General features: G+C 71.0%; 52 protein-coding genes, 1 pseudogene and 1 riboswitch (2 of these 54 only partly in view). Of the genes and pseudogenes, 31 read left to right on the forward strand and 22 right to left on the reverse strand.

The window, feature by feature from the left end; genetic code table 11:
- The 4 genes and pseudogenes from SY2F82_RS28235 to SY2F82_RS28245 all read right to left on the reverse strand — a co-directional run.
- Positions 1-568, reverse strand: partial view of a pyruvate dehydrogenase gene (locus tag SY2F82_RS28235; protein ID WP_200421969.1) — the beginning only. The gene continues 1175 nt to the left of window position 1, outside the view; only the first 568 of its 1743 coding nucleotides appear in the window; its start codon is at positions 566-568; its stop codon lies off the left edge, out of view.
- 110 nt (positions 569-678) lie between these two features.
- Positions 679-1476: pseudogene (locus SY2F82_RS28240) on the reverse strand (XdhC family protein).
- 265 nt (positions 1477-1741) lie between these two features.
- Entirely contained in the window at positions 1742-2080 is a 339-nt protein-coding gene (locus SY2F82_RS39175; RefSeq protein WP_236041841.1) for a GNAT family N-acetyltransferase, read from the reverse strand.
- 21 nt (positions 2081-2101) lie between these two features.
- On the reverse strand, positions 2102-3091 hold the full coding sequence (locus SY2F82_RS28245) for a pirin family protein (RefSeq protein ID WP_236041842.1): 990 nt from the start codon (positions 3089-3091) through the stop codon (positions 2102-2104).
- Between the two features lie 123 nt (positions 3092-3214).
- On the opposite strand from SY2F82_RS28245, the gene SY2F82_RS28250 reads away from it, so the two are divergent.
- From SY2F82_RS28250 to SY2F82_RS28275, 6 genes are all read left to right on the forward strand, one after another.
- Positions 3215-3694 carry a carboxymuconolactone decarboxylase family protein gene (locus SY2F82_RS28250; protein ID WP_200421970.1) on the forward strand — a complete coding sequence of 160 codons (480 nt, stop codon included), beginning with the start codon at positions 3215-3217 and terminating at the stop codon, positions 3692-3694.
- A 257-nt stretch (positions 3695-3951) separates the two neighbouring features.
- Positions 3952-5130 carry an MFS transporter gene (locus SY2F82_RS28255; protein WP_200422154.1) on the forward strand — a complete coding sequence of 393 codons (1179 nt, stop codon included), beginning with the start codon at positions 3952-3954 and terminating at the stop codon, positions 5128-5130.
- A gap of 204 nt (positions 5131-5334) precedes the next feature.
- Positions 5335-5778 carry an SsgA family sporulation/cell division regulator gene (locus tag SY2F82_RS28260; RefSeq protein WP_200421971.1) on the forward strand — a complete coding sequence of 148 codons (444 nt, stop codon included), beginning with the start codon at positions 5335-5337 and terminating at the stop codon, positions 5776-5778.
- 138 nt (positions 5779-5916) lie between these two features.
- Positions 5917-6492, forward strand: coding sequence for a Dps family protein (locus tag SY2F82_RS28265; RefSeq protein WP_200421972.1), 576 nt, complete (start codon positions 5917-5919; stop codon positions 6490-6492).
- Between the two features lie 177 nt (positions 6493-6669).
- Entirely contained in the window at positions 6670-7926 is a 1257-nt protein-coding gene (locus SY2F82_RS28270; protein ID WP_200421973.1) for a low temperature requirement protein A, read from the forward strand.
- Between the two features lie 124 nt (positions 7927-8050).
- The gene (locus SY2F82_RS28275) at positions 8051-9043 is read left to right on the forward strand and encodes an NADPH:quinone reductase (protein ID WP_200421974.1); all 993 of its coding nucleotides are present in this window, start codon (positions 8051-8053) and stop codon (positions 9041-9043) included.
- An 11-nt stretch (positions 9044-9054) separates the two neighbouring features.
- Here SY2F82_RS28275 and SY2F82_RS28280 read toward each other — a convergent pair whose 3' ends face one another.
- Positions 9055-9573, reverse strand: a complete 519-nt coding sequence (locus tag SY2F82_RS28280; protein WP_200421975.1) for a YceI family protein — start codon at positions 9571-9573, stop codon at positions 9055-9057.
- 145 nt (positions 9574-9718) lie between these two features.
- Here SY2F82_RS28280 and SY2F82_RS28285 point away from each other — a divergent pair, with 145 nt between their 5' ends.
- The 6 genes from SY2F82_RS28285 to sbnA all read left to right on the forward strand — a co-directional run bounded on the left by SY2F82_RS28285 (position 9719) and on the right by sbnA (position 19941).
- The gene (locus SY2F82_RS28285; protein ID WP_200421976.1) at positions 9719-10231 is read left to right on the forward strand and encodes a MarR family winged helix-turn-helix transcriptional regulator; all 513 of its coding nucleotides are present in this window, start codon (positions 9719-9721) and stop codon (positions 10229-10231) included.
- A 590-nt stretch (positions 10232-10821) separates the two neighbouring features.
- Positions 10822-13434, forward strand: a complete 2613-nt coding sequence (locus SY2F82_RS28290) for a Pls/PosA family non-ribosomal peptide synthetase (RefSeq protein WP_200421977.1) — start codon at positions 10822-10824, stop codon at positions 13432-13434.
- A gap of 22 nt (positions 13435-13456) precedes the next feature.
- Entirely contained in the window at positions 13457-16720 is a 3264-nt protein-coding gene (locus SY2F82_RS28295) for an amino acid adenylation domain-containing protein (RefSeq protein WP_200421978.1), read from the forward strand.
- An 89-nt stretch (positions 16721-16809) separates the two neighbouring features.
- Positions 16810-17814: a TauD/TfdA family dioxygenase gene (locus SY2F82_RS28300; RefSeq protein WP_200421979.1), complete on the forward strand. Its 1005-nt coding sequence runs from the start codon at positions 16810-16812 to the stop codon at positions 17812-17814.
- Positions 17811-18878, forward strand: a complete 1068-nt coding sequence (gene sbnB, locus SY2F82_RS28305) for a 2,3-diaminopropionate biosynthesis protein SbnB (protein ID WP_200421980.1) — start codon at positions 17811-17813, stop codon at positions 18876-18878. Before SY2F82_RS28300 ends, sbnB begins: the two co-directional genes overlap by 4 nt.
- 34 nt (positions 18879-18912) lie before the next feature.
- Positions 18913-19941 carry a 2,3-diaminopropionate biosynthesis protein SbnA gene (sbnA, locus tag SY2F82_RS28310; RefSeq protein ID WP_200421981.1) on the forward strand — a complete coding sequence of 343 codons (1029 nt, stop codon included), beginning with the start codon at positions 18913-18915 and terminating at the stop codon, positions 19939-19941.
- Positions 19942-20054: 113 nt separating this feature from the next.
- Here the strand turns inward: sbnA and SY2F82_RS28315 are convergent, their stop codons facing one another.
- From SY2F82_RS28315 to SY2F82_RS28335, 5 genes are all read right to left on the reverse strand, one after another.
- A complete protein-coding gene (locus SY2F82_RS28315) occupies positions 20055-20807 on the reverse strand; it encodes a metallophosphoesterase (RefSeq protein WP_200421982.1) in 753 nt (250 codons plus the stop codon).
- Positions 20804-21094, reverse strand: a complete 291-nt coding sequence (locus tag SY2F82_RS28320) for a BON domain-containing protein (protein WP_200421983.1) — start codon at positions 21092-21094, stop codon at positions 20804-20806. Before SY2F82_RS28320 ends, SY2F82_RS28315 begins: the two co-directional genes overlap by 4 nt.
- On the reverse strand, positions 21091-21768 hold the full coding sequence (locus SY2F82_RS28325; protein ID WP_200421984.1) for a nucleotidyltransferase family protein: 678 nt from the start codon (positions 21766-21768) through the stop codon (positions 21091-21093). The genes SY2F82_RS28320 and SY2F82_RS28325 overlap by 4 nt, the downstream gene beginning before the upstream one ends.
- 141 nt (positions 21769-21909) lie before the next feature.
- Positions 21910-23148, reverse strand: a complete 1239-nt coding sequence (locus SY2F82_RS28330; protein WP_200421985.1) for a PP2C family protein-serine/threonine phosphatase — start codon at positions 23146-23148, stop codon at positions 21910-21912.
- 165 nt (positions 23149-23313) lie between these two features.
- Positions 23314-25242 carry an ABC transporter ATP-binding protein gene (locus SY2F82_RS28335; protein WP_200422155.1) on the reverse strand — a complete coding sequence of 643 codons (1929 nt, stop codon included), beginning with the start codon at positions 25240-25242 and terminating at the stop codon, positions 23314-23316.
- 144 nt (positions 25243-25386) lie between these two features.
- Here SY2F82_RS28335 and SY2F82_RS28340 point away from each other — a divergent pair, with 144 nt between their 5' ends.
- The 6 genes from SY2F82_RS28340 to SY2F82_RS28365 all read left to right on the forward strand — a co-directional run bounded on the left by SY2F82_RS28340 (position 25387) and on the right by SY2F82_RS28365 (position 31817).
- Positions 25387-26349: a lysylphosphatidylglycerol synthase transmembrane domain-containing protein gene (locus SY2F82_RS28340; RefSeq protein WP_200421986.1), complete on the forward strand. Its 963-nt coding sequence runs from the start codon at positions 25387-25389 to the stop codon at positions 26347-26349.
- Positions 26350-26431: 82 nt separating this feature from the next.
- Positions 26432-27196, forward strand: a complete 765-nt coding sequence (locus SY2F82_RS28345; protein WP_200421987.1) for a crotonase/enoyl-CoA hydratase family protein — start codon at positions 26432-26434, stop codon at positions 27194-27196.
- 206 nt (positions 27197-27402) lie between these two features.
- The gene (locus SY2F82_RS28350) at positions 27403-28485 is read left to right on the forward strand and encodes a mechanosensitive ion channel family protein (protein WP_200421988.1); all 1083 of its coding nucleotides are present in this window, start codon (positions 27403-27405) and stop codon (positions 28483-28485) included.
- Positions 28486-28534: 49 nt separating this feature from the next.
- A complete protein-coding gene (locus SY2F82_RS28355; RefSeq protein WP_236041844.1) occupies positions 28535-28948 on the forward strand; it encodes a DUF4186 domain-containing protein in 414 nt (137 codons plus the stop codon).
- Positions 28949-29050: 102 nt separating this feature from the next.
- The gene (locus tag SY2F82_RS28360; protein WP_200421989.1) at positions 29051-31270 is read left to right on the forward strand and encodes an NADP-dependent isocitrate dehydrogenase; all 2220 of its coding nucleotides are present in this window, start codon (positions 29051-29053) and stop codon (positions 31268-31270) included.
- A gap of 175 nt (positions 31271-31445) precedes the next feature.
- Complete coding sequence (locus SY2F82_RS28365; protein WP_200421990.1) at positions 31446-31817, forward strand: hypothetical protein; 372 nt, start codon at positions 31446-31448, stop codon at positions 31815-31817.
- Positions 31818-31834: 17 nt separating this feature from the next.
- Here SY2F82_RS28365 and SY2F82_RS28370 read toward each other — a convergent pair whose 3' ends face one another.
- From SY2F82_RS28370 to SY2F82_RS28395, 7 genes are all read right to left on the reverse strand, one after another.
- Positions 31835-33211, reverse strand: a complete 1377-nt coding sequence (locus SY2F82_RS28370; RefSeq protein WP_200421991.1) for an NtaA/DmoA family FMN-dependent monooxygenase — start codon at positions 33209-33211, stop codon at positions 31835-31837.
- Between the two features lie 20 nt (positions 33212-33231).
- Entirely contained in the window at positions 33232-34443 is a 1212-nt protein-coding gene (locus tag SY2F82_RS28375; protein ID WP_200421992.1) for an LLM class flavin-dependent oxidoreductase, read from the reverse strand.
- Positions 34444-34554: 111 nt separating this feature from the next.
- Entirely contained in the window at positions 34555-34665 is a 111-nt protein-coding gene (locus SY2F82_RS39960; protein WP_313884242.1) for a putative leader peptide, read from the reverse strand.
- Positions 34666-34765: 100 nt separating this feature from the next.
- Positions 34766-35791: an ABC transporter substrate-binding protein gene (locus SY2F82_RS28380; protein WP_200421993.1), complete on the reverse strand. Its 1026-nt coding sequence runs from the start codon at positions 35789-35791 to the stop codon at positions 34766-34768.
- A gap of 85 nt (positions 35792-35876) precedes the next feature.
- The gene (locus tag SY2F82_RS28385; protein WP_200421994.1) at positions 35877-36662 is read right to left on the reverse strand and encodes an amino acid ABC transporter ATP-binding protein; all 786 of its coding nucleotides are present in this window, start codon (positions 36660-36662) and stop codon (positions 35877-35879) included.
- Positions 36659-37642, reverse strand: a complete 984-nt coding sequence (locus tag SY2F82_RS28390) for an amino acid ABC transporter permease (RefSeq protein ID WP_200421995.1) — start codon at positions 37640-37642, stop codon at positions 36659-36661. The genes SY2F82_RS28385 and SY2F82_RS28390 overlap by 4 nt, the downstream gene beginning before the upstream one ends.
- Positions 37643-37969: 327 nt before the next feature.
- Positions 37970-38079: riboswitch (SAM riboswitch) on the reverse strand.
- An 88-nt stretch (positions 38080-38167) separates the two neighbouring features.
- Entirely contained in the window at positions 38168-39052 is an 885-nt protein-coding gene (locus tag SY2F82_RS28395; protein WP_200421996.1) for a glutathione S-transferase C-terminal domain-containing protein, read from the reverse strand.
- A 491-nt stretch (positions 39053-39543) separates the two neighbouring features.
- Here SY2F82_RS28395 and SY2F82_RS28400 point away from each other — a divergent pair, with 491 nt between their 5' ends.
- Together SY2F82_RS28400 and SY2F82_RS28405 are read left to right on the forward strand one after the other, a co-directional pair.
- On the forward strand, positions 39544-39888 hold the full coding sequence (locus SY2F82_RS28400; protein WP_200421997.1) for a hypothetical protein: 345 nt from the start codon (positions 39544-39546) through the stop codon (positions 39886-39888).
- Between the two features lie 132 nt (positions 39889-40020).
- Positions 40021-40821 carry a hypothetical protein gene (locus tag SY2F82_RS28405; RefSeq protein ID WP_200421998.1) on the forward strand — a complete coding sequence of 267 codons (801 nt, stop codon included), beginning with the start codon at positions 40021-40023 and terminating at the stop codon, positions 40819-40821.
- A 63-nt stretch (positions 40822-40884) separates the two neighbouring features.
- Here the strand turns inward: SY2F82_RS28405 and SY2F82_RS28410 are convergent, their stop codons facing one another.
- The 4 genes from SY2F82_RS28410 to SY2F82_RS39565 all read right to left on the reverse strand — a co-directional run bounded on the left by SY2F82_RS28410 (position 40885) and on the right by SY2F82_RS39565 (position 44010).
- Positions 40885-41982 carry an ABC transporter substrate-binding protein gene (locus SY2F82_RS28410; protein ID WP_200421999.1) on the reverse strand — a complete coding sequence of 366 codons (1098 nt, stop codon included), beginning with the start codon at positions 41980-41982 and terminating at the stop codon, positions 40885-40887.
- Between the two features lie 65 nt (positions 41983-42047).
- On the reverse strand, positions 42048-42926 hold the full coding sequence (locus SY2F82_RS28415) for an ABC transporter permease (RefSeq protein ID WP_200422000.1): 879 nt from the start codon (positions 42924-42926) through the stop codon (positions 42048-42050).
- Complete coding sequence (locus tag SY2F82_RS28420) at positions 42923-43783, reverse strand: ABC transporter ATP-binding protein (RefSeq protein ID WP_200422001.1); 861 nt, start codon at positions 43781-43783, stop codon at positions 42923-42925. Before SY2F82_RS28420 ends, SY2F82_RS28415 begins: the two co-directional genes overlap by 4 nt.
- 101 nt (positions 43784-43884) lie before the next feature.
- A complete protein-coding gene (locus tag SY2F82_RS39565; protein WP_268980410.1) occupies positions 43885-44010 on the reverse strand; it encodes a hypothetical protein in 126 nt (41 codons plus the stop codon).
- 80 nt (positions 44011-44090) lie between these two features.
- On the opposite strand from SY2F82_RS39565, the gene SY2F82_RS28425 reads away from it, so the two are divergent.
- The 3 genes from SY2F82_RS28425 to SY2F82_RS28435 all read left to right on the forward strand — a co-directional run bounded on the left by SY2F82_RS28425 (position 44091) and on the right by SY2F82_RS28435 (position 47191).
- Positions 44091-45752 carry a sensor histidine kinase gene (locus SY2F82_RS28425; RefSeq protein WP_200422002.1) on the forward strand — a complete coding sequence of 554 codons (1662 nt, stop codon included), beginning with the start codon at positions 44091-44093 and terminating at the stop codon, positions 45750-45752.
- Positions 45752-46441, forward strand: coding sequence for a response regulator (locus tag SY2F82_RS28430; RefSeq protein WP_200422003.1), 690 nt, complete (start codon positions 45752-45754; stop codon positions 46439-46441). Before SY2F82_RS28425 ends, SY2F82_RS28430 begins: the two co-directional genes overlap by 1 nt.
- A 213-nt stretch (positions 46442-46654) precedes the next feature.
- Positions 46655-47191: an NUDIX hydrolase family protein gene (locus tag SY2F82_RS28435; RefSeq protein ID WP_200422004.1), complete on the forward strand. Its 537-nt coding sequence runs from the start codon at positions 46655-46657 to the stop codon at positions 47189-47191.
- A gap of 108 nt (positions 47192-47299) precedes the next feature.
- Here SY2F82_RS28435 and SY2F82_RS28440 read toward each other — a convergent pair whose 3' ends face one another.
- Positions 47300-48286, reverse strand: coding sequence for an aldo/keto reductase (locus SY2F82_RS28440; protein WP_200422005.1), 987 nt, complete (start codon positions 48284-48286; stop codon positions 47300-47302).
- Positions 48287-48463: 177 nt separating this feature from the next.
- Between SY2F82_RS28440 and SY2F82_RS28445 the strand changes: the two genes are divergently transcribed.
- The 8 genes from SY2F82_RS28445 to SY2F82_RS28480 form a co-directional block, all read left to right on the forward strand.
- Positions 48464-49615 (forward strand): FAD-binding oxidoreductase, encoded by a 1152-nt coding sequence (locus SY2F82_RS28445; RefSeq protein WP_200422006.1) that lies wholly within the window; start codon positions 48464-48466, stop codon positions 49613-49615.
- Entirely contained in the window at positions 49612-49911 is a 300-nt protein-coding gene (locus SY2F82_RS28450) for a (2Fe-2S)-binding protein (protein WP_200422007.1), read from the forward strand. Before SY2F82_RS28445 ends, SY2F82_RS28450 begins: the two co-directional genes overlap by 4 nt.
- A complete protein-coding gene (locus SY2F82_RS28455; RefSeq protein WP_200422008.1) occupies positions 49901-51307 on the forward strand; it encodes an NAD(P)/FAD-dependent oxidoreductase in 1407 nt (468 codons plus the stop codon). The genes SY2F82_RS28450 and SY2F82_RS28455 overlap by 11 nt, the downstream gene beginning before the upstream one ends.
- Before the next feature lie 33 nt (positions 51308-51340).
- Positions 51341-52237 (forward strand): dihydrodipicolinate synthase family protein, encoded by an 897-nt coding sequence (locus SY2F82_RS28460; protein WP_200422009.1) that lies wholly within the window; start codon positions 51341-51343, stop codon positions 52235-52237.
- Between the two features lie 14 nt (positions 52238-52251).
- Complete coding sequence (locus SY2F82_RS28465) at positions 52252-53253, forward strand: proline racemase family protein (RefSeq protein ID WP_200422010.1); 1002 nt, start codon at positions 52252-52254, stop codon at positions 53251-53253.
- 91 nt (positions 53254-53344) lie between these two features.
- The gene (locus SY2F82_RS28470) at positions 53345-54061 is read left to right on the forward strand and encodes a GntR family transcriptional regulator (protein WP_200422011.1); all 717 of its coding nucleotides are present in this window, start codon (positions 53345-53347) and stop codon (positions 54059-54061) included.
- 298 nt (positions 54062-54359) lie between these two features.
- Entirely contained in the window at positions 54360-55763 is a 1404-nt protein-coding gene (locus tag SY2F82_RS28475) for a glutamine synthetase family protein (protein WP_200422012.1), read from the forward strand.
- A gap of 113 nt (positions 55764-55876) precedes the next feature.
- On the forward strand, positions 55877-56187 hold the beginning of the coding sequence (locus tag SY2F82_RS28480; protein WP_200422013.1) for an amidohydrolase family protein. Its footprint extends 898 nt past the window's final position; the window shows 311 of its 1209 coding nt (coding positions 1-311); it begins with the start codon at positions 55877-55879; its stop codon lies beyond the right edge, outside the window.

A 56187-nucleotide genomic window follows, 5' to 3' on the forward strand; every position in this document is an offset into this window, starting at 1 on the left:
GGTCGCTGGGGCGGATGGCGGGCAGATCCAGGGGCATGGCGAGTTCGGGAGCGGCGTCCGGGGAGTCCTCGGCGGCGGTGTCGCCGGACAGGGCCACGACGGAGACGCCGCGCCGGCCGACGGCGTGCTGGATGGCGGTCTGCACCACGCGCGGCATCTGGCGGGGCGAGGAGATCAGCTCCGAGTAGTGGCTGCACTCGGCGAACAGCCGGTCGGGGTGCGTCTCCTGGAAGTAGCCCGTGCCGATCTCACCGCTGGGGATGTGTGCGGCCAGGGCGAGCACCGGCGCCATCGAACGGTGGGCGTCGTACAGACCGTTGATCAGATGGAGGTTGCCCGGTCCGCAGGAGCCCGCGCACGCGGCGAGCCGCCCGGTGAGCTGGGCCTCCGCCCCGGCCGCGAACGCCGCCACCTCCTCGTGGCGGACCTGGACCCAGTCGACGGCGTCGTGCCGCCTGACGGCGTCGACCACGGGGTTCAGGCTGTCCCCGACCACCCCGTAGATACGGCGCACACCGGCCCGGGCCAGCAGGTCGACGTACTGTTCGGCGATGGTCTGCTTGGCCATGGCACTCCTCGGATTCCTGCTCGGGGGCGGGCGCGGCCGTACGCGGGCACGGCGGCGCCCGCGTCGCGCCCGGACGACGTTAGTGAGCGCGGGTGAGCGGCACTTGACCGTCAGCGCACGAGGTCGGTTCCGGCAGCGCACCGGGCGTCGGCGGCGCCGGGGCGGTCTCCGGTGGCGGTCGGGTGGATGGGCCCGTCCAGCAGGGAGAGCGGGCGGGCGGTGCGTCCGGAGCGTACGGCGATGAGTTCCGCGGCGAAGGACACGGCGGTCTCCTCGGGTGTCGACGCGCCGAGGTCGAGACCGAGGGGCGCGTGCAACCGCGCGAGGGCGTCGGGCGACACGCCGGCCGCGGAGAGGTCCTCCCGCCTGCGTGCCTGTACGCGGCGGGAGCCGAGCGCTCCGATGTAGGCCAGGGGGCGGCCGAGGGCTTAGGCGAGGACGGGGACGTCGAACTTCGCGTCGTGCGTCATCACGCACACCACGGTCCGGTGATCGGTCTCCGTGGCCGCCAGGTACCGATGGGGCCAGTCGACCACGACCTCGTCGGCGTCCGGGAAGCGCTCGGGTGTGGTGAAGGTGGCCCGGGCGTCGCAGACCGTGACGTGGTAGCCGAGGTGGGCATCGATCCGGCTCACCGCGGCGGCGTGGGCGTTGGCGCCGAAGACCAGCAGCCGGGGCGGCGGGGCCCAGACCTCGAACAGCACGCGCGGGGCCCGTGACTCGCTCGGCACGCCGGCGTCGTGGGAACGGTCCGCACCGGCGTCGTACGTCCGTGACGCGTCGGCCTCGTACGTCCGTTTGCTTCTCACAAATGCGGCGTCCAGGCATCCCGGCACGTGAATATCGGCGACATACCGGCCTTTCCCGGTGAGCAGCCGTTCGTCCTCGCGCCTTGTCCATCGCTCCACAACGACACCTCGTTCGTGTGGGGGCGGGAATTGACCGGGCGACGGCCGTATCCGGCATCGAACGTGTGCGGGATATTCGGCCCGTCGCTGCGTGGCCGTTCGCGGGGAACGCCACGGCGGTGGAATTCGACTGCTCGGACACTAACCGCGGAGGCGGCCGCGGTGCGAGGGGAACACGGGCAGTGTGCGCTGTGGGACCAGAGGTGTGCGCCGCCCGGACAGCCGGCCGCCGGCCGTGGACAGCCGGCAGCCGGGGCGTGGCGGGTCAGCCCAGTTCGGTCTCCAGCCACCGCAGGACGTCGGGCGTCACCGGGTCGACGAGGTCGGCGAACTCCTCGTGCCGCTTGAGGAACTTCGCCACGTACGGGCAGACGGGCACGATCCGCTTACCGGATTCCCGTACGTCGGTGAGCGCCTCCTGGACGAGCCGGGAGGCCAGGCCCTGTCCCGCGAAGGCGTCGTCGATCTCGGTGTGGTAGAAGACGCGCTGCGCGTCGCGGTCACGGTAGGCGGTCAGCCCGGCGCGCTTGCCGTCGACGAGTATTTCGTAGCGATTCCTGGCGTCCACACGCTCGACGACCGGATTGGCGGAAGGCTGGCTCATGGGGTGCCTTTCGGATTGGCGTCAGTGACGCGGCGGATTCCTGCGCGGAGTGATGGTGGCATTCGGCAGGACAGGGGCCGGAAGACGGTCTCCCGGATATCCTTCGACGGCGCCGAAGCGATCGGAAGAGTTCTGCCAGTCCTCGCGGGCCCTGACGATATCCTCGTGGCTCCGCCCGATGAAATTCCACCACATGACGATCTCCTCCTCGAAGGGAGTTCCGCCGAGCAGCACCGTCCGTGCGATGCCGTCCGACTCGTTCGTCAGCGTCAGCGTGTCGATGCCCGGGTGCGCATAGCCCAACTCCGCGCGGTGCAGCAGGACATCCGCGAGGCGGACGTCGCCCTGGTCGACGAGGAGGCCGTGCTCGAAGCCGGGGTCCACGGCGAGCGTGACGGTCGCGTGGGGCTCGAGGACGATCTCGGCGCCGAGCAGGGGGCTGAAGGTCCGCACCGGCGAGGTGGCCCCGGCGAGGGAGCCCAGGAACACCCTGATCCCGGCCCCGTCGATCCGTACGGGCTCCGGCACGTGGTGCTGGAAGTCCCGTGCGGTGTCGCGGTGTTCGTCCGGCAGCGCCACCCAGAGCTGGACGCCGTGCAGGACCGTGGTCCGAGGGGTGGAGACCTCCGAGTGGCTGATGCCGTACCCGCCCGTCATGAGGTTCAGCTCGCCCGGCCGTACGAACGCGTGGCTGCCCAGGCTGTCCCGGTGCTCGATCTCGCCGCTGAACAGCCAGCTCACCGTCTGCAGCCCGGTGTGAGGATGCGGGGCGACGTCCATGCCGCCCGTCTCGGAGACGTCGTCGGGCCCGTAGTGGTCCGCGAAGCACCAGGCCCCGATCAGGGTCCGGGCACGCTGCGGCAGGGTGCGCCGCACGGTCATCGCCCGCGGGCCGCCCAGAGGCACATCGCGCGAGGTCAGTACGTCGACCCGTGGCGTCGTGGCCGAACGCTCGCCGTCCACCGATGCGCCGCACCGCAGCTCCACCGGTTTCGTCTCGACATTGCTCACCGTGGACCGCCTTCCAGCCGCCTAATTTGTTCTATATTCAACTACCACGCCCGATGATAGGCGACGGCACCGCGCACACCAACAGATGAGGGAGCCCACGGCGGCCCCCGAAGGAGTCCCAGGTTGAGCACCCACACGACCGGGTCCGCGATCCAGCGGATCTTCATCGACAAGCAGAGCCCCGCCGCCTATCAGGCGCTGGTGCGGACCTCCGAAGCCGTGCGGGCGGTCGCCGCCGAGGCGGGGCTCGACCGGACGCTCGTGGAACTGGTCAATCTGCGCGTGTCGCAGATCAACGGCTGCGCGTACTGCCTCAACGTACACACGAACGCCGCCCTGCGCGCGGGTGAGACCCCACAACGCCTCGGCGTGCTGGCGGCCTGGCGGGACACCGAACTGTTCACACCCGACGAACGCGCGGCGCTCGCGCTCGCCGAGGCGACCACGAACCCCGCCGACACCACCAGGCAGGAGGCCGCGTACGGCACCGCCCGGGAGGTCCTCACCGACGACCAGATCTCCGCCGTGATCTGGGTGGCGGTCACCATCAACGCCTTCAACCGGGTCTCGGTCATGAGCGGGCATCCGGTACGGAACCGCTAGGCCGGTCGACGGGCCTCGCGGGCGGTCATCTGCTAACGAGATGACCGCCATTCCGAACCATCACGACGGATGGGGAAGCAAACGACGCGGCCGAGCGCTGACGCCCCCGTGAGAGCACCGAGGAAGCTGCTCGATCACCGCCAGGCGTCCTTCCGAGCCGGTCCCGCCGGCTCCCCGTCCCGAAGAAGGTCCCCGTGTCCCAGTCCTCCGGTGTCCGGACTCCGTCCAAGGTCACCAGCGCCGCACCCGCGCACGGTGTGCCGGGCTGGCTGATCGCGTTGCTGGCCGTCGCCTCCGGCATGACGGTCGCCAACCTGTACTACGCGCAGCCGCTGCTGTCGTCCCTGCGGGACGTCTTCCACATCAGCACGGCCACCGCGGGCACACTGATCACGCTCACCCAGGTCGGCTATGTGATCGGCATGGTCTTCCTGGTGCCGCTCGGCGACCGGCTGGAGAAGCGCGGCCTGATCACCGTCCTCCTGACGGTCACCACCCTCGCCCTGGTGGCGGCCGGCCTGGCGACCGGGTTCCCGATGCTGCTGGCCGCCTCTCTGATCAGCGGTGCCACGTCCGTGGTCGCCCAGATCCTGGTCCCGTTCGCGGCGAGCCTCGCCCCGGACCACGCCCGGGGCCGGATCGTGGGCCGGGTGATGAGCGGTCTGCTCACCGGCATCCTGCTCTCCCGCACCCTGAGCAGCCTGGTCTCCGACGTCGCCGGCTGGCGCGTCGTCTACCTGGGCTCCGCCGTCCTGATGGCCCTCCTGGCCGTCGCCCTGCGGGCCGCGCTGCCCAAGCACGCCCCCACCACGACCGTCCCGTACCACCACGTGCTGCGCTCCACCGCCGCACTGGTGCGCAGGCATCCCGCGCTGCTGCGCCGCGGCCTGTACCAGGCGGCGATGTTCGGCGCCTTCAGCGCCTTCTGGACCACCGTCTCCTACGTCCTGACCGGCCCCCGCTTCCACTACTCCCCCGTCGGCGTCGGCATCTTCGCCCTCGTCGGAGCCGCCGGTGCGGCCATCGCCCCGCTGGCCGGGCACTGGGCCGACCACGGGCTGACCCGGCGCATGACCGGCGCCGCGTTCGCCGCCGCCGCGCTGGCCTTCGCGCTCGCCGGCTTCGGCGGGCACAGCGTCGTGCTGATCGCCCTGGCCGCGATCCTCCTCGACATGGCCGTCCAGACCACGCTGATCCTCGGCCAGCACACCGTCTACCAACTGGACGCCGGCGCCCGGGCCCGCCTCAACTCGGCCTTCATCGCCACCTTCTTCCTCGGGGGCGCCCTCGGCTCCCAGCTCGGCTCGATCGCCTACCGCGCCGGCGGCTGGGGCGCGGTCAGCGTCCTCGGTGCGGCCCTGCCGGTCCTGGCACTCCTCTACTGGACCACCGAACACCGCCGCGCCCGGCGGACCCCCGACCGCGGCGCCGAGTGACGGGCGCCGCACGGTCCGAGCCGAAGTGCCGCACGGGGTTCTCCGTCGGACCACACCCCGTGCGCTCCTCGGCAAGAGGCTCTCCCGGGCCTGCCCTACGGTGATCGGCACCATCCACGTCAGATCCCGCGCTGACGAACCGTCCACCGTCAGATCCCGCGCTGACGAACGCAACCGCACGCACAGTCGTAGACAGGGGGCGCCATGAGACACCCTCTCCCCGGTACCGAGGACGAGAGGTCGGTCGTCCACAGGACCGAGATGATCGTCTCCGTGGCCGACGAACCGCCGATACCGCTCCCTGCCGAGCTCCGCTACGACATGAGCGACCCGTATGCCGTGCGCCTGTCCCTGGGCGCACCCGGCGTCCCCTCCGTCGACTGGGTGTTCGCCCGCTCGCTCCTCGCGGACGGTGTTCGCCGGTCCGCGGGGATCGGGGAGGTGGTGGTGATCCCGCCGCACCGGTGCCACCCGGACACGCTCCGCATCCTGCTCAGGACGCGGACCGGGGCGGCGGTCCTGGAGGCCGGGATCCGGGCGGTCACGGCCTTTCTGCGACGCGCCGACACGATGGTGCCGCCGGGTACCGAGCACCGTCACATCGACCTCGACGGCGTCGTCGCCAGGCTCACGGCCGGCAGCGAGTGACACCCCGGCGCCCCTGGCCCCACCAGGGACTCGGTGCGCTCAGCGGCACCTCATCGTGCGCTCCCGGGCAACCCGTCCCCCGTTCCCCCGCCTAACGTCGGCCACGTATTCACGGCACCGCATCGCAGGAGGCACGTCATGACCACCGGTTCCCATCCCACGAGCAGCCAGCCGTGGCTGCATCAGAAGGGCGAGGTCATCCAGGAGTTCGGGACCGTCAAGCAATTCCCCGTCGCGCTGTCCCACGACGCGCGCATGTACTCCTGCCAGCGCCTGAACAAGACACTGGCCGACACGCAGATCCTCTACAGCCTCTACAAGAAGCACCACTGGCTCCTGCGCGGCGCGACCTTCTACCAGCTGCACCTGCTCCTGGACAAGCACGCGGAGCAACAGCTGGAACTCGTCGACACGATCGCCGAGCGGGTCCAGACCCTGGGCGGCGTCGCGGTGGGCGACCCCCGGCACGTCGCGGAGATCACCTCCATTCCGCGTCCGCCGGACGGCGTCGAGGAGGTCCCTGCCATGCTCTCCCGGCTGCTGGAGGCCCACGAGGCCATCCTCGCGGACGCGCATGACGCGGCCGCCCGCACCGCCGAGCTGGGCGACGACGGCACCAACGACCTGCTGGTCTCGCAGGTGATCCGCACCGGCGAGCTACAGGCCTGGTTCCTGGCCGAGCACCTGGTCGACACCCCCCTGGTCCGCTCCTGAACGGAACGCACCGCCCACACCGCACCGCCCACACCGCACCGCACCGCACCGCACCGCACCGGGCGCGCGGTATCCGGCCGCGTCGCGTGGGGCCCACGCCGGGCGCCGACCCGACGACGAGCGACGAACGACGAACGACGAGCGACGAGCGACGAGCGACGAGCGACGAGGAGAACGATGAACAGCCGGGGAAGCCGCTCCGGGAGCCCCGCGCTGAGCCGCATCCCCGGTTCCCGTCCCCACAGGCCGATGCGGTGGGGGCGGGGGCCGGGCACCGGCATGCCGGGGCGGGACCCGGGTGAGCCGCACCGGACCGCCACGTCCCTGGAGCTCCTGTTCGACCTCTGCTTCGTCATCGCGGTGGCCCAGGCGTCCCACAGCCTGAACACGGCGGTGACCGCCGGGGACTACACCGGCGGGTGCCTGCGCTTCGCCCTGGTCTTCTTCACGATCTGGTGGGCGTGGATGAACTTCACGTGGTTCGCCTCCGCCTACGACCCGGACGACGTCCCCTACCGGTTGACGGTGCTCGTCCAGATCACCGGGTCCCTCGTTCTCGCCGCCGGCGTGCCCCGGGCGTTCGCGGACGGCGATCTGCGCGTCATCACACTGGGATACGTGGTGCTGCGTGTGACGCTGGCCGCTCTGTGGCTGCGGGCGGCCCGATCGGATCGGTGCCGGCGGCGGACCGCTCTGCGGTTCGCGACAGGGGTGACGGCCTGCCAGGTCGGCTGGGTGGGGCTGCTGTTCGTTCCGGCACCGGCGCGGCTGCCCGGCATCATCGTGATGATCGTCGCGGAGGTCTCCGTCCCGGTGTGGGCGCAGTCCGCCGGTATGACGCCGTGGCACCCGCATCACATCGCCGAGCGCTACGAACTGTTCACCCTCATCGTGCTCGGTGAGTCCGTCGCGGCCGCCACCACGGCGGTACGGGACGCGTTCGACCGCCACCACGGCGCGTGGGCGCTGTACGCCCTGGCGGCGGGCGGTCTGCTCATGGTCTTCGCCATGTGGTGGCTGTACTTCGCCCGCCCGGCGCACACGCTGCTCGCCACCACGCACCAGGCCCACCGCAGAAGGTTCATCTGGGCGTACGGCCACTACCTGATCTTCGCCTCGGCGACCGCCTCGGGAGCCGGGCTGGCGGCGTACGCCCAGTTGGTGACGCGGCGCACCGATGTCTCCGACCCGGCGGCGGGCGCGGCCGTCGCCGTCCCGGCGGCGGTCTTCCTGATCACGGTGTGGGCCGTCCATGTCCGGCCGCACCGACGCGGTGGGCTCGAACGGCTTCTGTTCCCCGCTTGCGCGGTCGCGGTCCTGGCGGCCGCCTGCTCCCCGGCACCGGCGCTCGTCGCCGGACTGCTGCTGGCCGCTCTCGTCGCCGTGGTCACGGTGACCGACCGCTCCGGAGGAGCGGCCCGGGTGGAGGGATGACGCGGCCTGTGCCCGGCGATGTGCCGGCTCTTCACCGTGCCGGTGCCGGGTCACTTCGGGTTTCGGCCGCCCCGGCTGGCGCGGTGCGCGGGCGTGCCCTGCGGGAGTTGCCAGAATCCGGGCCATGTTCGCTGCTTACATCGAAGAGTTCGGCGGCCCGGAGGCGATCCGCTGCGGCCATCTGCCCGCACCTCGGCCCGGACCGACCGATGTCCTGGTGAACGTCGAGGTGACCGCCGTGAACCAGGTCGACACGTTCGTCCGCTCCGGCGCCTGGCGGACCCCGGTCCCCTGGCCGTTCGTCGTAGGCCGCGATCTGGTGGGTACGGTGACCGAGACCTCGCCGGGAGCCCCCGGGTTCACCGTCGGCGACCGGGTGTGGTGCAACAGCATGGGGCACGCGGGGCGCTCCGGCGCCGCGGCCGAGCAGGTCGTGGTGCCGGCGGACCGGCTCTACCACCTGCCCGCGGGCGTCGATCCCGGCACCGCCGTGGCGGTGGCGCATCCGGCGGCCACCGCCCATCTGGCGCTGTTCACCCACGGGCGGCTGCGCGCCGGGGAGACCGTGGTCGTGCTGGGCGGTGGGGGGAACGTCGGCAGCGCCCTGACGTTGATGGCCGCCCGGGCGGGTGCCCGCGTCGTCGCCACCGCGAGCGCCCGTGACGCCGGGCGCGTGCGTGCGCTGGGCGCGGCGGAGGTCGTCGACCACCACGAAGCCGACGTTCTCCCGCGTCTGCGGCAGGCGTGTCCCGGGGGCGCGGACCTGTTCCTCGACACGTCGGCGGCCAACGACCTGGACACCGCCGTGGATCTGCTCGCCCGGCGCGGGCGGATCGTCGTGTTCTCCGGGATGAGGACCCGGCCGCCGTTGCCCACCGGAGCGCTCTACCTCAAGGACGGTTCGGTCACCGGGTTCACGATCTCCCATGCGACGTCCGCCGAACTCGCCGAGGCCGCGGCCGGAGTCGGCCGGCTGCTCGCCGACGGCTCACTGCGTCCGCCGGCCGTCGTCACCATGCCTCTGGAGGAGGCGGCGACAGCCCACCGCCTGCTGGAGTCGGGAGACGTGCGCGGGAAGATCGTCCTGCGCGTCACGTCGGAGGGCGCAGCCCGGTAGCCCGTCTGTCCTCACGCGGATGTGCGCTGGAAGCGCAGGGTGGCGTCGACGGTGGTCAGGCCACGCATCATGCCCATCTGGTTCCAGGTCAGACCGAACTGAGCGCGGTCCACGGTGAACTCGGCGGTGAGGGTGACCGCGTCGGGTCCGGCCTGGGTGACGGTGGCGGTGACGGTCTGCGGCCGGGTGATGCCGCGTACGGTCAGCCGACCGTGGACGGTGACGGTGTCCTCGCCACGCCGGGTGGCGTCAAGGACCTCGAAGACGATGGCGGGGAACTGGTCCGCGGCGAAGAAGTCGTCGGAACGCAGGTGCGCGTCGCGCTTGGCGTGCTTGGTGTCCAGGGAGGCGGCGTCCAGGCTGACGGTGCCCGTGGCGGTGCCGTCCGGGCGCACCTCTCCTTGGCCGGTGACCGAGGTGAAGGTGCCCTTGACGGTGACCATGCCCCACATGGTCCTGTGCTTCAGGGCGACGGTGGAGGCGGCGGAGTCGAGCGCGAAGAGGCCGGTTTCGACGGCAGCGGTGGTCATGGGGATCTCCTGACAGCGGAGGGTGGCCGGGAGGGACGGCCACCATCTCATCCAAATTTGAACAGCACCGTAGCAGGTGATTCGAATTTGGACCATCGCTCGGTGGCGAGATCGTTCAGATTTGGAACACTGTTATCCTGGTGCCATGGCCGATCACTCCGCTCCCGCCGCCTCGTCCGCCGACGCGTCGACGGACGGCAGCGGCCTGCTGCCGGACGAGCTGCGCACCTACATGCGGGTCGTGGCCGCCACCGGAGCGATCGAGCAGCAGCTGCGCGCGCACGTCAAGAAGACCCTCGGTGTCTCGCACGACGAGTTCCTGGTGCTGTGCCTGCTCGCGGACCAGCCGGGCACCACGCTGCGCATGACGCGGATCGCCGAACTCCTCGGCCGTCCGAAGACACGGCTGACCTACCAGGTCGGCTGCCTGCACCACATGGGCCTCGTCACCCGTGAGTCGGTCTGCGGCGACCGGCGCGGTATCGCGCTCACCCTCACGGACAAGGGCCGGCGGCTGCTCGCGGAGAACACCCCCGCCCTCGCCCAGGTCCTGGTGAGCCTGATCGGCCCGGCCCAGTGCGCGGCCCTGACCGGCTTGCTCGCCCAGGCGTCCCACCCCGCCGACGAAGGCGGACACGCGCAGGACCCCGCCACCTAGCGCTTGGCCGTTCAGGCACCCCCGAGGGCCCGAGGGCGGGCGGTGGAGGCGCGGACGACGAGTTCGACCGGTGGATCACTCGCGGGCGCCGGCTCCGCGTCCGGTTCTGCGACACACCCGCGAGACGTGCCACGTCCACACTGCGCGGCGCTGCAGGGCCCGCACCCCGCCCTCCCACTCGCGTCATGGTGTCTCCGATTTCTCCGGCAGCGTGATCCTACCCGTCGGCCGTATGACGACGCTGTCATGATTGCGCAATTACCTGCACGCGCCCGGATCGGAGGGGTCACTCGGCGCCGTTGCCACGCCCCGCCAGGGTGAACACCCATACGGGTGACTTGTCACTCACCCCACCGGGGTACGGGACAAGGAACACTGCCCTGTTCAGCGCCACTGTCGTTTCATCGCGATCGAATACGAGTGGCAACTTGAGTATGTCCGACACAAACTGAAGCGCGTGGAGCCGTGATCAGATAAGAGTGCGCGACACCGTGGCTTCCGGATTGCTCGATCCGGGCACTGCCGAGCACGGAAGGCACCGGACCGGTCACCTGTGGCCGGTGGTTGTCGGATTTCCTCAAGGAGCTTGAATGGTAGACAAGTCTGCCGAGGCGCTCGTCCTCGGTCAGGACGAACCCGCGATCGCCCGGCGCGGCGGCGCCGACCCGGCGAGGGACACCGAGAGGAAATTCGCCGAAGTTCTGGCCGAAGTCGTCGACGTCGACGTCGAAAGCGTATCGTTCGACAGTCATTTTTTCGAGGATCTCGGTGCCAATTCATTGGTGATGGCACAATTCTGCGCACGGGTCAGGAAGCGCCCGGACCTTCCGTCCGTCTCGATGAAGGACATCTACCGCAACCCCACGGTCCGCTCTCTGGCGGCGGCCCTCGCGGACGCCGCACCGGCTCCCTCCGACTCCCCCACGCCGGCGACACCACCGGCACGGACGCCGGCTCCGGCTCCGGCTCCGGCTCCGGCTCCGGGGAGTACGCCGCGTTACGTCCTGTGCGGCGCAGTCCAGTTGCTGTTCTTCCTGGGCTACTCCTTGGTCACCGGACTCGTCGCGGCCGAGGGCTACGACTGGGTCTCCGACGGTTCGGGCGTGGCCGACGTCTATCTCCGCTCGGTCGTCTTCGGCGGCCTCGGCTTCCTGACCCTGTGCGCGTTCCCGATCGTCGCCAAATGGGTTCTCATCGGTCGCTGGAAACCCCGTGAGTTCCCCGTCTGGAGCCTGACCTACCTGCGCTTCTGGATCGTCAAGGCGCTGCTCCACACCAATCCGATGATCCTCTTCGTCGGGAATCCGCTGTACGTCGTGTACCTGCGGGCGCTCGGCGCACGGATCGGCAAGGGCGTCACGATCCTTTCCCGGTCCGTGCCGGTCTGCACCGACCTGCTCACGATCGGCGCCGGATCCGTGATCCGCAAGGACGCCTTTCTCCTCTGCTACCGGGCGCACGCCGGACGCATCCAGACCGGCCGCATCACGCTCGGCCGGGACGTGTACATCGGCTCGAAGACCGTGCTCGACATCGACACGTCGATGGGCGACGGAGCCCAGCTCGGCCACGCGTCCGCCCTGTACCGCGGGCAGACCGTCCCGGCGGGCGAGCGCCATCACGGGTCACCGGCCCAGCGCACGGACATCGACCACGTCAGGGTCGCGCCGGCCAGGTGCGGCACGCCGCGCCGGGCCTGGTTCGCCGTCGTCAGCCTGCTCCAGCTGTTTCTGCTGTACATCCCGCTGGCGGTCGGCGGTCTGTACATGCTCTTCACCTGGATCCCCGTGCTCGACGACCGGCTGAACCCGGACGACGTCGGCATCCTGACGACGGAGTTCGCCGTCGACACGCTGCTGCTGTCACTGGGGCTGTTCTTCGGTTTCGTCGTGGTGGGTCTCGCCGCCGTGTTCACCGTGCCGCGTCTGCTGCACCTGGCCGTCAAGCCCGACAAGGTGTATCCGCTCTACGGCTTCCAGTACGCGGCGTTCCGGGCGGTCTCCGGTATGACGAACATCAAGTTCTTCGCTTGGCTGTTCGGTGACAGTTCCTACATCGTCCCTTACCTGCTCGGCCTCGGATACAACCTGTCCCGTGTCGAGCAGACCGGGTCGAACTTCGGCACCGAAGTACAGCACGAGACCCCGTACATGGCGACGGTCGGCAGCGGCACAATGGTGGCCGACGGGCTCTCCATCCTCAATGCGGACTTCTCCAGTACGTCCTTCCGGGTGTCCCGGGCATCGATCGGCGCACGCAACTTCCTCGGAAACAACATCGTGTATCCGGCGGGGGCGAGAACGGGCGACAACTGTCTGCTCGCCACGAAGGTCATGGTCCCGCTCGACGGAAAGGTCCGCGAAGGCGTCGGACTGCTCGGCTCCCCCTGTTTCGAGATTCCGCGGACGGTGGAGCGCGACACCCGGTTCGACCATCTCAGAACCGGGGAAGAGCTGCGTCGCCGACTGTCCGCCAAGAACCGCTACAACCTCCGCTCGATGGCGCTGTTCCTGTTCGTGCGCTGGCTGCACACCTTTGTGCTCACGGCGATCGCTCTCGCCTCCGTCGACCTGTACGGAGTGCTGGGTTACGTGGTGATCTCCGGTTATCTGGCACTCACGCTCGCATTCACCGCGCTCTATTGGATCCTGGTGGAGCGTTGCTTCACGTTGTTCCGTCCGCTCCGTCCCCAGTTGTGCTCCATCTACGACCCGGATTTCTGGTACCAGGAGCGCCTGTGGAAGGTGCCGTCCGCACACCTCAACGTCTTCAACGGAACCCCCTTCAAGAACGTGATCTGGCGACTGCTGGGGGTGCGCATCGGGCGCAGGGTCTTCGACGACGGCTTGTATGTGACGGACCGGATGCTCGCCGCCATCGGCGACGACTGCACGCTCAACGCCGGCTCCAAGATCCAGTGCCATTCGCAGGAGGACGGCACCTTCAAGTCCGACCACTCCGCGCTCGGTGCCGGCTGCACCCTCGGGGTCGGCGCCCATGTGCACTACGGCGTGACGGTGGGCGACGGCGCCGTCCTGGCTCCCGACTCCTTCCTCATGAAGGGCGAGGAAGTCCCCCCGAACGCCCTGTGGGGCGGGAACCCGGCCGTCGAGTTGTCCCCTGCGCCGGGCGACGGCAGCGGATCGACGACGGCGACAGGCACGCCCTCGGCGAACGGCGCCGCCGCCACGACGGCGAGTTGAGGAACTTCAGGAAGACCGATCGATGGGAGCGCTCGTGGAAGCGGACCGGGAGTACTGGCGCGGCGTGCTGACCGCCGGTGGTTTCACCGCGGTACCCCGCTGGGTGCGGGAGCCGGTGGCGGGTACGGCAGAGCAGGAGACGGTGCTGCCGGACGACATCGCCGCAGCGGTGCGCGGGCTGGCCGGCGTGCTGCGGGTGCCGGTGAGTTCCGTGCTGCTGGCGGCGCACGCCAAGGTGCTGGCCGCGCTGTCGGGTGAGCGCGAGGTGGTGACGGGCTATGCCGCCGGAGCGGCGGGCGGGCCGCTGCCGTGCCGTCTGACGGTCGCCCCCGGGTCGTGGCGCGAACTGGTGCTCGGCGCTCACCGTGTCGAAGCCGAGGTGCTGGCTCACGGGGACTTCCCGGTGGACGCGCTGCGCCGGGAGTTGGGGCTCTCCGAGCCGTCGTACGAGGTCGTGTTCGACCCCACGGGCGCCGGGCACGGGCCGGCCGACGACGCGGTGCTGGGCGTGGGCTTCAGTGACCGGGGCGGGCGGCCGGTGGTGCGGCTGCGGTACCGCACGGACGTCCTGGACGCCGAGTGCGCGACCCGGATCGGCGGCTACCACCTGACCGCGCTGCGGCTGATCGCGGCCGACCCGGACGCCGGACACGCGCGGCAGAGCCTGCTGTCGGCGGAGGAGATGCTGTACCAGCTCGAAGGACTGGCCGGACCGCACCGGGCCCTGCCCGACATCCGGGCGCACGAGCTGTTCGAGCAGCGGGTGCGGGCCCACCCGGAGGCGGTGGCCGCGGTGCACGGCGACCGCACGTGGACGTACGCGGAGCTGAACGCGCGCGCGAACCGGCTCGCACGGGCCCTTCTGGCTCGTGGACTCGGCCGGGAGGACGTCGTGGCGGTGGTCACGGAACGCGATCTCGACTGGCTGGCGTCGGTGTTGGCGGTGTTCAAGGCCGGAGGCGCCTACCTGCCCATCGAGCCGCACTTCCCGGCGGGCCGTATCGGGACGACGTTGTCGCGTGCCGGATGCCGGCTCGTGCTCACCGAATCCGGCAGCACCCACACCCTCGACCAGGCCCTCGCCACACTGCCGGGCGTCGAGAAGCTGCTGGTCGAGACGGCGTACGCGGAGGAGCACGCCGAGGACGACCTCGGCGTCAAGGTGAGCGCCGGCCAGCTCGCCTACATCTACTTCACCTCCGGCTCCACCGGCGAGCCCAAGGGGGCGATGTGCGAGCACGCGGGCATGCTCAACCACCTCCACGCCAAGATCGAGGACCTGGGAATCGGCCAGGGGCGGGTGGTGGCGCAGACGGCGCCGCAGTGCTTCGACATCTCGCTGTGGCAGTTGCTGTCCGCGCTGCTGGTCGGCGGGCGGACGTTGCTGGTCGAGCAGGACGTGGTCGTGGATGTGGAGCGGTTCGTCGACACCCTGGTCCGCGGCCGGGTCGGGGTGGTCCAGGTCGTGCCCTCCTATCTGGAGGTGGTGGTGTCGTATCTGGAGCGGCATCCCCGCGAGCTGCCGGACCTGACGTGTGTGTCGGTCACCGGTGAGGCCCTGAAACGGGAACTGGTGCAGCGCTGGTTCGCGATCCAGCCAGGCATCAGACTGCTCAACGCCTACGGGCTGACCGAGACCTCGGACGACACCAACCACGAGGTCCTTCACCGGGTGCCCGAACGGGTACTGCTCGGGCGTCCCGTCAGCAACGTGCGCGTCTACGTCGTCGACGAGCATCTGTCGCTGGTGCCGCTGGGCGCCCCCGGGGTGATCGCGTTCTCCGGGGTGTGCGTGGGGCGGGGATACGTCAACGATCCCGAGCGCACCCGCCAGGCGTACCTGCGGGATCCGTACCGGCCCGGCGAGCGCCTCTACCTCGGAGGCGACTGGGGGCGCTGGCATCCCGACGGCAAGCTGGAGTTCCTGGGCCGCCGGGACAACCAGGTCAAGATCCGCGGTTTCCGCATCGAGATCGGCGAGATCGAGAACACGCTGCTGCGGGTGCCCGGGGTGCGCGACGGAGCGGTGGTCACCGCCGAACTGGCCGGTGGCAGCACACACCTGATCGCCTTCCACACCGGCCGGCGCCTGGAGACGGAGGAGCTGCGCGAGGCGCTGGGCGCCGTCCTGCCCGCCTACATGGTCCCGACTGCCTTCCACTGGCAGGACAGCCTGCCGCTGACCGCCAACGGCAAGATCGACCGGAAGGCCCTGACCGCGCTCGCGGAACGGACCGAGCCGGCCGTGGACGCCGACCGGGCCGGGGAGGAGGACCGTGCCCCGCGCACCCCGACCGAGCGGAAGCTGGCGGCGACCTGGGCCGAGCTGCTGGGCGTCCCCGAGCACCGGATCGGCCGGCAGGACCACTTCTTCGACTCCGGCGGAACCTCCCTGTCGGCGGTCAAGCTCACCATCGCCCTGGACCGCGCGGTGTCCCTGAAGGACATCACCCGGCACCCGGTGCTCGCCGATCTCGCCGCCCTCCTCGACGGCACCGCCCTCCAGCGCACGGAGCTGCTGCAACCGCTGTCACAACCGGACGGTGTGCCGCAGTGTGCGCTGGTCTGCTTCCCGTACGCGGGCGGCAACGCGGTCAACTTCCGTCCGATGGCCGGTGCCCTGGCGGACGGCGGGCCCGCGGTGTACGCCGTCGAACTGCCCGGTCACGACCTGGCCGCCACCAGTGAGCCGTTCGCGCCGATCGCCCAGGTGGCCGAGCAGGTCGTCGCCGAGCTCACCGGGCGTGGCCTGACCAGGGTCATGCTGTGGGGCCACTCCTCGGGCACCGCGCCGGCGCTGGAGACGGCGAGGAGACTGCGGGAGCGCGGAGTGGACGTGCCACGGGTGTTCCTCGGCGCCCAGCTGCTCGGCACGGCGGCCGAGCGGCGCGCCGCCGTCACCGAGCTGACGCAGCGGAGCAACGTCGAGATCGCCGCCCGGTTGAGCGCGGACAGCGGCTACACCGAACTGGGTGAGCTGAGCGCACAGCACGCCGAGCACGTCGGCGCCGCCTACCGGCACGACTGCATCGCTGCGCACCACTACTTCGCCGACGCGCTGGAAGCCCCGCCCCCGGTGCGGCTGTCCGTGCCCGTCACCGTGGTCGTCGCCGCCGACGACCCGAACACGGCGGACCACCGCGACCGGTACCGCGACTGGCAGTTGCTGGCCGAACACGTGGAGCTGCTGGAACTGCCCGACGGCGGCCACTACTTCCCGCGCACCCGCCCGGACGCGGCGGCAGGTGCCGTTCTGGGCGCGACCGAACTTCTCTCCTCCTCATGAGTCCCTGTCGCTCCGTCAGCCCCACCTCCCCTGTCAGCCCCTGCCTCTCCATCAGCCTCCATGCGGGGCAACCGAAAGGAAGAACAGAGATGTCGTCATCGTCCCTGGCCTCACTGCCCGAAGTGGCACTGCAGCCGGGCAAACCGCCGATCCTGCGCATCGAGGCCCCCGGTGACGCAGTGAGCTGGGCGGCCGAGAACCGGGAAGCGCTGCGCGCACGGGTCGCCGAGCACGGCGCACTGCTCGTCCGCGGCCTGGGGCTGAAGGAGACGGAGCGGGTCGGCGCCGTCTTCACTGCGCTGGCCGGGGAGCTGATGACGGAGCGGGAGGCCTTCGCGCCCCGGCAGACCCACGGCCCCCGGCTGTACTCCTCCGCGACCTGGCCGGCCAACCAGCCGATGTGCATGCACCACGAGCTGAGCTACACCCTCCAGTGCCCCGGCCTGATGCTGTTCGCATGCCTGACCGCGCCCGATCAGGGCGGGGCGACCGCGGTGGCCGACGCGGAAGAGGTACTGCGGGCACTGCCCGCCGAGATCAGCGAGCGGTTCGAGCGTGAGGGCTGGCTGCTCACCCGCAGCTACAACGACGAGATCGGGGCGTCCCTGACCGAGTCGTTCGGCACCGACGACCGGGCCGCCATCGAGCGTTACTGCCGCGAGAACGCCATCGACACCGACTGGCTGCCCGACGGCTCGCTGCGCACCCGGCAGCGGCGCGCCGCCGTGGTGCGGCACCCGGTCACCGGACGGCGCTGCTGGTTCAACCAGATCGCCTTCCTCAACGAATGGACGCTCGCGCCGGAGGTGCGCGAGTACCTGGTGGACGAGTACGGGGAGGACGGGCTGCCGTTCAACACCCGCTTCGGAGACGGCAGTCCCATCGGAGAGGACATCGTCGATCTGCTCAACGCCACCTATGAGCAGCACACGCGTCGCGAGCCCTGGCAGGCGGGCGACGTGATGCTGGTCGACAACATCCGCACCGCCCACAGCAGGGAGGCCTACTCCGGGGACCGACAGGTGCTGGTCGCCATGGCCGAGCCCCGCCGCCTGGCCGACTGCTGCCCGAGCCCGGAGGTGACCCGGCGATGACCGTTCTGTCGTCCCCCGCCGCCCAGCCCACGCCCGACCACACGGCGACGCCCACCTTCGCGGTGATTCCCGGCGCGCAGGTGCGGCAGGCACTCGACGGGCGCGAACAGCAGGTCGTGGACCTGGTCGAGGCCACCTACCGGCTGCACGGCGCCGGGGACTCGGTCAATCCCCCGTCCTACTTCCTGCGCTTCCCCGACCGCCCCTCCTCCCGGATCATCGCGTTGCCGGCCTCCATCGGCGGGCCGAACCGTGTGGACGGCATGAAGTGGATCTCCAGCTTCCCGGCCAACGTCTCGTCCGGACTGCCCCGGGCCTCCGCGGTGCTCATCCTCAACGACCACGAGACCGGCTATCCGTTCGCCTGCCTGGAGAGTTCCATCATCAGCGCCACCAGGACCGCGGCGTCCGCGGCGCTGGCGGCCGACCGGCTCAGCCGCGGCCGGTCCCGCCCGAGGCGGGTCGGCTTCTTCGGCACCGGCCTGATCGCCCGCTACATCCACACCTTCCTGGCGGGCACCGGCTGGACCTTCGACTCGATCGGCCTGCACGACCTGGCCGCCGACAGCACGGCCGGCTTCCGCGGTTACCTGGAGCAGGCGGGCGCGACCGGCGAGGTCACGGTCCACGACAGCGCCGAGGCGCTGATCCGCTCCAGCGACCTGGTCGTCTTCGCCACCGTCGCCGGTAAGCCCCACGTCACCGACCCGGCCTGGTTCACGCACCACCCCCTCGTACTGCACGTGTCCCTGCGCGACCTCGCCCCCGAGGTCCTGCTCGCGTCCGCCAACGTCGTCGATGACGTCGAGCACTGTCTGAAAGCCGACACCTCCCCCCATCTGACCGAGCAGCTCACGGGCGGCCGCGACTTCCTCGACGGCACCCTCGACGACGTCATGACCGGACGGGTGACCCTGCCGGACGACCGGACGGTGATCTTCTCGCCGTTCGGACTCGGCGTCCTCGACCTCGCCGTCGGCAAGTACGTCTACGACGAAGTGGCGCGCTCCGGACACCTCCACCTCATCGACCACTTCTTCCACGATCTGCGCCGCTACGGCTGACGGCATCCCTCAGCCCTGGCATCAGGAGGCCACCGTGCCTGTCATCTCCGCTCCCCATGCCTTCAACGAGAGCCAGCTGTACGTCGACCTGCGGTCGATCTTCGGCCGCCCCCTCTATCTGAAGTGCGAGGGCTTCAACTTCGCCGGTTCGATCAAGTTGAAGGCCGCGACCGAGATGGTCGAAGCCGCCGAGAGAGACGGCCTCCTGACGCCGGATTCGATACTGGTCGAGTCCTCGTCGGGGAACCTGGGCGTGGCGCTCAGCATGATCGCCGCGAGCAAGGGCTACCGGTTTCTGTGTGTGACGGACTCGCGTTGCAACCTGTCGACCAGGCTGCTGATGGAGGCCCTGGGCAGCAAGGTGCACATCATCTCCGACCTGGACGCCAACGGCGGGTTCCTCGGCGCGCGGATCGAGTACGTCCGCGCGCTGTGCGACACCGACGACCGGTACGTGTGGCTCAGCCAGTACACCAACCCGGGCAACTGGCGCGCGCACTACCGCAAGACGGCTCCGGAGATCGCCTCCCAGTTCCCGCGCCTTGACGTGCTGTTCGTCGGGGCGGGCACGACCGGGACGCTGATGGGCTGCGCGCGCTACTTCCGCCAGTGGCACCGGCCGGTGCACATCGTCGCGGTGGACGCCGTCGGATCGGTGGCCTTCGGCGGTGAGCCGGGCCGCCGGATGATCCCGGGCCTCGGCATGAGCATGCGCCCGCCGCTGCTCGACGAGTCGTACGTCGACGAGGTGATCCGGGTCGAGGAGGCGGACACCATCCGTGCCTGCCACCGGCTGGCCCGGCGCGGGTTCCTCTTCGGCGGCTCCACCGGGACGGTGGTCAGCGGCGCCTTGGACTGGCTGTCCCGGCACGACACCCGGGACCTCACCGCGGTCGCCATCGCGCCGGACCTCGGCGAGCGCTATCTCGACACCATCTACCAGGCCAACTGGCTGCACGACCTGTATGGAGAACACATACTCGACTCCGAGGAGATGGCGACCGGTTCCCGCAAGAGACCGGAGACCATGACGCGGACGACGGGCCGCCGACCGAAGTCGTAGCACGGCACGGCAGCGGCGCCCGCCCCGGGCGGGACTGCCGGCGCCGTTGCCGGTCCGGGGGTGTCGTGCGGCCTGCCCCCGGACGGCGGGCAGAGAGGCCCCGGGGCCGGTGCTCAGTCGGCGGCGCCGGCGCCCACCGGTTCCCGCGTCCGCAGGTGGTAGACGCGGAAGGCCCGCCCGATGACCGGCTGGGCCACATTGCGCACCTTGACGCCGCCGGTGGTCATGCCGTGTTCCGTGCCGGCGTGCGCGTGCCCGTGCACCGCGAGGTCCGCGCCGGCCGTGTCGATCGCCTCGGCCAGCAGATAGGTCCCGAGGAACGGATAGATCTCCAGGGGTTCGCCGGCCAGGGTCTCCGGCACGGGTGAATAGTGGGTGAGGGCGATCCGGGCGTCGCAGCCCTGCCCGTCCAGCTCCTCCAGCGCCTTGCGCAGGGCGTCGGCCGAGCGGCGCGAGGTCCGCACGAACTCCTTCATCAGCGGCTCGCCGAACTCCCCGGCGCTGCGGCCGACGAATCCGCCGCAGAACCCCTTGGTGCCGGCCACGCCGACGCGCGAGCCCCCGGCCTCCACGACGGTTCCCTCTCCCTCGAGGACCCGCGCCCCGGCGTCCCGGAGGATGGCGGTGACCTCGTCCGGACGCTCGTCGTGGTGGTCGTGGTTGCCGAGCACCGCCACGACCGGGACCCCGAGGTCCTGGACCTCCCGGGCCACCACGCGGGCCTCCTCCGGCGTGCCGTGGCGGGTGAGGTCCCCGGCCAGCAGCAGCAGGTCCGCGCACTCGGGCAGGGACTCGAACGCCGGCCGCAGCACTCCCTGGCTGTCGGCTCCCATGTGGATGTCCCCGACGGCTGCCACACGGATCATGTGAGCTCCTCCGCATGGTCGGGGGACGAGGTGTCCGCGACCACGATGTCGTAGTGGACCGGGATGCCGGCCAGTTCCTCGCGGACCATACCGAGGATTTCGTCACGGCACTGGGCGGAGGCGACCGTGCCGGTCAGCAGCACCGCCTCGCCGCGCACCTCGACCCGGACCCCCAGCTCACCGGGGTGCCCCCCGGCCAGGTGCTCCAGGAGGTGGGCGACGCGGTACTCCGTGTTCAGAGCGGGTGCGGCACCGGGTGGTGCCTGCTCTCCGCCGTGCTGGGTCATGGTGCCTCCTTGCGCGGAGAGATGACGTTCAGGCGTTCGAGGAGGAAGAAGAAGGCGGCGGGCATGGGTTCGTCGCCGCAGTCCTGCCGCACCCGCTCCCAGTCGACCTTCTCGCGCAGCGCGCGGGCGACGGGCAGCACCGCGCCGAAGTCGCAGTGGTGCTCGGAGAAGGCGGCGATCAGACTCCACAGCAGGTCGGTGGGGGACAGCACGGGCATGCGCACCGAGGCGACGGAGAGCTCCTGTGCCCGGGAGAGCATGTCCGTGGTGACGGGCCGGTGCGCCAGCTCGAAGATGACGTCGATGTCCTGGTCGAAGCACTTGGCCTTGAGCAGCCAGTCCTCCGGCGGCCGGTAGACGGTCAGACCGGCTTCGCTCAGCGTGTCCGCCACCGCTTCGGCGTCCTCGGGCCGCACGCAGAAGTCGGCGTCGTGCTGCAGGTTCTGGCTGCCGCCGTGGGCGTAGACGGCCACGCTCCCGGCCAGCGCGAACGCGTGCCCCTTGCCCTTGAGCACGGCGCCGACCCGTTTGGTCGCCTCGAGGATCGCCTGGTGGCGGTCGTGCGGCAGTTGCCGCTCCCCCAGGCCGGACAGTTCGGAATTCGTCGTCGCCGGACGCAGTTCACGCACCTCCGATCGCCGGGCAGGGGTCGCGTGATCCCCGTGCTGTGTCATGACCACTCCATTGCCGTCCCGGGCAGTGCCCGGTGCCGTCGCTCCCGGGCAGCCCTTCCGTGCCCGTCTGAGTACCCGGTCCTTCCCTCTCGACACAGGGCCGTCCGCGCCGCCCTCCGCCAGGCTTTCGGGCGAAGGGGGTCACAGCCGGACGACGACCAGGGCGATGTCGTCGCGGGCTCCACCGGCCACGCCCAGCCGGGCCAGCAGGGCGTCGGCGAGGCGTTCCGGGCTGAGGGAGCACTGGCGACACAGGACGTCCTTCAGGCGGTTCAGGCCCGCTTCTATGCTCTGGTCGCGGCGTTCGATCAGCCCGTCGGTGTAGAGGATGAGCGTGTCGCCGGGGAAGTAGGTCTGGCCCGCCTGCGGCCGGGGCACATGCTGCAGCCGGGCGCCCAGCGGTGGGTCGGTGGCCCGGTCCAGCATCTCGCAGGAGCCGTCCTGATGGACCAGAACCGGTGGCGGGTGACCCGCGCTGCTGTAGATGAGCAGCTGGCTGCGGGGCTCCACCATCACCTTGACGGCGGTGGTGTTGAGCGCGCCCTCGACGGAGCGGGCGTACAGGCCCAGCACCTCCAGGGCCTGGGCGGGCCGCTCCAGGGCACGGGTGGCCGCGCTGAGCGCGCTGCGGAGCATGCCCATGACGGCGGCGGCCTCCAGGCCGTGGCCGACGACGTCGCCGACGGCCACCGCGAAGCGGTCGTCGGGCAGGTCGACCAGGTCGTACCAGTCGCCGCACACGTTGAGCGATCCGGTGGCGGGCAGGTAGCGCACGGCGACGTTCTCGTGGTGGGCGAGGTCGGGGGACTGGAGCATGGCCTCCTGAAGGGTGAGGGCCACCACGCGCTCCCGCCGGTGCGCCTGGCGCAGCTCCTCGCTCAGCCGCTGCAGCTCGCGCGCCCTCGCGTACAGCTCGGCCTCCAGCGCCTCGCGCTCGGTGAGCTTGGCCGTCATCCCCCAGTGACCCACGCCGTGGGTCTGGATGTACGCGGTCACGTCCTCCACCCGGTGGATGATCGCGCCCACGCTGCCGTCCGGCCGGAGGATCGGCGTGTTGATCGGGGACCACCACCGCTCCTCGAAGATCCCGGGGCGGCCCATGATCGGGATGTCGTACTTCTGCAGCGCCATGGTGTCGGGCTGTCTGGTGATCAGGACCCGGTGCAGCGAGGCGTTCAGGTTCCGCACCCCGTCGGCGCCGGGGTCGCTCGGGTTGTCGGGGAAGGCGTCGAAGACGTGCCGTCCGATCAGGTCCTCGCGGGTCCGCCGGGTCGCGTCCAGGTATGCCTGGTTGACCTCCACGATGACCAGGTCGGTTCCCAGCACCAGGTAGGGGCTCGGTGTGGCGGCGAACAGGGCCGCGTAGTCGATGTCCGGCATCGTCACCGTCTCCCTTCCCGCCCCTCCCCTGGTGCCCGCTCCTCAACGCTACGGTCACGGCAGGCCGGGCGCCCACCGCGACGGCTCCCGGCACCGGCCCCTGGAACCCCGACGGTCCTGGGGTCTTTCGTTTGGATCAGCCCGGCGTCATCCGAACGAGAGGCCCTAGGCCACGGCCTCCGCCGCGGTGTCCGGCCGGGTCTGCCCCGTTGTCTCCGTCCGCGGCTCCATCGGCGGGACCGTCCTGTCGAACTGGGTCCGGTACAGCTCCGCGTACCGGCCGCCCGCCGCGAGGAGCTGCTCATGCGTGCCCCGCTCCACGACCCGCCCGGACTCGACCACGAGGATCAGGTCGGCGGCCCGCACGGTGGACAGGCGGTGGGCGATGACGACGGCGGTGCGGCCCTCGAGCGCCTCCGTCAAGGCCTCCTGGACGGCCGCCTCGGAGGTGTTGTCCAGGTGGGCGGTGGCCTCGTCGAGGATGACGACGCGCTGCCGGGCCAGCAGCAGGCGCGCGATGGTCAGACGCTGGCGCTCGCCGCCGGAGAGGCGGTAGCCGCGCTCGCCGACGACGGTGTCGAGCCCGTCGGGCAGGGAGCGCACGAGGTCGTCGAGGCGGGCGCGGCGCAGCACGTCCCACAGCTCCTCCTCCGTGGCGTCCGGGCGGGCCAGCAGCAGGTTGGCGCGGACCGTGTCGTGGAACAGGTGGCCGTCCTGCGTGACCATGCCGAGGGTCGCGCGCAGCGACGCGGCGCTGAGGTCGCGGACGTCGACGCCGCCGACCCGGACGGCGCCCTCGTCCACGTCGTAGAGCCGGGGCAGCAGGGCGGCGATGGTCGACTTGCCGGCGCCGGAGGAGCCCACGAGGGCGACGGTCTGCCCCGGTTCGGCGCGGAAGGAGACACCGTGCAGGACCTCGGCGCCGCCGCGCGTGTCGAGGGTCGCCACCTCCTCCAGGGAGGCGAGGGAGACCTTGTCGGCAGCCGGGTAGGCGAAGCAGACGCCCTCGAACTCCACCGCCACCGGCCCGTCGGGGACCTTGCGGGCGTCCGGCCTGTCCTCGATGAGCGGCTGGAGGTCCAGCACCTCGAAGACGCGCTCGAAGCTGACGAGGGCGCTCATGACCTCGACACGCGCCCCGGCGAGAGAGGTGAGCGGCGCGTAGAGCCTGGTGAGGAGCAGGGCGAGGGAGACGATCGAGCCCGCCTGAAGGGAACCGCGCAGGGCGAACCAGCCGCCGAGGCCGTAGACGAGGGCGAGTGCCAGGGCCGAGACGAGGGTGAGCGCGGTGATGAACGCGGACTGCGCCATCGCCGTACGCACCCCGATGTCCCGTACCCGCCGGGCTCGCGCCGCGAACTCGGCGGACTCCTCCGCGGGCCGCCCGAAGAGCTTCACCAGCGTGGCGCCCGGCGCGGAGAACCGCTCGGTCATCCGGGTGCCCATGGCCGCGTTCAGGCCCGCGGCCTCCCGCTGCAACCGGGCCATGCGGCGGCCCGTCCGCCGGGCCGGGACCACGAAGACCGGCAGCAGCACCAGCGCGAGCAGGGTTATCTGCCAGGACAGGGTCAGCATCACGGCGAGCGTGAGCAGCAGCGTGACCACGTTGCCGACGACCCCGGACAGCGTGTTGCTGAAGGCCCGCTGGGCGCCGATGACGTCGTTGTTGAGACGACTGACGAGCGCTCCCGTACGAGTACGTGTGAAGAACGCGACCGGCATGCGCTGCACATGATCGAACACAGCCGTCCGCAGATCGAGGATGAGACCCTCGCCGAGCGTGGCCGAAAGCCAGCGGCCGAGGATCCCGAGCGCCGCCTCGGCGAGCGCGATGAGGGCGATGAGAGTCGACAGCCGTACGACCGTGCCGCGGTCGCCGTGCGACACGATCGCGTCCACGACGCGGCCGGCCAGCACGGGGGTGGCGACGGCGAGCAGTGCGGTCAGCACGCTCACCACGACGAACTGCGCGATGCGGCGCCGGTGCGGGCGCGCGAACGCGCCGATGCGGCGCAGCGTGGCGCGGGCGAAGGGGCGGTGTTCCGCCTGCGCGGTCATGACGCTGTGCAGCTGCTGCCAGGCGGTGGTCTCCATGCTCATGGGAATGACGGTAGAACCTCGAGCTTCGTTGAGGTCAATGAGCGGCGCGCGGGCCGTCCCGTGCCTTGCCCGGCGTGTCAGCCGCCGTCCTCGCGCACGCAACCTCGTGTTGGTGCGGTGCGGAGACCCTCTGCCGGTGTGACTGTCCTGCGTCTCCCTCAGGGACTCCCCAGACGTGTTCCGGTCCGCCAGGTGCTCTGCCTGCTCCCGCTCGTCCTTGTGACCGTGGTGGCTGTGCGGCACCGCTCGGTGCTCGCGGAGGGCTTCGGCCATCTCCGGGCGGCCGAGTGGCCGTGGCTGGTGGCCGCCGTCGGCGCCACCTGCCTGACCTGGGTCGCGGCGGCCCTGACCCGGCAGGGGGCAGTGGTGCAGCGGCTGCCGGTGCGCCGGCTGCTCGCCACCCAGTTCGCGGCGGGCGCCGCCAACCACCTGCTGCCCACGGGGCTCGGCGCCGGGGCGGTCAACCTGCGGTTCATGACGGTGTGCGGGGTGCCGCTCGCCCGCTCCTCGGCGGCGCTCGCGCTGTACCTGCTCGCCGAGTCGGTCACCCGGGTCGGCCTGCTGCTGGTGCTGCTGGTCGCCTTCCCGGACGCCCTCCACCTCGGCGGTCTCCTACCGGCCTCGGCGACCGGGCCGCTCCTCATCGCGGCGGCCGGGGTGGTGTGCGTGGCGACCTCGGTGCTCCTGCTGGTCCGAAGGGTGCGGACGGCGATGTGGTCCTTCCTGCGTACGGCGCTCTCCGAGGCCCGCTCGGTGCACACCCGTCCGGCCCGGGCGCTCGCCCTGTGGGGCGGCTCGCTGGCCTTTCCCACACTGCAGGCGGCCGGGCTCGCCGCCGTGGGGCGGGCGCTGTCGCTTCCGGTGGCGCCCGTGCACATGGCGGTGGCGTATCTGGCGGCGACGGTCGCGGTCGCCTTGGTGCCCGCCCCGGGCGGCATCGGCTCGGTGGAGGCGGCCCTGGTGGTCGCCCTGGTCGCGGCGGGCGGCCCGGTGGCCGTGGCGACGGCGGTGGTGCTGGCGTACCGCATCATCACGGTGTGGCTGCCGCTGCTGCCGGGGGCGCTGACGCTGGGGGCGCTGGTGCGGCTCAGGGTGATCTGACCGGGGGACGCGGGCCGTACCGGGGAGTAACGTCAGGGTCCTCTCCCCCGTCCTCCCCACAGCCGTCCGAGAGGGGCAGCCGATGCCGGTCCGCGTCGAACGTCAGGGACACGTCTTCACGGTCGTCCTCTCCCGCCCCGAGGCCCGCAACGCGGTGGACGGGCCGACGGCCACCGAACTGGCCGCCGCGTTCCGCGAGTTCGAGGCGGACGAGGAGGCGCGGGTGGCGGTGCTCTGGGGCGAGGGCGGGACCTTCTGCGCGGGCGCCGATCTCAAGGCCGTCGGCACCGGGCGCGGCAACCGGGTCGCCGACGACGGCGACGGTCCGATGGGCCCGACCCGGCTGCGGCTGTCCAAACCGGTGATCGCGGCGGTCGCGGGGCACGCCGTGGCCGGAGGTCTCGAACTGGCGCTCTGGTGCGACCTGCGGGTGGCCGAGGAGGACGCGGTGTTCGGAGTGTTCTGCCGCCGCTGGGGCGTGCCGCTCATCGACGGCGGGACGGTCCGGCTGCCGCGGCTGATCGGCACCAGCCGGGCGATGGACATGATCCTCACGGGCCGTGCGGTGCCGGCCCGTGAGGCCCGGGAGATGGGGCTCGCCAACCGGGTCGTACCGACGGGGCATGCCCGCGCCGAGGCGGAGGAACTCGCCGCCGCGATCGCCCGTTTCCCCCAGGCCTGCCTGCGCGGCGACCGTGCCTCGGTACTGGACCAGGAAGGGCTGGACGAGCGGGCGGCCCTGCGTGTCGAACTCCGGCACGGCATGGACGTACTGGCTCAGGGCCTTCAGGGCGCCGCGCGTTTCGCTGCGGGCGCGGGGCGGCACGGATCGTTCTCGGACATGTGACCCCCGCGCGCACGCCGCGACGCCAATGGCCGCTTCCCGACGTCCCGGTGAGGGGACGTCACCGTCATGCGGCAGGATGAATCCTCACTCCGGACAGCGAACACCTGTCCGGACGCGATCGTGCAATCCGTGATTCGAGCAGGTGGCAAGGTGACGATTCATCACTTCCGGCCCCGGGGCCTTTCCTTTCACGCGGGAGGTGACCGGTGAACCGCGCCGTGACCCTGGACGACCTCATTCTCGGCGGGATCGCCCTGGCCGCGGGCCTCCTGGCGGCGTTCCTGTCGCGCACGCTGCTGCGCTGGCTGGCCAAGCACGCCAAGCGCACCCGCTGGAGCGGTGACGACGTGATCGTGGACGCCCTGCGCACGGTGGTGCCGTGGGCGGCGATCGCGGGCGGCGCGGCGGCCGCGGCCGCGGTGCTCCCGCTGACGCGCACGGTCCAGCATCACGTGAACCAGTCCCTGACCGTGCTGCTCATCTTCGTGGTCACCCTCTCCGCGGCCCGGGTGGTCGCGGGCCTGGTACGGACGGTCACGCAGTCCCGTTCCGGGGTCGCGGGATCCGCCACGATCTTCGTCAACATCACGCGGATCCTGGTCCTGGCCATCGGCTTCCTGGTGGTGCTGCAGACCCTGGGCATCTCCGTCGCGCCGCTGCTCACCGCCCTGGGCGTCGGCGGTCTGGCGGTCGCGCTGGCCCTGCAGGACACCCTCGCCAACCTGTTCGCGGGCGTCCACATCCTCGCCTCCAAGACGGTCCAGCCCGGCGACTACATCCGGCTGAGCAGCGGTGAGGAGGGTTATGTCGTGGACATCAACTGGCGGCAGACGACCGTGCGCCAGCTCTCGAACAACCTGGTCGTGATCCCCAACGGTCAGCTCGCCAAGACGAACATGACCAACTACACCCGTCCCGAGCAGCAGCTGACCGTGCTCGTCCAGGTCGGCGTCGCCTACGACAGCGATCTCGAGCACGTCGAGAAGGTCACCACCGAGGTCGTCGCCGAGGTGATGACGGAGATCACCGGAGCGGTCCCGGACCATGAGCCGGCCGTCCGCTTCCACACCTTCGGCGACTCCCGGATCGGCTTCACGGTGATCCTGGGCGTCGGCGAGTTCAGCGACCAGTACCGGATCAAGCACGAGTTCATCAAGCGCCTGCACAAGCGGTACCGGGCCGAGGGCATCCGCATTCCGGCGCCGACGCGGACGGTGGCGCTCCAGCAGGGCTCGGTGGTCATCCCGTCGCAGCGCAGCGGCGGGGACAGGGTGTCGGAGGCCGGTTAGCCCCGGCGGCCCGGAGTCGGGGAACCGGCGGCTCTATGCTCGAAGGAGCATGATGTCCTCGCCAGACCCCCACCCCCCGACTCCGGCTCCGGCTCCGACGGCCCACTCGCTCGACCAGAAGCTGGACGCCGTCGCGCGCCATCCGTTCCGCGCGAAGTTCCACCTGCGCGGGCGCGACCTGGCCACCGCCCGGCTCAAGGGCCCCTCCACGATCCGGTGGCACGCCTATGACCTCGTCGCCAAGCGTCTGGCGCCGGCCGAACCGTACAAGGACGGCAGGCAGACCCCCTACCGGGGCCACCCGGTCTTCGTCGCCCAGCACGCGACCGCGACCTGCTGTCGTACCTGCCTCCAGCGCTGGCACGCGATCCCCAAGGGGCGGGAACTGAACCGCGCGGAGCACGCCTATGTGGTGGACGTGATCTGCCGGTGGATCGAGCGCGAGGTCGCAGGAGCGTCCTGATCGGACATCGGGGTGTCCGTGGCGCAGGCCACTGTCGAGCGGGGTCCGCGTACGAGATATCTTGATGTCGAGCAATGTTGCAGACGTGGAGCGGAGCACCCGGTGACTGACTCGACCATCATCTACACGCACACTGACGAGGCCCCGGCCCTGGCGACGTATTCCTTCCTGCCGGTGGTCAAGGCCTACGCCGGGAAGGCGGGCGTCGCCGTCGAGACCCGCGACATCTCGCTGGCCGGGCGCATCCTCGCGGTCTTCCCGGAGTACCTGGACGAGGGCCAGCGGATCAACGACGACCTCACGGAGCTCGGCGAGCTGGCCAAGACCCCCGCGGCCAACATCATCAAGCTGCCGAACATCTCGGCGTCCGTACCGCAGCTGAAGGCGGCCATCGCCGAGCTGCAGGGCAAGGGCTACGCGCTGCCGGAGTACCCGGACGAGCCGAAGACCGACGAGGAGCGGGAGATCCGCGCCCGTTACGACAAGGTCAAGGGCTCCGCGGTGAACCCGGTCCTGCGCGAGGGCAACTCCGACCGCCGCGCACCCGCCTCGGTCAAGAACTACGCCAAGACCCACCCGCACCGCATGGGCGCCTGGACCTCCGAGTCCAAGACGAACGTGGCGACCATGGGCGTGGACGACTTCCGCTCCACGGAGAAGTCCGTGGTGATCTCCGAGGCCGGTTCGCTGCGCATCGAGCTGAAGGGCGACGACGGCTCGACCACCGTGCTGCGCGAGTCCGTGCCGGTCCTCGAGGGCGAGGTCGTCGACGCCTCCGTGATGCGGGTCGCCGCCCTGCGCGAGTTCCTCACCGCGCAGGTCGCCAAGGCCAAGGAGGAGGGCGTCCTGTTCTCCGTGCACCTGAAGGCCACGATGATGAAGGTCTCCGACCCGATCATCTTCGGTCACGTGGTGCGCGCCTTCTTCCCGAAGACGTTCGCGAAGTACGGCGAGACGTTCGCCGCGGCCGGTCTGACCCCGAACGACGGTCTGGGCGGCATCTTCAAGGGCCTTCAGGCCCTGCCGAACGGCGACGAGATCAAGGCCTCCTTCGACGCCGAGCTCGCCGAGGGCCCGGACCTGGCCATGGTCGACTCCGACAAGGGCATCACCAACCTGCACGTCCCGTCCGACGTGATCGTCGACGCCTCCATGCCGGCCATGATCCGCACCTCCGGCCACATGTGGGGCCCGGACGGCCAGGAGCACGACACCCTCGCGGTGCTGCCGGACTCCAGCTACGCGGGCGTCTACCAGGCCGTCATCGAGGACTGCCGCGCCAACGGCGCCTACGACCCGGCCACCATGGGCTCGGTTCCGAACGTCGGCCTCATGGCGCAGAAGGCCGAGGAGTACGGCAGCCACGACAAGACCTTCGAGATCCCGACCACGGGCACGGTCCGCCTGGTCGACGGCAACGGCAACGTGGTCATCGAGCAGACCGTCTCCGCCGGTGACATCTTCCGCGCCTGCCAGACCAAGGACGCCCCGATCAAGGACTGGGTCAAGCTGGCCGTCACCCGCGCCCGCGCCACGGGCGACCCGGCCGTCTTCTGGCTGGACGAGACCCGCGCCCACGACGCGAACCTGATCGCCAAGGTCAAGCAGTACCTGCCCGAACACGACACCGAGGGCCTGGACATCAGGATCCTCTCCCCGATCGAGGCGACCAAGCTGTCCGTGGAGCGGATCCGCCGCGGTGAGAACACCATCTCCGTCACCGGCAACGTGCTGCGCGACTACCTGACCGACCTGTTCCCCATCCTGGAACTGGGCACCAGCGCCAAGATGCTGTCGGTCGTCCCGCTGATGGCGGGCGGCGGCCTGTTCGAGACGGGCGCCGGCGGCTCCGCCCCGAAGCACGTCCAGCAGCTGGTCAAGGAGAACTACCTGCGCTGGGACTCCCTGGGTGAGTTCTTCGCCCTGGTGCCGTCCTTGGAGCAGTACGCGAAGGTCACGGGCAACGCCCGTGCCCAGGTGCTGGCCGACACACTCGACCGCGCCACGGCGACCTTCCTCAACGAGGACAAGTCCCCGACCCGTCGCGTCGGCGGCATCGACAACCGCGGCAGCCACTTCTACCTGTCCCTGTACTGGGCGCAGGAGCTGGCCAGGCAGACCGACGACGCCGAGCTGGCCAAGGCGTTCGCCCCGCTCGCCGAGACGCTCGCCGCGAACGAGCAGAAGATCGTCGAGGAGCTGATCGCCGTTCAGGGCAAGCCGGCCGACATCGGCGGCTACTACCAGCCCGACCCGGCGAAGGCCGCCGAGGTCATGCGCCCGTCGGCGACCTGGAACGAGGCGCTGACGTCGCTCGCGTAAGACGGCAGCCCTGTCCGCGTGACAGCCGCCCCGGCCGGATCCGATCCGGCCGGGGCGGTCGCGCATGCTCGGCTGACCACCCCGTTGTCAGTACCGGGTCCTAACGTGGTCGGTGTCGGCGTGGTCGATGTCGGCGTGGTCGGTGTCGGTGTGGTCGGAGAGGGCGAGGCGAGCTGTGATCAACGGATATGTCATCGGCGAAAGTCTGCGCACCGGTGCGGTGTTCGAGCCGGAGGGCCTGCGCATCCGCAAGGTGAGCCGCATCGACGTCTCGGGAAGTGCGCGGGACGGGCAGCCGTCCACCTGGACCTTCGTCGAGTTCGAGACGGACGACTCCCAGGCGACCGCCCTCTCGCAGGCCCTGGCTGAGGCGCTGGAGCCGGACATGGGCTGGTACTCGGACTTCGTGGTCGGGGACGACCGGGTGGTCGTCTTCGCCGGGAAGGTGTTCCGCTATCGGCGCGGCGATGCCCACGGCCGCGCCGAAGCGGTGGCGTACGGACGGAGCGTGGGCACTCCCGAGGACCAGCTCGACTGGAAGGAGTGACCCGCCGGACGGCACGCTTACGACGCCGCTCGCTCCCTGGGCACACCGGTGTCCGGGTGGGCGAGGCCCAGGTGGTCGCGCAGGGTCGTGCCCTCGTAGTCGGTGCGGAAGACGCCCTGCTCCTGCAGCAGCGGGACGACCTGGTCGGCGAACGGGTCCAGGCCGCCGGGGGTGATGTGCGGGACCAGGATGAAGCCGTCGGAGGCGTCGGCCTGCACGAACTCGTTGATGGTCTTCGCGACGGTGGACGGGGAGCCGACGAAGGTCTGCCGGTTTCCGGTGTGGATGACGAGGTCGCGGATGGACCAGTTGTTGGCGGCGGCGAGTTCCCGCCACTCGCGGGCGGTGGCCAGCGGGTCGCGGTACATGCGCACCTGGGCACGGCCGCGGGAGATGTGCTCCTCGCTCACGTTCGGGTCGATGTCGGGCAGCGGGCCGTCCGGGTCGTAGGCCGACAGGTCCCGGTTCCAGACGAACTCCAGGTGTTTGATGGCCGTGGCACCGCTGACCTGTTGCCGGCGCACCTCGCGGGCCAGATCCTCGGCCTCCGCGTCGGTGTCGCCGAGGACGAAGGTCGCGGCGGGCAGGATGAGCAACTGGTCGTGTGCGCGGCCGTACTTGGCCAGACGGCCCTTGACGTCGGCGTAGAAGGCCTGGCCCGCCTCCAGGGTGGCGTGCCTGCTGAAGATGGCGTCGGCGCTGGAGGCGGCGAACTCGCGGCCCTCCTCGGAGTCGCCCGCCTGGAAGACGACCGGGCGGCCCTGCGGGCTGCGCGGGACGTTGAACCGGCCGTGGATGTCGAAGTGCTCGCCCTGGTGGACGAAGGCGCCGGCCTTGGCGTCCCGCAGGAAGGTGCCGGTGGCCTGGTCGGCGAGGATCTCGTCGCCGTGCCAGGAGTCGAAGAGTTCGTTCGCGGTGGCCAGGAACTCCTTCGCCCGGGAGTAGCGCTCCTCCTGCGGCAGGAAGCCGCCGCGGCGGAAGTTCTCGCCGGTGAAGGCGTCCCAGGAGGTGACGACGTTCCACGCCGATCGTCCGCCGGAGAGGTGGTCGAGGCTGGCGAACTGGCGGGCCACCTCATACGGCTCGTTGAAGGTGGAGTTGATGGTGCCGGTCAGGCCGAGCCGGTCGGTGACGGCGGCCAGGGCGGCGAGCACGGTGAAGGTGTCGGGGCGGCCCACGACGTCCAGGTCGTAGATCTCCCCGCCCTGTTCGCGCAGGCGCAGGCCCTCGGCGAGGAACAGGAAGTCGAACTTGGCGCGTTCGGCGGTGCGCGCGAAGTGGACGAAGGAGTTGAACTCGATGTGGCTGCCGGCCTTCGGGTCGCTCCACACGGTGGTGTTGTTGACGCCGGGGAAGTGGGCGGCCAGGTGGATCTGCTTCAGCGGCTTGGTCATGGTGGTGACGTCCCTCCGGCTCAGGCGGTGACGGCTGCGGAGTAGCGGTTGGCGGGGCGGGCGAGCCCGAGCAGTCCGCGCAGGGTGTCGGACTCGTAGGCGCGGCGGAAGGCGTCACGGCGCTGTAGCTCGGGGACGAGGCCACGGGTGATGGCCTGGAGGTCGTGGCCGGCGACCGCGGGGCGCAGCCGGAAGCCGGTCAGTCCTCCGGACCGCAACTCCTCGAGGAGATCGGCGAGTTGGGCGGGGGTGCCGGTGAAGACGCGGGCATCACTGGTGTACTCGTATCCGGCGAGGTCGTCCAGGCGCTGCTTGCGGGCCACGGCCCTGGCCGGGTCGTCGTCCAGGAAGACCACGAGGTCGCCGAAGACGTGCAACGGCTCCTCGGCCCGGCCCGCCGTCTCCTGCTCGGCGCGGATCTCGGCGACGATCGCCCGGGCCTGGTCGGCGTCGTGCGGGGTGACGTAGCCGATGTCGGCCTGGCGGGCCACCAGCCGGTAGGGGACGGTCTGGTGGGCGAGAGCGGTGACGACCGGCTGGCCCTGGGGCGGTCGAGGGGTGATGGAGGGACCCTTGACGTGGAAGTACTTGCCCTCGAAGTCGATGTAGTGCAGCTTGTCCCGGTCGATGAAGCGGCCGGTGGCGACGTCCCGGATCTCCGCGTCGTCCTCCCAGCTGTCCCACAGGCGCCGGACGACCTCGACGTAGTCGGCGGCCTCGTCGAATAGGTCGGTCACCACCTCCTGTGTGTCCGGGCTGTCGTAGGCCTCGATACGGGGGATCGTACGGCGGCCGAAGTGGGCGGCCTCGTTCGGACGGGCGGTGATCTGCACGCGCAGGCCCGCACGGCCCGTGCTGACGTAGTCGAGAGTGGCGATCGCCTTGGAGATGTGGAACGGCTCCGTGTGGGTGGCCACCACGGTCGGCACCAGCCCTATGTGCCGGGTCAGTGGCGCGACACGGGAGGCGATGAGCACTGCGTCCAGGCGTCCGCGAACCTGGTCGGTGCGCTCGTCCGGGTCGAGGAAGTGCGAGGACTGGGGTCCGAGCCCGTCCTCGATGGTCACGAAGTCGAGTAGACCCTCTTCGGCCTCGGTGACCAGGTCGGCCCAGTATCCGGCCGTGAACAGGTCCCGGGGCCGCGCCACGGGCTCGCGCCAGGAGGCGGGATGCCAGCCGGTGCCGTCCAGGGCGAGGGCAAGGTGCAGAGGGGAAGGGGAAGTCGAGGACACGAGTGGGTGCCTTCCTGAAGTCCGTACGAGAACGCCGGCCGTCGCGAGCGGGCGCGGCCGGGGGCGAGCGCAGCGAGATGGGGAGTACACCCGGCCGAAGGCTGGGGACGGTCAGGAGCAACAGAGCGCGCCGGCCACGCGCAGCAGGTCGATGTGGGCCCGGGAGTGCAGAAGCGGACGGCGGGACGGGTTCAGGGCGCGGGCGTGCACGGTACGGGTCACGTCCTGCACCTCCGTCCTCACGGCCGTCGTGGCGCGCAGCTCGTCTCAACGACAACGGTCCTGCCCCGCCGTCTGTTCCGCACTCCGGGAATCCCTTCCGTCAGGAGTTGTCGAGCGGCAGCCCGGGCGGGTTGACCTCGGACTTGGCGACGGCCTCGTTGGACAGGTTCCAGGCGGCCAGCCACTTGGCGTACTGGCCGTTCTCGATCAGGTGGTTGACGGCGTCGGCGAGCGGCTTGGCGAGCCCGCTGTCCTTCTTCGCGGTCGCAGCGATCAGGCCTTGCAGGGACTCGCCGGCGCCGGAGAACTCGCCCGCGTTGCGGGTCGCCTGGGGCGTGTTCGCGACCTGCCTGACGTGGTAGGCGATACCGGGGTTGGGGCCGAAGTACGCGTCGATCTTGCCGCTGGACAGCGCCAGGTAGGTGCCGTTGCGGTCCGGGTAGTACTTGACGGTGAGCTTCTTGCCCTCCTTGGCCAGCTTCGCCTTCCACTCCAGGAGGATCTTCTCCTGGTTGGTGCCCGAGCCGACCGATACGGTCCTGCCCGCGAGGTTCTCGTAGTTCCCGTCGAAGTTCCAGGCGCTCGTCCTCGGCACCTCGAAGGCCAGGTTGTCCTGCCGGTAGGAGGCGAACTCGTACTTCTTCTTGCGCTCCTCGGTGTCGGTGACGTTCGAGAAGGCCACGTCGACCTTGCCGCTGTCGATGCCGACGAACAGGTTCTCCCAGGTGAAGTTCTTCAGCTCGGGCTTGAGGCCGAGGACCGCGGCCACCAGACGGCCGAAGTCGGGTTCCGCGCCGGTGAGGGTCCTCTGGTCGCTGCCCACGTATGCCAGCGGTGCGAAGCCGGAGGGCAGGGCGCCGATGCCGATCTCCAGCTTGCCGCTCTTGCGGATGGCGGCGGGCAGTTCGGCGTTGAGGGACTTCACCTCGGACACCTTCAGGGCGGTCTGCGTGGCGGCGCCGTTGGAGAGCTGCCCCACGGTGAGGGTGCCGGAGGATGCGGTGTCCGTGTTGGTGGCGGCGTCGCTCTTGCCCCCGCATGCGGCGAGTCCGGCGGCGAGGGAGGCGACGGCGGTGCCCGCGGTGAGGCCGCGCAGGAGTCGGGTGCGGAGACTGAGAGTGGGCATGGTTGTCCTTGTTCGGTGAGCGATGGCGGTGGTGGCGTGGGGGGGGAGGCTTTGGAGCGGAACGCGGAACGCGGAACCGGCGGGTTCAGAGCACCTTGCTCAGGAAGTCCCGGGTCCGCTCGTGCCGCGGGTTGTCGAGGACCTCGGCAGGCGGTCCCTGTTCGACGATCCGGCCGTCGTCCATGAAGATCACCCGGTCGGCGCATTCACGGGCGAAGCCGATCTCGTGGGTGACGATGACCAGCGTGGTGCCGCCGCCGGCCAGGTCCTTGATGACGGCCAGCACCTCGCCGACGAGTTCGGGATCGAGGGCCGAGGTGGGTTCGTCGAAGAGGATGACGCCGGGCCGCAGGGCGAGCGCGCGGGCGATGGCGACGCGCTGCTGCTGGCCGCCGGACAGCTGACGCGGGTAGGCGCCGGTCTTGTCGGCGAGTCCTACGCGGCCGAGCAGGTCCAGGGCGAGGTTCCTGGCCTCCGGCTTGGTCAGCTTGCCGGTCGCCACCGGCGCCGCTGTCACGTTCTCCAGCACGGTGAGATGCGGGAAGAGATTGAAGTTCTGGAAGACGAATCCGATGCGGCTGCGCTGGCCCAGGATGACCCGCTCGCTCAGCTCCTTGAGGTGGTCTCCGTGTCGGCGCACGCCGATGGGTTCGCCACCGACGCTGACATAGCCGCGGTCGGGCTTCTCCAGGTGGTTGATCACCCGCAGCAGGGTGGACTTGCCGGAGCCGGACGGGCCGAGGATCACGGTCACCTCGCCCGGTCGTACGGTCAACTCCACGCCGTGCAGCACCTGGTGGGCGCCGAACGCCTTGTGCACGTCGTGCACCTGGATGGCGGCGGGGCGGGTCTGGAGCGTGTCGGTGGTCATACGGCGGCCTCCCTGCGCGCACGGGCCCGCAGATCGGCGAGACCGGTGCGGAGCTTCTGCAACGGGGTCGGCGGCAGCGCGCGGGTGGCGCCGCGGGCGTAGTACCGCTCGACGTAGAACTGGACGACGGACACGAGGCTCGTCAGGATCAGGTACCAGACGGTGACGACCAGCAGCAGCGGCACGATGTCGCCGGGGTAGGTGCTGCCCATGGTCTGCGCGGAGCCGAACAGGTCGAGCAGTGACACGTAGAACACCAGTGACGTGCTCTTGACCAGGCCGATCAGCTGGTTGACGTAGTTCGGGGTGATGGACCTGAGGGCCTGCGGAAAGACGATCCGCCTGAACTGGTGGCCCTTCGGCAGACCGAGGGCGGCGGCCGCCTCGTGCTGGCCCTGGTCGACCGAGAGGATGCCGCCGCGGACCACCTCCGCCGCGTACGCCGCCTCGTTCAGGCTCAGTCCGACGACGGCGACGACCATGTCGGTGGCGAGCTTTGACTCGTCGAAGCTGAAGAACGCCGGGCCGAAGGGCACGCCGACGCTCAACGTCTTGTAGAGGGCGCTGAAGTTGTAGAGGAAGATCAGCACCACGATCAGCGGTATGGAGCGGAGCGCCCACACGTAGGTCCAGCTCACCGCACGCAGGACCGGGCTCTTCGAGAGCCGGGCCAGTGCGAGCACGATGCCGCCGAGCAGGCCCGACACGGCGCTGAGCGCGGTGACTTCGAGCGTGATGAGCAGCCCGTCGAGGATGGTGGGGCGCAGGAACCAGTAGGCGAAGCGGTCCCACTGGTAGAACGGGTTGGACACCAGGCCGTGGACGAACTGGGCCACGAGGACCAGCACGACCGCCGTGGCCATCCAGCGGCCCGGCCGGCGCAGGGGCAGAACCCGCTGGGACGCGGGGGGCTTGGCCGCGGTGTCTTCGTCGGGCGGCGCCGGGGCGAGGGACACGACGCCTCCGGGGGGTTCACTCATGACAGGCTCCAGCGGAGTCGGACGCCCCGGGCGGCGCGCCACGCCACCGCTTGGCGGCACGGGGCCGCGGCGTGACGAGGCTGGTGAAGCGCAGTGCACCGGGGACGGGACGGAACGAGGGCGCACCGTGGCGGCGGTGCGCGTCAGGGATTCAGAACGCCGTCAGCCGTGACAGCGGGCAGAGCCCGGGGTGGTACACAGTGCGCTGTTGACGCGGAGCAGGTCGACGGAACGGTTGGCGCACAGCAGGACGCAGCCGCGGAGCCGCACTGCGGCTGTCCTCGAGGCTGCGTACATCACTGTCTCCGTCGTTCTTCCGGCCCGGGGGCCACGCGCTTACCGAAACGTCATCCGGTCGGGTCGTCACCTGGGGCACCCCACCGCGGTGCGAGGGTTGCCGGTCAGCCAGCCAGGGCTTGTCGCTGACGCTCATGACCTTTCTGGCCGTAAGTCAATACAGGCGCCGCAAGCGATGTCAACGTGCGTCCGGCAGGTGATACGTGCTCGGCGGCGCCGTTCTCCCGCTCAACCGGTGTGGGTGGCCGCGCCGTTGGGGATGTGCGAGGCCCAGTCCAGGATCTGCACGGCGGCGCCCGCGGCCTCCAGTCCCCGGCAGTGCGCGTGGTGCCGTCGGGCGATGCCGGCGTGGTCGAGGTGCGGACCGAAGGCGGGGTGGGCGGCCAGCCGGCGGGCGTACGCCCACAGGTGCGGGTGGTCGGCGATGCGGTGCACCGCGGTGGCGTCCAGGTGCCAGCGGTGCACGGTGTCGAGCTGCACCAGGCTGACCCACAACTCCACGTCCGCTGCGGTGAGCTGGTCGCCGAACAGGTACTCCTGACGGGCGAGCCGTCCCTCCAGTGACCGCAGGGTGTACAGCAGCGAGGTGAGCGCGGCGTCCCGTTCCTCCGTGTCGGCATCGACGCGTCCGGCGCGCTGGGCGGCCGCGTCGATGCCCTGCTCGCACAGTCGCTGGACACCGTCGATCTCGGCGTCCAGCCCCTGCGGATACAGCGCGGGGTGGTCCGTGCCGAAGTGCCGCGCCAGGTCGCGCATGATGTCCGGAGCGTGGGTGCTGACGATCCGGCCCGACCAGTCGTCGCTGAGCACCGGCGCCAGGGCGGCTCCGGGATAGCGGTGGGCGCTGGCCTCGTACAGCGGACGCAGCGCGGAGTACTCGCCGCCGGGTCCGTCGGGCACCGCGGGCAGCAGCGTGACGGGACAGACGTCCTCGAGGCCGAGCAGGCTGTGCGTGATGGCAATCCGCAGACAGTGCGGACACGCCGGCGACAGGTGGAGACGGTAGCGGCGCGGCACGGCGTAGTGGCCGCTGCGGGCGTCGCACCCGATCCGGCCGCGGAAGGCGGGGACCGGCTGGGCGGACGGGAGTGCGGTCAGGGCATGGGCGGACATGTCTCTCCCGGGGTTCTGGGACGCGAGGGTGCGGGGGCGGTGGCCCGCGGGCAGGCGGCGCTCCCCTGCTCGAACGGCGCGAACGGCGCGGGGCGGCGGGGCGCGGCGCGGCTCGGCCGGTTTCAGCGCCGGCGGCTGCTCGCGCTGCAGACGCGCAGCAGATCGATGTGGCGGCGGGAGGTCAGCAGGAGGGACTGCCGGCGCGTGCGACGAACACGGCTGATGACCGGCCTCAGGCGCCCCATTGTTTCCCTACCTGTCCACTAGGAAATCTCCCTTGGAGTGTCGATCCGGCTCCGGCCCGCGTCAAGAGGGTGGTCCGCAGAGTGAGAGGGACGCGTCTCACGCCTGGTGGCTCCCCCGACCGGAGGCAATCGGGTGGTCCGACCAGCTGATATACGGGCCCGCCCGGCAGGGCGTGCCGAGGGCCGCCGCGTGGGCGGGTGCGGCTTCGGGGGGCCACCCGGAACCGTTCGACAAGGAGCCCATGGATGAGCCGTGAAAGCAGGACGCCCTTCTCTCTCGGACCGCTGGCGCGCGAGAGGTACCGGAAGGCTGGCAATCTCGCCTCGCTCGCGCTCGTGATGGCGGTCGGACCGGCGACTCCCGCCGCAGCCGTCGGAAGCGGCGGGACCGTACGCCCGATCGACAACTGCGACGTCATCGACGCCACGCCGGCAGAGAGGGATGCCGTCGTGTATGTCTCCGTGCTGACTGCGAACGGACAGGTGCAGGAGGGCACTTGCACCACCTCGGGAGGGAACCCGGGCCCGCGCCGACCGATCAACGTGCCGTGCACCTTCGTGACGGATTTCCCGACGCCTCCGGCATCGTGAGCAGCCGCCGCCCCTCAGGGAGGGGCGGCTCAGCGGCTGCCGGGCCTCTGCGGCAACGCCTGCACCAGAAGATCCAAAACAATGGCAAAGAGGCCTGTGGAATCAGCAGTTCCCCATGTCATCGTGCATGCCATGAGCACAGAGCACGTCCTGGACGACCGGCCGCACGCCCACCCCCGCATACGCCGGACGGCGAACAAGGTGCCGGAAGTCACCGCCTACTTCTGGATCATCAAGGTTCTGACCACCGGAATGGGCGAGACCGCCTCCGACTACCTGGCCCGTCTGCTCGGCCCGATCCCCGCGGTCGGCCTCGGCGCCCTCGCCCTGGTCGGGGCCCTGGTGCTGCAGTTCGCGGTTCGCCGGTACGTGGCCTGGGTCTACTGGACCGCCATCGTCATGGTCAGCGTGTTCGGCACGATGGCCGCCGACGTCCTGCACGTGGGTCTCGGCGTGCCCTACACGCTCTCGACGCCGCTGTTCCTGGTGGCGCTGGCCGCCGTCTTCGCCCTGTGGCACGCGAGCGAGCGGACCCTGTCCATCCACAGCATCTCCACCCGGCGCCGCGAGGTGTTCTACTGGGCGGCCGTGCTCGTCACGTTCGCGCTCGGCACCGCCGCGGGCGACCTGAGCGCCACGATCGGCCTCGGCTACCTGGGGTCCGTCGCTCTGTACGCCGTCGCCATCTCTGTGCCGGCGGTCGCCCACCGCGGGGGTCTGCTCGGCCCGGTGGTCGCGTTCTGGTCCGCGTACGTCATCACCCGCCCGCTCGGTGCGTCGATCGCCGACTGGATGGCCCTGCCCCACAAGCGCGGCGGGCTGGACTGGGGTCTGGGTCCCGTCACCCTGTCGTGGACGGTCGCGATCCTCGGCTTCGTCGCCTACCTGGCGGTCTCGCGACGCGACGTCGGGAGCGACTCGGCCGCAGTGTGACATGGCACCGCCCCGCCTGCCGCTGGTGCGGTCAGGCGGGGCGACGTCGTGTCGGTGGCAGGCTCAGCCGTCCGCCCCCGCGGGGGTCGTGGTGGTCTTGAATCCCTCGGTCTTGTTGGCCTGGATGGCGAAGTCGTTGGTGAACGTCTTGCTGAGGTCCACCGAACCCTTCACGTTGCCGACCAACTTCTCCGTCGCCAGTGAGGTCTTCGGACCGCCGGCCGGCATGATGCCGTCCGGGAGGAACTGGCCCTTGTCCTCGGTCAGGGCCGCGATGTAGTCGGCTTTGGTCACGAGCTGGTTCTGCACGAACGACTGAGGCAGCTTGTCGGCGATGTCGGCCGCGCTGTGCGTGTTGATCCAATGCATGGTGGCCACGAGCGCGTCGACGACCTTCTGCACGGTGGCCTTGTTCTGGTTCACCCAGTCGGTGCGGGCGAGCACACTGGCCGCGGGGAAGGCACCGCCCATCGCCGCCGTGGCGCCCTGCGTGGTGGCCAGGTCGATCGCGGAGGCACCGACGCCCTTCTTCTCGATCGCGGCGACCGTCGGCTGTGTCGTCATCACACAGTCCACCTTGCCGTTCTGCAGCGCGGCGATGGCGGTGGAGCCGGCGCCGACCCCGATCCGGTGGAAGTCGCTGGTCTTGACGCCCTTCTTGGCGGCCAGGAACTGGGTGAGGGTGTCGGTGCCCGAACCCAGGTCGGTGACGCCGAGGGTCTTGCCCTTGAAGTCGGCGGCCGAGGTGACGCCCGACTTCTTGGTGCACATCTCACGCTCACCCGGCGCGCCGGAGAGCTGGACCACGTCCTCGACCGCCTTGCCCTTGGCCTGGAACTCGATCGTGTGGTTGTACCAGGCGCCCGCCATGTCCACCTGCCCCGAGGCCATGGCCTCCTCGGCTCCGACACCGCCGTCCTGCTCGGTGCTCAGCTCGACATTCACGCCGTACTTCTTATAAAAACCGAGGCTCTGGGCGAGTTGGTAGGGCAGGTAGATCTGCTTGTCGATACCGCCGACCATGAGCTTCACCGTGGGCACGCCGCCGGAGCTGCCGACGCTCTGGGAGCCGCTGTGGGAGCCGCTGGAACAGGCGGTGGCCGTGCCGAGGGCGAGGACGGTGAGGAGGGAGGCGGTGACGGTGGCGGATCGTCTTGACATGGCTGGCCACATTCCTTTTCTGGGGTGGGGCAGGGGAAGAGCGGAGAGGGCGGGGAGGAACTGAGTCAGAGGGCGTTCGACGCCTCGGACGGGGCCGGGGGGCGCCAGGACAGCAGCCGGTGCTCGAGCTTGCTGATCAGCCACTCGGCACCGAGCACGATGACCGAGATGACGAGCATCGTCGCGAACACGCCGTCGGGGTCGAAGTTGTTCTGGGCGGTCTTGATGACCAGGCCGAGGCCGCTCTGTGCGCCCAGCACCTCGCCGACCAGCGCGCCGACGATGGCGAAGCCGAAGGCGCTGTGCAGGCTCGCGATGATCCAGGTGAGCGCGGAGGGCACGATGACGTGGCGGATGATCTGCATCTGCGAGGCGCCGAGCACCTTGGCGTTGGCGAGGATGTTGCGGTCGACCTCGCGGACGCCCTGGAAGGCGTTGAAGAAGACGATGAAGAACACCAGGACCGCGGCGAGCAGGATCTTCGGGGTCACGCCGATGCCGAAGGCGACGATGAAGATCGAGCCGAGGACGATGCGCGGGATCGCGTTGACCATCTTGATGTAGGGGCCGAGCACGTCGGAGAGGAAGCGGCTCTGCCCCAGCGCGACACCGAAGACCACACCGGTGACGGACCCGACGGCGAAGCCGGCGAGTGCCTCCTGGATCGTCGTCCATATATTCGAGTAGAAGGACCCGAACTCCGTGCCGTTTTGGAAGAGGTCGGCCAGCCGCTTGGCGATGCCCGACGGCTGCCCGAAGAAGAACGGGTCGACGATCCCCCACGTGGTGAACGCCTGCCAGCCGCCGATGACGACGACCGCAAGGCCGATGCGGCCCGCCCAGACCAGCGCGACGCGGCGTCGTACGGCGCTTCTGGCGGCGGCAGCGGCCGATACCTGACCGCCGCTGACCGGAGCGGCGGAAGCGGTGGACGTCGTGGTCATGCCTTACCTCCTGCGGTGCGTGCGTAGGCGCGCTCCACCTCCTCGCGCAGCGTGTCCCAGATCTTGTGCTGCAGTTCGATGAAGCGGGGCTCGAAGCGGATCTCCTGGACGGAGCCGCGCGGGCGCGGCAGGTCGATGTCGAAGACCGCCTTGACCGACCCGGGGCTCGACGTCATGACGACGACGCGGTCGGCGAGTGCCACGGCCTCGTCGAGGTCGTGGGTGATGAAGACGACCGACGGCCGGATCTGCTCCCACAGGGCCAGCAGCTCGGTCGACATGATCGCCTTGGTCTGCACGTCGAGGGCGCCGAACGGCTCGTCCATGATCAGGATCTTGGGTTCGTTGATCAGCGCCGCGGCCATCGCCACGCGCTTGCGCATACCGCCGGAGAGCTGGTGCGGGTAGCGGTCCTCGAAGCCCGCGAGGCCCACCCGGCGCAGCCAGTCGCGCGCCGAGGCCTGTGCCTTCTGCTTGGGGACGCCGCGGAAGACCGGACCCATCAGCACGTTGCCGAGGACGGTCTTCCAGGGCAGCAGCGCGTCGGCCTGGAACATGAAGCTGACGCCGTCGGTGATGCCGTCCACCTCGCGGCCGCCGACCTTGACCGATCCCTCGCTCGGCCGGTCCAGGCCGGACACCATGCTCAGCGTCGTCGATTTGCCGCAGCCGGTGGGACCGACCACCGCGCAGAACTGGCCCGGCTCCACGGTGAACGAAACATTCTGCAGCGCGGTGAACACCTCACCGGCGGGGGTCAAGAATCGCTTGGTGAGCCCGGAGATCTCAATGCGCGCGTCGTCACGGTCCGTTTCGCCGGCGACCGGGCTCGTCGCGACATCGTTTCGCGAAGCCATCTGGGGCGGTCTCCTTCCTGGCCTCGGGGGTCGAGGAAGTCAGACGCTAGGGGCCACCCCGTGTGACGTCGCTGTTTCCGACGTATCTCGCGATCGTTGAATTAACCGGGGTTCTGCTCGTTCGGCTCACGGGCGCCCGGGACACCCACGTCGTTCGGGATGCGCACGTTGAACGTGGTTCTGCGCATTCTGCTCAGCGGCCCGGGGGTGGGCAGGATTTCGGCCATCAGGCACAATCGCGCCACGCGGGTCCGGCGCAGGGGCCGGACCCGGCACGACGTACGACAGGGGCAAAGAGGCGCCTGTGATGTCCATCCGTACCCGGATCACCCGCGGCGGCAGAGGGAAGCTCTCCGCCCGGATCCTCGCCAACCAGCTGTTCATCCTCGGTCTCACCGGCGTGATCGGCTTCGTGCTGTTCGCGTTCGCACAGCGGGGCGAGCTCGACCGTTCCTACGAGCAGCGGGCGCTGGCCATCGCGCAATCCACGGCCGCCGAGCCGCAGATCCGTCAGGCCATGGCGGACGGCACCGACAACGGCGTGGTGCAGACCACCGCCGAACGCATCCGGAAGGCCTCCGGGGCGTCGTACGTGGTCGTGCTCGACCTGCGCGGCATCCGTCACTCGCACCCCATGCCGCAGCTCATCGGCGAGCCGGTGAACGAGCCGATCGAGGTGCTGGACGGCCGTCCGCGCGTCGGCAGCGACCAGGGCGCCACCGGACGGTCCGCCAACGCCAAGGCTCCCCTGTACGGGCCGTCCGGCAAGCTGGTCGGCGAGGTGTCGGCGGGGCTCCCGGAGCGGTACGTGCTGGGCGAGCTGTGGCGTGAGCTGCCCACCTTCGGCCTGTACGCGGCGATCGCCACCGCGCTCGGTTCGGCGGCCGCGTATCTGCTGGCGCGGCGGCTGAAGCGGACCACCTTCGGTCTCGAACTGGAGGAGATCGCCGGGCTCTTCCAGGACCGCGAGGCGATGCTGCACGGCATCCGGGAGGGTGTGGTCGCCTTCGACCCCGACGGCAGGGTCACCGTGGTGAACGACGAGGCCCGGCGGCTGCTCGGGCTCGGCACCGCGCTCGGCAGCAGGCTCGAGGAGGTGCTGCCCGACGGCCGGCTGCGGCGTGCGCTGGACGGCACCCTGAGCGGTACCGACGTCAGCGTCCTGACCGACGAGCACTGCCTCGTCGTCAACCGCATGCCGGTCACGCTGCGCGGCCGCGAACTCGGCGCGGTGGTCACCGTACGCGACCGCACCGAGCTGATCGGACTGCTGCGCGAGCTGGACTCCGTGCGGGGGCTCACCGACGCACTGCGGGCCCAGCAGCACGAGTTCACCAACCGGATGCACACGCTGGCGGGACTGCTGGACATCGGCGACCACGACGCGGCCTACGAGTTCGCCGTCGGATCGGCCGGAGCCGGGCAGGCACTGACCGAGTCGGTGCGCCGACGGATCGGGAACTCGCTGATGGTCGGGCTGATCGTGGCCAAGACCACGGTCGCCGCCGAACGCGGCGTGCGGATCGTGCTCGACGACGGCTCCGCGCTCGGCCAGGACCCGCCGCATCTGCGCCGGCTGCTGACGATCGTCGGCAACCTGCTGGACAACGCGGTCGACGCCGCGGCGGACGGACCGCCCCCGGCGGGCGGCCGCCAGGTGCGCCTCACCCTCACCGAGGGGCCCGACCATGTGACCGTGCGGGTGGCGGACACCGGGCCGGGGGTCCCGCCGGGCGCCGCCGAGGCGATCTTCGAGGACGGCTGGTCGACCCGGCCCGAGCGGGGCACCGCCCGGCGCGGCCTGGGGCTCGCCCTGGTGCACCGGCTGGTGCAGCGGCACGGTGGCACGGTCGCGGTCAGCGAGGGCCCGGGCGCGGTCTTCACCGTCGTCCTGCCGCTGCCGGACACGGCCCCCGCGCCGCAGGGCGCACTGTTCACAACGGCGTTGCCGGTGGGAGGCGACCGCTGATGATCCGAACCCTGGTCGTGGACGACGACTTCCGGGTGAGCCACATCCACAGCGAGTACGTGAGCCGGGTCCAGGGCTTCCAGGTGGTCGGCGAGGCGGCGACCGTGGCCGACGCCCTGGAGGCGGTGCGCACCCTGCACCCGGACCTGCTGCTGCTCGACATCTTCCTGCCGGACGGCAGCGGGCTCGATGTGCTGCGCCGGCTCACCGGCGACGAGGGCGGCTCCCGGCCGGACGCGTTCATGATCACAGCGGACCGGGACATCGAGTCGGTGCGCACCGCCATGAAGCTGGGCGCCGTGGGATACCTCGTCAAACCCTTCGGCTCCCCGGACCTCTGCGGGCGGCTGACCGCCTACCGCGAACTCCAGCACCGGGTGCACGCGCTGGGACCGGCCGCCGAGACCGAGCAGGCCGATGTGGACGCCCTGTTCAGCGCGACCCGGCCGCCGGCCGTCCCGCGGGTGCCGGCCAAGGGGCACTCCGCGCCCACCCTGACCCTCGTCCACCAGGCGCTGCTCTCCGCCGGCGGTCCCGTGTCGGCGGCCGAGGCGGCCGAACTCACCGGGGTCTCCCGGGCGACGGCCCAGCGGTACCTGTCCTACCTCGTCAAGGAGGGCATGGTCCGTCTGGAGCTCCGCTACGGGGCGACGGGGCGCCCGGAGCACCGGTACCGCATCGTCTCCTGACCGCCCGTTCCGAAAACGTCGCTTTCCGGTCCCGTTCCCCACATTTTCCTTCCCGTCCTGTTCCCCGACCGTCGCCTTCCCGTCACCGACCTGATTTCGCCGGTGCGGAAAAGCGGACCGAGCGGGCGGCCGACCGCACGCCGTGGGTGTGACTTGCGTCTGACCTGGTGAGACACGCGGCCGATGCCGGGGTGTTGACCGTACGATCGGGCAATGCCTGACACGACCGAAACCACGCCCGGCTGGCTGACTCCCGACGAGCTCGAGCTGGCGCGAGCCCGCATGCCGATCCTGTACGTGGAAGCCGTGCCCGTGCGCGTCGACGACAGCGGTGAAGTCACCAGCATCGGACTGTTGCTGCGGATAGGGCCCGACGGGACCGTCAGCCGCACCCTCGTCTCGGGCCGGGTGCTGCACCACGAGCGGGTCCGTGACGCCCTCCTGCGCCATCTGGAGAAGGACCTCGGGCCGGTGGCACTGCCCCGCGTTCCGCCCTCCCTGCAGCCCTTCACCGTCGCCGAGTACTTCCCGACACTGGGTATCACCCCGTTCCACGACCCCCGCCAGCACGCGGTGGCCCTCGCCTACATCGTCCCGGTGGCCGGCGACTGCCGACCCCGCCAGGACGCACTGGACCTGGAGTGGTTCAGCCCCCAGGAGGCCGCGTCGGCCGTGGTCCAGAACGAGATGCCGGGCGGGCAGGGCGTCCTGCTCAAGCAGGCCCTGGCCCACATCGGCTGCCTGCCCTGAGCGGCTGTCGGACCCGAGCGACGCGGCCGCCGGCCAGGCGCCCCGACGGCGCCGGGCCGGTGGTCGCGTCGGCGGTGACGCCTCTCGGAGGCCCGAATCCCGGGGCTCTCAGTGCACCGCGTCCAACCGCGCCCTCTGCTCCGCGGTCAATTCCAGTTCCACCGCGGCCAGGTTCTCCTCCAGCTGCGCCACCGACGAGGCCCCGGCCAGCGGGATCACCGGCAGGTCACCGCCGATCTGCCAGGCCAGCACCACCTGGTTGACACTCGCCCCGGTCTCCCGCGTCACCTCCCGCAGCACCGCCAGCCGCGCAGGGGTGCCCGGGTGGTCGAAGTCGCGGGGCAACGGGACGTCCTGACGTGCGTAGGCGCCCTTGAGGAGCGGTGAGTACGCGACCAGGGTCAGGCCCGGCTCGGCGCGCAGATAGCTCAGCAGCTCCGGGGTGGTGCCGCCGAGGCTGCCGTCCGGGAAGATCTCCTCGGGGATGTCGGTGCGCGGGCGCAGATGGCTGTGCTGGTACTGCAGCACCTCGTAACCGGGCAGTCCGGCCGCCGCCGCCAGCGCGCGGGCGCGCTCCACCCGCCAGACGGCGTGGTTGCTCACGCCGAGCAGGCCGACCGTGCCCTCCGCGACCAGTTCGGCGAACCCCTCGACGGTCTCGCGCAGCGGCACCGTGCGGTCCTCGATGTGCGCGTACAGCAGGTCGAGCCGGTCCACGCCGAGGCGTTCCCGGCTGCCTTCGGCCGCCTCCCGGATCGCCTTCGCCGACAGGCCCTCGGCGTTGTCGACATAGCTCGTGCCGGGGGCAAGCGGGCGTGCGCCGAGCTTGGTGGCGATCACGATCTCGTCGCCGATGCCGCGGCTGCGGCGCCAGCGGCCGAGCAGTTCCTCGCTCTGACCGCCCCGGCCGTCGTCGGTCCAGAAGGCGTAGTTGTCGGACGTGTCAATGAAGTTGCCGCCCGCCTCGACATAGCGGTCGAGGACGGCGAAGGAGGTCTTCTCGTCCGTCCGGGAGCCGAACAGCATCGCGCCGAGCGCGAGCACGCTCACCCGGCGGCGGGTCTTCGGATCGGTGCCGATCGTCCGGTACTTCATGGTGGTCCCTCCCGTCGCGGCCCGCTGGTGCGGGCTCGATCGGGACTCTTCAGCTTCAAGTGCGCTTCAAGTCAAGGGCGGTGGCGCGCCGGGGAGCGATGTGAACGCGTGGCGCCTGTGCGGCAGCGTCCGTCGCGTGTCTGGCCCCTCATAGAGCCATGTGACATAGTACTGACCGTGAGTCAGCGACTGACCTGCGATGTCGTGGTCGTCGGCGCCGGGATGGTGGGCGCCGCCTGTGCCCTGTACGCCGCCCGCGGCGGTATGGACGTCGTCCTGGTGGATCGCGGCCCTGTGGCCGGCGGTACGACCGGCTCCGGCGAGGGCAATCTGCTCGTCTCCGACAAGGAACCGGGGCCCGAACTCGAACTCGCCCTGTACTCCCTGCGCTTGTGGAGGCAACTGGCCGAGGAGCTGGGACCGGCGATCGAGTACGAACCCAAGGGCGGTGTCGTCGTCGCCTCGTCCCCCGAAGGACTCACCGCCCTGGCGGACTTCGCGGCCGGTCAGCGGACCGCCGGGGTCGAGGCGGAGGCCGTCGCCGCCGACAAGCTCCGCGACCTGGAACCACACCTGGCCCCGGACCTCGCGGGCGGCATGCTGTACCCGCAGGACTGCCAGGTGATGCCGACACTGGCCGCCGCGCATCTCGTCCGCGCGTCCGGTGCGCGCCTGCTGACCGGGCGGACCGTGACCGAGGTGCTGCGCACACCGCAGGGAGCCGTGCGCGGGGTGCGCACGACCGGCGGTGACATCCTCGCCCCGGCCGTGGTGAACGCCGCCGGCACCTGGGGCGGGGAGCTCGCCGCGCTGGCGGGAGTGCGCCTGCCGGTCCTCCCCCGGCGCGGGTTCGTGCTCGTCACCGAGCCGTTGCCCCTCCGGGTGCGGCACAAGGTGTACGCCGCCGACTATGTCGCCGACGTGGCCAGCGACTCGGCGGCGCTGCAGACCTCGCCGGTCGTCGAGGGCACGGCCGCGGGCCCCGTCCTGATCGGGGCGAGCCGTGAACGCGTCGGCTTCGACCGGTCGTTCTCGCTGCCGGTCCTGCGGGCGCTGGCGGCGGGCGCGATCCGGCTGTTCCCGTTCCTGGAGCGGGTACGGGCGATGCGCACCTATCTCGGCTTCCGGCCGTACCTGCCCGACCATCTGCCCGCCATCGGCCCGGATCCCAGGGTGCCGGGGCTGCTGCACGCCTGCGGTCACGAGGGGGCCGGGATCGGACTCGCCACCGGGACCGGGCAGTTGATCTCGCGGGTGCTGAGCGGCACGGCGCCGGAACTGGACCTCGGGCCGTTCCGGCCGGAGCGTTTCGAGCGGGAGGGCGTGTGAATCCCCTGGAGTCGGCCCGGGCCCGGCCGGGCCCCGCCTTCACGGTGACCTTCGACGGTCGTGAGATCGAGGCGCTGCCCGGTCAGACGGTCGCGGCGGTGCTCTGGGCGGCGGGCATCACCTCGTGGCGCACCACCCGGCGCGAGGGGCGTCCACGCGGCGTCTTCTGCGGGATCGGCGTGTGCTTCGAGTGCCTGGTGAGGGTCAACGACCGGCCGAACCAGCGTGCCTGTCTGGTGCCGGTACGCCCGGGCGATGTGATCCGTACGCAGGAGGGGACGGGGCATGCGGACTGACCTCGCGGTGATCGGCGCGGGCCCGGCGGGGCTCGCAGCGGCGCTCGCGGCAGCGGCGCGCGGCGTACGCGTCACGCTCGTCGACGCGGCCCCCGAGGCGGGTGGCCAGTTCTACCGGCAGCCCGCCGCCGGACTCGGCGCGCGGCGCGCGCGGGCCCTGCACCACCAGTGGCGCACCTGGCTGCGGATGCGCGAAGGACTCGACCGACACCTCGTGGCCGGACGCGTCAGGCACCTGGCGGATCACCATGTGTGGTGCGTGGAGAAGGAGCCGGAGGGGTTCACCGTGCACGCCCTGCTCGGGCCCGAGCAGGAGCGGCCGGTCGCCGTGCGGGCCCGCACCGTGCTTCTGGCGACCGGCGGCCACGAGCGGGTGCTGCCCTTTCCCGGCTGGACGCTGCCCGGGGTCGTCACCGCCGGCGGCGCCCAGGCCATGCTCAAGGGCGGACTGGTGGTGCCGGGGGGCAGGGCGGTCGTGGCCGGGACCGGGCCGCTGCTGCTTCCGGTCGCGACCGGGCTGGCGGCGGCGGGGGTGACGGTCGCCGCGCTCGTGGAGTCGGCCGATCCGAGGGCCTTCGTACGGTGCGCCGGGGTCCTGGCCGGCCGGCCCGGCAAAGCGGTCGAGGCGGCGGCGTACACGGCTCGGCTGCTGCGGCACGGGGTGCGGGTCCTCGCCCGGCACACCGTGGTCGAGGCGCAGGGCACCGACCGTGTGGAGGCCGTGACCGTCGCCGCGCTCGACGCCGACGGACGGGTCCGGGCGGGCACCGCGCGCCGTGTCCCCTGCGACACCCTCGCCGTCGGGCACGGCATGCTCCCGCACACCGACCTCGCCGAAACGCTCGGCTGCCGCATCGACGGGACGAGCGTCGCCGTCGACGACGAACAGCGCACCGGCGTCCCGGGGGTGTGGGCGGCGGGCGAGGCCACCGGGATCGGCGGCGCGGCGCTCGCCCTCGCCGAGGGGCACATCGCCGGACGGTCCGTCGCCGCGCGGCTCGCCGGTGCCGTACCCGATCCGCGGGGGTGGGAGCGCGCCGCGCGGAGCCGGGCGGCGCTGCGCGCGTTCTTCGCGGGGCTCGACAAGGCGTACGCGCCGCCTGCCCGCTGGGCCGAGCAGGTCAACGACGACACCGTGGTGTGCCGTTGCGAGGAGGTGCGCGCCGGGAGCGTACGGGAGGCCGTCGCCGAGTTGGGCGCCGGTGATCTGCGGACGGTGAAGCTGCTGACCCGGGCCGGAATGGGCTGGTGCCAGGGCCGGGTGTGCGGGCCCGGGGTTGCCGGGATCGCCGGGTGCGCGGAGACGGTGGTCCGGAGGCCGTTCGCGCGGCCGGTGCCGCTCGGGGTGCTGGCCGGCGAGCCCGGAGAGGACCGCCGGCAAGAGGACCGTCGGTAACATGTCACACGTCATCGAGATGGGGTATCGCGTATGACCGTCCCGGAGCACCGCCCCTGGCGCGGCGTTCTCGTCGCAACCGCCCTTCCGCTCACCGACACCCTCGCCGTCGACCACGCCAGGTTCGCCGAGCACTGCGCCTGGCTGGTGGAGAACGGCTGCGACGGCGTCGTGCCGAACGGCTCGCTCGGCGAGTACCAGGTGCTCACCCCCGAGGAGCGCGCCCGGGTCGTGGAGACCGCCGTGTCCGCGATCGGCGGGGCCCGGGTGATGCCCGGCGTCTCCGCGTACGGTTCGACGGAGGCCCGCCGCTGGGCCGAGCAGGCGCGCGACGCGGGCTGTGCGTCGGTGATGCTGCTGCCGCCGAACGCCTACCGCGCCGACGAGCGGTCCGTGCTCGCCCACTACGCGGAGGTGGCGAAGGCCGGGCTGCCGGTGGTGGCGTACAACAACCCCATCGACACCAAGGTCGACCTCGTCCCCGAACTGCTCGCCAAGCTGCACGGCGAGGGGCTCGTCCACGCGGTCAAGGAGTTCTCGGGCGACCCCCGCCGCGCCTACCGCCTCGCGGAACTCGCCCCGGAGCTGGACCTGTTGATCGGTGCCGACGACGTCCTGCTGGAGCTCGCGGTCGCCGGCGCCAAGGGCTGGGTGGCCGGTTACCCCAACGCCCTCCCCCGCGCCTCTGTGCAGTTGTACCGCGCTGCGGTCGCGGGCGACCTCGACACCGCGCTGCCGTTGTACCGGCAGTTGCACCCACTGCTGCGCTGGGACTCCCGCGTGGAGTTCGTCCAGGCGATCAAGCTGTCGATGGACGTCGTCGGCCGGTACGGCGGTCCCGTACGGCCGCCTCGCATGCCGCTGCCGACCGAGCAGGAGGCCGCCGTGCGCGCCGCCACGGAGAAGGCCGTCGCGGCAGGGCTCGCGTAGAAGGGAGGCCGGTCATGCGCAGCAAACTCGTCCTGCACGCCGTCGACTCCCACACCGAGGGCATGCCCACCCGGGTGATCACCGGCGGCATCGGCACCATCCCCGGTGCGACCATGAACGAGCGGCGCCTGTGGTTCCGTGAACACCGCGACGACGTCAAGCAGTTGCTGATGAACGAGCCGCGTGGGCACGCGGCGATGAGCGGCGCGATCCTCCAGCCGCCCACCCGTCCCGACTGCGACTGGGGCGTCGTCTACATCGAGGTCTCCGGCTATCTGCCGATGTGCGGGCACGGCACGATCGGGGTGGCGACCGTGCTCGTGGAGACGGGCATGGTGGAGGTCGTCGAGCCGGTGACCACCATCCGGCTGGACACCCCGGCGGGTCTCGTCGTCGCCGAGGTCGCCGTCGAGGGCGGCGCGGCCAAGGCCGTCACCCTCAGGAACGTGCCGTCCTTCTGCGTGGGCCTCGACCGCAAGGCCACCCTGCCCGACGGGCGCACGGTGACCTACGACCTCGCGTACGGGGGCAACTTCTACGCGATCCTGCCGCTGGCGGAGTTCGGGCTGCCGTTCGACCGCGCCCGCAAGGACGACATCCTCGCGGCCGGGCTCGCGCTGATGGAGGCGATCAACGCCGAGGAGGAGCCCGTCCACCCCGGGGACCCGACGATCCGCGGGTGCCACCACGTCCACCTGTACGCGCCGGGGGCCACCGCCCGGCTGTCCCGGCACGCGATGGTCATCCACCCGGGCTGGTTCGACCGCTCCCCGTGCGGTACGGGTACCAGCGCACGCATGGCGCAGCTGCACGCGCGCCGCGAACTCCCCCTGCACACCGAGTTCGTGAACGAGTCCTTCATCGGGACGCGGTTCACAGGGCGCCTGCTGGGGACCACGGAGGTCGCCGGCCGCCCCGCGGTGCTGCCCAGCTTCACCGGGCGGGCGTGGGTGACGGGCACGGCGCAGTACCTTCTGGACCCGGAGGACCCGTTCCCGGCGGGGTTCGTGCTGTAGTCACCCGCCGCAGCCGCCCGGTACGGGAACGCCGGAGCACTGGGACACTGGTGCTGCGTGACATTGCATCCTTCGAGGAGACAGAAACACCATGGCCGCCCCGCGCCCCAGCTCGCCCTCCCCCGCTCCCGCCCTGCCCACGCTCGGCGGCAAGAAGAGCAGTTACCGCGAGCGGGTGGCCGACGCCCTGCGGGCCGCGCTGATCGCGGGCGAGCTGCGCCCCGGCGAGGTGTACTCCGCGCCGACGCTGGCCGCCCGCTTCGGCGTCTCGGCGACCCCGGTGCGCGAGGCCATGCTCGACCTGGTCAAGGAAGGCCTGGTCGACACCGTCCCCAACAAGGGCTTCCGAGTCACCGAGGTCTCCGAGAAGCAGCTCGACGAATACACCCACATCCGCTCCCTGATCGAGATCCCGACCACCGTGGCGCTCGCCCGGACGGCCGACCGGGTCTCGCTGGAGGCCCTGCGCCCGGCCGCCCGGGAGATCGTCACCGCGGCGGCGGCCGGGGACCTCATCGCCTACGTCGAGGCCGACACCCGCTTCCATCTCGGCCTGCTGGCCCTCGCCGGCAACGCGCACCTCGTCGAGGTGGTCGGTGACCTGCGCAAGCGGTCACGTCTGTACGGGCTGACCGCGCTCGTCGAGGCCGGCCGGCTGCTCGCCTCGGCCCAGGAGCACCTCGAACTCCTCGACGCCCTGCTGCAACGGGACGAGGAGGCCGTACGGACGGTGATGACGCGTCACATCGGACATGTCCGCGGCCTGTGGGCCGCCCACGGCCGGGACCAGGACCGAGCGCGCGCCTGACCACGCCCGCGCGGTCCCGGTCCGAGGCCGGCGTCCAGCCGTTCGGCGGCTCACGTGCGGTGGCTCACGTGCGGGTGCAGTGCCCTGCCCGCCGGGTCCGATGCCGCCGCGTCCAGCGACACGGCCGGATCCCAGCACAGTCAGAGCTTTCGCACAACCGATCGACTGTATGACTGCGCTGTCACACAGCGTGGCCGACCTGCTCCGGACCGCCGTTGTGCGCAATCCTGGGCCGGGTGCACCGCCCATACGGCCAGTGGTGCGCAGGCGCTGGGCCGCGACTCGCCGAGGAGGACGTATGACCACCCTTGCCGACCCCGTCCCCGGCGGGCGCCCGGGTGACGTCGAGCGGGCCACCGCGCTGGAGGTGGAGTTGTCGGCGCGGGGGGTGCACGGCGTCGTCCTTGCGTACGTCGACACCGCGGGCATCGGCCGGGTGAAGACCGTCCCGACGGCCCGGCTCGCGTGGGCGACCGCCTGGGGGGTGGGAATGTCCCCGGTGTTCGACACCTTCCTGGCGAACGACGCCATCGTCTCCACCGACGTGCTGGGCTCCCCGGACGGTGATCTTCGCCTGTATCCCGACCTGGACCACCTGGTAGTGCTGTCCGGACAGCCGGGCTGGGCCTGGGCCCCGGTCGACCGGATCACCCAGGAGGGTGAACGGCACCCGGCGTGCAGCCGCAGCTTCCTGCGCCGGATCGTCACGGACGCGGCTCGGGACCACGGCATCACGTTCAAGGCGGCCATCGAGGTCGAATGGGCCGTCGGGCAGGGGGCCGCACCAGGGGACGCGTTCGTCCCCGCGACCTCCGGTCCTGCCTACGGCGCCACCCGGCAGGTCGAACTGAGCGACTACGCCGTCGAGTTGCTCGCGGCGTTCGCGGCGCAGGGCGTGGAGGTCGACCAGATCCACCCCGAGTACGCGCCCGGGCAGTTCGAGGTCTCGGTCGGCGCGCTCGACCCGGTGGCCGCCGCCGACCGGAGCGTGCTGGTACGGCAGACCATCCGGGCGGTGTCCCAGCGTCATGGGCTGAAGGTCTCCTTCTCACCGGCGGTCTCGGCGGAAGGCGTCGGCAACGGCGGGCACGTGCATCTCTCCGCCTGGCGTGACGGGACGAATCTGCACGCACATGGTGAGCGCCGCTACGGCATGACCTCCGCGGCGGAGTCGTTCGCCGCGGGCCTGCTCGCCCACTTGCCGGCCCTCACGGCGGTGACCGCCCCGAGCCCGGCGAGCTATCTGCGCCTCAAACCCTCGCAGTGGGCCGGGGTCTTCACCGTATGGGGTCACGAGACCCGCGAAGCCGCGGTGCGCGTCATCACCGGCACGGCGGGGATGCGCAGCCGGGCGGCGAACCTGGAGGTGAAACCGGTCGACCTGGCCGCCAACCCGTACCTGGCGCTCGGATGCCTCATCGCCGCAGGCCTCGACGGCCTGGAGTCGTCCTCGCCGCTGCCCGAGGAGGTCACCGGAGATCCCGCACGGTTCACCGCCGAGGAAGCGGTGGCCCGGGGCGTGCGCCGGCTGCCGATGTCACTCGAGGAGTCCGTCCGGAACTTCGGCGAGGACGAACTGCTTCGCACCGCGTTGGGGCCGGTCCTGGCGGACGCCGTGATCGCCGTACGCCTCGGGGAGATCGCAGCGGTGGCCGGGCTCGACGACGAGCTCGTGGCAGCGGCGTACCGGTGGAAGTACTGAGAACCCCTGAGAGCTACTGAATCGACTGACCTACTGAACGACTGACCTACCGACCTACTGAGCACAGGCGCGACAGCGGATGCCCGCCGACCACCCCAGGAGGCCGCCCAGCCGTGAGCAGCTCACCCGCACCCGCCACCGGGCCGGTCCACGAGGCCGTCGCCGGTCTGCCCCTCGTCGATCACCACTGTCATGGCGTCCTCACCGCCGATCCGAGTCCGGAGACGTTCCACTCGTTGATCACCGAAGGGGACGTGTGGCCCGGGAGCGGCATCACCCCGTTCGACAGCCCCGTCGGCGTGGCCGTCCGCCGCCACTGTGCTCCCCTGCTGGACCTGCCGCGGCACGCTCCCGCCACGGAGTACCTGGCACGGCGGGCCGAGTTGGGCTGGCGCGAGGTGAACCGCAGGTTCATCGCCGCTGC

The sequence above is a fragment of the Streptomyces sp. Y2F8-2 genome (genome assembly GCF_014905555.1).
In the GTDB taxonomy this organism is placed as follows: Bacteria; Actinomycetota; Actinomycetes; order Streptomycetales; family Streptomycetaceae; genus Streptomyces; species Streptomyces cynarae.

What these genes read in the sequence shown, in the direction of transcription:
- SY2F82_RS28410 (WP_200421999.1), bottom strand. Translation starts at nt 41,982, where the DNA reads ATGTCAAGACGATCCGCCACCGTCACCGCCTCCCTCCTCACCGTCCTC.
- SY2F82_RS28435 (WP_200422004.1), top strand. Translation starts at nt 46,655, where the DNA reads ATGCCTGACACGACCGAAACCACGCCCGGCTGGCTGACTCCCGACGAG.
- SY2F82_RS28335 (WP_200422155.1), bottom strand. Translation starts at nt 25,242, where the DNA reads ATGGAGACCACCGCCTGGCAGCAGCTGCACAGCGTCATGACCGCGCAG.
- SY2F82_RS28275 (WP_200421974.1), top strand. Translation starts at nt 8,051, where the DNA reads ATGTTCGCTGCTTACATCGAAGAGTTCGGCGGCCCGGAGGCGATCCGC.
- SY2F82_RS28415 (WP_200422000.1), bottom strand. Translation starts at nt 42,926, where the DNA reads ATGACCACGACGTCCACCGCTTCCGCCGCTCCGGTCAGCGGCGGTCAG.
- SY2F82_RS28345 (WP_200421987.1), top strand. Translation starts at nt 26,432, where the DNA reads ATGCCGGTCCGCGTCGAACGTCAGGGACACGTCTTCACGGTCGTCCTC.
- SY2F82_RS28265 (WP_200421972.1), top strand. Translation starts at nt 5,917, where the DNA reads ATGACCACCGGTTCCCATCCCACGAGCAGCCAGCCGTGGCTGCATCAG.
- SY2F82_RS39175 (WP_236041841.1), bottom strand. Translation starts at nt 2,080, where the DNA reads ATGAGCCAGCCTTCCGCCAATCCGGTCGTCGAGCGTGTGGACGCCAGG.
- SY2F82_RS28285 (WP_200421976.1), top strand. Translation starts at nt 9,719, where the DNA reads ATGGCCGATCACTCCGCTCCCGCCGCCTCGTCCGCCGACGCGTCGACG.
- SY2F82_RS39565 (WP_268980410.1), bottom strand. Translation starts at nt 44,010, where the DNA reads ATGGCCGAAATCCTGCCCACCCCCGGGCCGCTGAGCAGAATGCGCAGA.
- SY2F82_RS28260 (WP_200421971.1), top strand. Translation starts at nt 5,335, where the DNA reads ATGAGACACCCTCTCCCCGGTACCGAGGACGAGAGGTCGGTCGTCCAC.
- SY2F82_RS28300 (WP_200421979.1), top strand. Translation starts at nt 16,810, where the DNA reads ATGTCGTCATCGTCCCTGGCCTCACTGCCCGAAGTGGCACTGCAGCCG.
- SY2F82_RS28355 (WP_236041844.1), top strand. Translation starts at nt 28,535, where the DNA reads ATGATGTCCTCGCCAGACCCCCACCCCCCGACTCCGGCTCCGGCTCCG.
- SY2F82_RS28325 (WP_200421984.1), bottom strand. Translation starts at nt 21,768, where the DNA reads ATGACACAGCACGGGGATCACGCGACCCCTGCCCGGCGATCGGAGGTG.
- SY2F82_RS28280 (WP_200421975.1), bottom strand. Translation starts at nt 9,573, where the DNA reads ATGACCACCGCTGCCGTCGAAACCGGCCTCTTCGCGCTCGACTCCGCC.
- SY2F82_RS28320 (WP_200421983.1), bottom strand. Translation starts at nt 21,094, where the DNA reads ATGACCCAGCACGGCGGAGAGCAGGCACCACCCGGTGCCGCACCCGCT.
- SY2F82_RS28455 (WP_200422008.1), top strand. Translation starts at nt 49,901, where the DNA reads ATGCGGACTGACCTCGCGGTGATCGGCGCGGGCCCGGCGGGGCTCGCA.
- SY2F82_RS28460 (WP_200422009.1), top strand. Translation starts at nt 51,341, where the DNA reads ATGACCGTCCCGGAGCACCGCCCCTGGCGCGGCGTTCTCGTCGCAACC.
- SY2F82_RS28315 (WP_200421982.1), bottom strand. Translation starts at nt 20,807, where the DNA reads ATGATCCGTGTGGCAGCCGTCGGGGACATCCACATGGGAGCCGACAGC.
- sbnB (WP_200421980.1), top strand. Translation starts at nt 17,811, where the DNA reads ATGACCGTTCTGTCGTCCCCCGCCGCCCAGCCCACGCCCGACCACACG.
- SY2F82_RS28405 (WP_200421998.1), top strand. Translation starts at nt 40,021, where the DNA reads ATGAGCACAGAGCACGTCCTGGACGACCGGCCGCACGCCCACCCCCGC.
- SY2F82_RS28395 (WP_200421996.1), bottom strand. Translation starts at nt 39,052, where the DNA reads ATGTCCGCCCATGCCCTGACCGCACTCCCGTCCGCCCAGCCGGTCCCC.
- SY2F82_RS28295 (WP_200421978.1), top strand. Translation starts at nt 13,457, where the DNA reads ATGGGAGCGCTCGTGGAAGCGGACCGGGAGTACTGGCGCGGCGTGCTG.
- SY2F82_RS28420 (WP_200422001.1), bottom strand. Translation starts at nt 43,783, where the DNA reads ATGGCTTCGCGAAACGATGTCGCGACGAGCCCGGTCGCCGGCGAAACG.
- SY2F82_RS28330 (WP_200421985.1), bottom strand. Translation starts at nt 23,148, where the DNA reads ATGCCGGACATCGACTACGCGGCCCTGTTCGCCGCCACACCGAGCCCC.
- SY2F82_RS28290 (WP_200421977.1), top strand. Translation starts at nt 10,822, where the DNA reads ATGGTAGACAAGTCTGCCGAGGCGCTCGTCCTCGGTCAGGACGAACCC.
- SY2F82_RS28470 (WP_200422011.1), top strand. Translation starts at nt 53,345, where the DNA reads ATGGCCGCCCCGCGCCCCAGCTCGCCCTCCCCCGCTCCCGCCCTGCCC.
- SY2F82_RS28370 (WP_200421991.1), bottom strand. Translation starts at nt 33,211, where the DNA reads ATGACCAAGCCGCTGAAGCAGATCCACCTGGCCGCCCACTTCCCCGGC.
- SY2F82_RS28430 (WP_200422003.1), top strand. Translation starts at nt 45,752, where the DNA reads ATGATCCGAACCCTGGTCGTGGACGACGACTTCCGGGTGAGCCACATC.
- SY2F82_RS28465 (WP_200422010.1), top strand. Translation starts at nt 52,252, where the DNA reads ATGCGCAGCAAACTCGTCCTGCACGCCGTCGACTCCCACACCGAGGGC.
- SY2F82_RS28390 (WP_200421995.1), bottom strand. Translation starts at nt 37,642, where the DNA reads ATGAGTGAACCCCCCGGAGGCGTCGTGTCCCTCGCCCCGGCGCCGCCC.
- SY2F82_RS28270 (WP_200421973.1), top strand. Translation starts at nt 6,670, where the DNA reads ATGAACAGCCGGGGAAGCCGCTCCGGGAGCCCCGCGCTGAGCCGCATC.
- SY2F82_RS28475 (WP_200422012.1), top strand. Translation starts at nt 54,360, where the DNA reads ATGACCACCCTTGCCGACCCCGTCCCCGGCGGGCGCCCGGGTGACGTC.
- SY2F82_RS28400 (WP_200421997.1), top strand. Translation starts at nt 39,544, where the DNA reads ATGAGCCGTGAAAGCAGGACGCCCTTCTCTCTCGGACCGCTGGCGCGC.
- SY2F82_RS28380 (WP_200421993.1), bottom strand. Translation starts at nt 35,791, where the DNA reads ATGCCCACTCTCAGTCTCCGCACCCGACTCCTGCGCGGCCTCACCGCG.
- SY2F82_RS28440 (WP_200422005.1), bottom strand. Translation starts at nt 48,286, where the DNA reads ATGAAGTACCGGACGATCGGCACCGATCCGAAGACCCGCCGCCGGGTG.
- SY2F82_RS28385 (WP_200421994.1), bottom strand. Translation starts at nt 36,662, where the DNA reads ATGACCACCGACACGCTCCAGACCCGCCCCGCCGCCATCCAGGTGCAC.
- SY2F82_RS28425 (WP_200422002.1), top strand. Translation starts at nt 44,091, where the DNA reads ATGTCCATCCGTACCCGGATCACCCGCGGCGGCAGAGGGAAGCTCTCC.